The organism is Pseudomonas sp. LS_2 (assembly GCF_042709235.1).
Taxonomy (GTDB): Bacteria; Pseudomonadota; Gammaproteobacteria; order Pseudomonadales; family Pseudomonadaceae; genus Aquipseudomonas.
Genome location: NZ_JAVAYC010000024.1, coordinates 1 through 57,671 on the forward strand (window position 1 = coordinate 1; position 57,671 = coordinate 57,671).

At 64.6% G+C, this 57,671-nt stretch carries 50 protein-coding genes (1 of these 50 running past the window's edge); 43 read left to right on the forward strand and 7 right to left on the reverse strand.

Annotation, left to right across the window (positions count from 1 at the left end):
- The 5 genes from RAC97_RS19140 to flhB all read left to right on the forward strand — a co-directional run.
- Positions 1-256, forward strand: a 256-nt coding sequence (locus RAC97_RS19140; protein ID WP_379671501.1) for a FliO/MopB family protein, incomplete at its 5' end; no start/stop codon positions are given.
- Positions 256-1,011 carry a flagellar type III secretion system pore protein FliP gene (fliP, locus tag RAC97_RS19145; RefSeq protein WP_375101246.1) on the forward strand — a complete coding sequence of 252 codons (756 nt, stop codon included), beginning with the start codon at positions 256-258 and terminating at the stop codon, positions 1,009-1,011. The genes RAC97_RS19140 and fliP, both read left to right, overlap by 1 nt.
- Positions 1,012-1,032: 21 nt before the next feature.
- On the forward strand, positions 1,033-1,302 hold the full coding sequence (fliQ, locus tag RAC97_RS19150) for a flagellar biosynthesis protein FliQ (protein WP_375101245.1): 270 nt from the start codon (positions 1,033-1,035) through the stop codon (positions 1,300-1,302).
- Between the two features lie 7 nt (positions 1,303-1,309).
- Positions 1,310-2,083: a flagellar biosynthetic protein FliR gene (gene fliR, locus RAC97_RS19155; RefSeq protein ID WP_375101244.1), complete on the forward strand. Its 774-nt coding sequence runs from the start codon at positions 1,310-1,312 to the stop codon at positions 2,081-2,083.
- A 5-nt stretch (positions 2,084-2,088) separates the two neighbouring features.
- Positions 2,089-3,231, forward strand: a complete 1,143-nt coding sequence (flhB, locus tag RAC97_RS19160) for a flagellar biosynthesis protein FlhB (protein ID WP_375101243.1) — start codon at positions 2,089-2,091, stop codon at positions 3,229-3,231.
- A 16-nt stretch (positions 3,232-3,247) separates the two neighbouring features.
- On the opposite strand, the gene RAC97_RS19165 is transcribed toward flhB, so the two are convergent.
- The gene (locus RAC97_RS19165; protein ID WP_375101242.1) at positions 3,248-4,360 is read right to left on the reverse strand and encodes an FAD-dependent monooxygenase; all 1,113 of its coding nucleotides are present in this window, start codon (positions 4,358-4,360) and stop codon (positions 3,248-3,250) included.
- 236 nt (positions 4,361-4,596) lie between these two features.
- Between RAC97_RS19165 and flhA the strand changes: the two genes are divergently transcribed.
- The 14 genes from flhA (at position 4,597) to RAC97_RS19235 (ending at position 18,785) form a co-directional block, all read left to right on the forward strand.
- Positions 4,597-6,726 (forward strand): flagellar biosynthesis protein FlhA, encoded by a 2,130-nt coding sequence (flhA, locus tag RAC97_RS19170; protein WP_375101241.1) that lies wholly within the window; start codon positions 4,597-4,599, stop codon positions 6,724-6,726.
- An 11-nt stretch (positions 6,727-6,737) separates the two neighbouring features.
- Entirely contained in the window at positions 6,738-8,051 is a 1,314-nt protein-coding gene (flhF, locus tag RAC97_RS19175; protein WP_375101240.1) for a flagellar biosynthesis protein FlhF, read from the forward strand.
- A 160-nt stretch (positions 8,052-8,211) separates the two neighbouring features.
- Positions 8,212-9,045, forward strand: a complete 834-nt coding sequence (fleN, locus tag RAC97_RS19180; protein WP_016393812.1) for a flagellar synthesis regulator FleN — start codon at positions 8,212-8,214, stop codon at positions 9,043-9,045.
- Positions 9,042-9,782 (forward strand): RNA polymerase sigma factor FliA, encoded by a 741-nt coding sequence (fliA, locus tag RAC97_RS19185; RefSeq protein ID WP_375101239.1) that lies wholly within the window; start codon positions 9,042-9,044, stop codon positions 9,780-9,782. The genes fleN and fliA overlap by 4 nt, the downstream gene beginning before the upstream one ends.
- A gap of 104 nt (positions 9,783-9,886) precedes the next feature.
- The gene (locus tag RAC97_RS19190; protein ID WP_177182950.1) at positions 9,887-10,261 is read left to right on the forward strand and encodes a chemotaxis response regulator CheY; all 375 of its coding nucleotides are present in this window, start codon (positions 9,887-9,889) and stop codon (positions 10,259-10,261) included.
- Between the two features lie 18 nt (positions 10,262-10,279).
- Positions 10,280-11,068: a protein phosphatase CheZ gene (locus tag RAC97_RS19195; protein ID WP_375101238.1), complete on the forward strand. Its 789-nt coding sequence runs from the start codon at positions 10,280-10,282 to the stop codon at positions 11,066-11,068.
- Between the two features lie 12 nt (positions 11,069-11,080).
- A complete protein-coding gene (locus RAC97_RS19200) occupies positions 11,081-13,315 on the forward strand; it encodes a chemotaxis protein CheA (RefSeq protein ID WP_375101237.1) in 2,235 nt (744 codons plus the stop codon).
- A gap of 45 nt (positions 13,316-13,360) precedes the next feature.
- Positions 13,361-14,485 (forward strand): chemotaxis response regulator protein-glutamate methylesterase, encoded by a 1,125-nt coding sequence (locus RAC97_RS19205; protein ID WP_375101236.1) that lies wholly within the window; start codon positions 13,361-13,363, stop codon positions 14,483-14,485.
- Complete coding sequence (locus tag RAC97_RS19210) at positions 14,485-15,225, forward strand: flagellar motor protein (protein ID WP_375101235.1); 741 nt, start codon at positions 14,485-14,487, stop codon at positions 15,223-15,225. The genes RAC97_RS19205 and RAC97_RS19210 overlap by 1 nt, the downstream gene beginning before the upstream one ends.
- A 3-nt stretch (positions 15,226-15,228) precedes the next feature.
- Positions 15,229-16,113 (forward strand): flagellar motor protein MotD, encoded by an 885-nt coding sequence (motD, locus tag RAC97_RS19215; RefSeq protein WP_375101234.1) that lies wholly within the window; start codon positions 15,229-15,231, stop codon positions 16,111-16,113.
- Between the two features lie 49 nt (positions 16,114-16,162).
- Entirely contained in the window at positions 16,163-16,951 is a 789-nt protein-coding gene (locus tag RAC97_RS19220; protein WP_375101233.1) for a ParA family protein, read from the forward strand.
- Positions 16,951-17,841, forward strand: coding sequence for a CheW domain-containing protein (locus tag RAC97_RS19225; protein WP_375101232.1), 891 nt, complete (start codon positions 16,951-16,953; stop codon positions 17,839-17,841). The genes RAC97_RS19220 and RAC97_RS19225 overlap by 1 nt, the downstream gene beginning before the upstream one ends.
- A gap of 67 nt (positions 17,842-17,908) precedes the next feature.
- Positions 17,909-18,388 carry a chemotaxis protein CheW gene (locus RAC97_RS19230; protein ID WP_003254393.1) on the forward strand — a complete coding sequence of 160 codons (480 nt, stop codon included), beginning with the start codon at positions 17,909-17,911 and terminating at the stop codon, positions 18,386-18,388.
- Between the two features lies 1 nt (position 18,389).
- Positions 18,390-18,785: a DUF2802 domain-containing protein gene (locus tag RAC97_RS19235; protein ID WP_375101231.1), complete on the forward strand. Its 396-nt coding sequence runs from the start codon at positions 18,390-18,392 to the stop codon at positions 18,783-18,785.
- 51 nt (positions 18,786-18,836) lie between these two features.
- Here RAC97_RS19235 and RAC97_RS19240 read toward each other — a convergent pair whose 3' ends face one another.
- The 3 genes from RAC97_RS19240 to RAC97_RS19250 form a co-directional block, all read right to left on the reverse strand.
- Complete coding sequence (locus RAC97_RS19240; RefSeq protein ID WP_375101230.1) at positions 18,837-21,566, reverse strand: dermonecrotic toxin domain-containing protein; 2,730 nt, start codon at positions 21,564-21,566, stop codon at positions 18,837-18,839.
- A gap of 68 nt (positions 21,567-21,634) precedes the next feature.
- The gene (locus tag RAC97_RS19245; protein ID WP_375101229.1) at positions 21,635-21,967 is read right to left on the reverse strand and encodes an EscU/YscU/HrcU family type III secretion system export apparatus switch protein; all 333 of its coding nucleotides are present in this window, start codon (positions 21,965-21,967) and stop codon (positions 21,635-21,637) included.
- Positions 21,964-23,541, reverse strand: coding sequence for a flagellar hook-length control protein FliK (locus tag RAC97_RS19250; RefSeq protein ID WP_375101228.1), 1,578 nt, complete (start codon positions 23,539-23,541; stop codon positions 21,964-21,966). Before RAC97_RS19250 ends, RAC97_RS19245 begins: the two co-directional genes overlap by 4 nt.
- Before the next feature lie 243 nt (positions 23,542-23,784).
- Here RAC97_RS19250 and ccmA point away from each other — a divergent pair, with 243 nt between their 5' ends.
- The 16 genes from ccmA (at position 23,785) to RAC97_RS19330 (ending at position 35,468) form a co-directional block, all read left to right on the forward strand.
- Positions 23,785-24,417, forward strand: a complete 633-nt coding sequence (gene ccmA / locus RAC97_RS19255; protein WP_375101227.1) for a cytochrome c biogenesis heme-transporting ATPase CcmA — start codon at positions 23,785-23,787, stop codon at positions 24,415-24,417.
- Complete coding sequence (ccmB, locus tag RAC97_RS19260) at positions 24,414-25,082, forward strand: heme exporter protein CcmB (RefSeq protein WP_375101226.1); 669 nt, start codon at positions 24,414-24,416, stop codon at positions 25,080-25,082. Before ccmA ends, ccmB begins: the two co-directional genes overlap by 4 nt.
- A 46-nt stretch (positions 25,083-25,128) precedes the next feature.
- Entirely contained in the window at positions 25,129-25,896 is a 768-nt protein-coding gene (locus tag RAC97_RS19265; protein ID WP_375101225.1) for a heme ABC transporter permease, read from the forward strand.
- Positions 25,893-26,069 carry a heme exporter protein CcmD gene (gene ccmD, locus RAC97_RS19270; RefSeq protein ID WP_375101224.1) on the forward strand — a complete coding sequence of 59 codons (177 nt, stop codon included), beginning with the start codon at positions 25,893-25,895 and terminating at the stop codon, positions 26,067-26,069. The genes RAC97_RS19265 and ccmD overlap by 4 nt, the downstream gene beginning before the upstream one ends.
- The gene (ccmE, locus tag RAC97_RS19275) at positions 26,066-26,518 is read left to right on the forward strand and encodes a cytochrome c maturation protein CcmE (RefSeq protein WP_375101223.1); all 453 of its coding nucleotides are present in this window, start codon (positions 26,066-26,068) and stop codon (positions 26,516-26,518) included. Before ccmD ends, ccmE begins: the two co-directional genes overlap by 4 nt.
- Positions 26,519-26,529: 11 nt before the next feature.
- The gene (locus RAC97_RS19280; protein WP_375101248.1) at positions 26,530-28,503 is read left to right on the forward strand and encodes a heme lyase CcmF/NrfE family subunit; all 1,974 of its coding nucleotides are present in this window, start codon (positions 26,530-26,532) and stop codon (positions 28,501-28,503) included.
- A complete protein-coding gene (locus RAC97_RS19285; protein ID WP_375101222.1) occupies positions 28,500-29,039 on the forward strand; it encodes a DsbE family thiol:disulfide interchange protein in 540 nt (179 codons plus the stop codon). Before RAC97_RS19280 ends, RAC97_RS19285 begins: the two co-directional genes overlap by 4 nt.
- Entirely contained in the window at positions 29,036-29,512 is a 477-nt protein-coding gene (locus RAC97_RS19290; RefSeq protein WP_375101221.1) for a cytochrome c-type biogenesis protein, read from the forward strand. The genes RAC97_RS19285 and RAC97_RS19290 overlap by 4 nt, the downstream gene beginning before the upstream one ends.
- Positions 29,505-30,689, forward strand: a complete 1,185-nt coding sequence (ccmI, locus tag RAC97_RS19295; RefSeq protein ID WP_375101220.1) for a c-type cytochrome biogenesis protein CcmI — start codon at positions 29,505-29,507, stop codon at positions 30,687-30,689. The genes RAC97_RS19290 and ccmI overlap by 8 nt, the downstream gene beginning before the upstream one ends.
- A 12-nt stretch (positions 30,690-30,701) precedes the next feature.
- Positions 30,702-31,127 carry a hypothetical protein gene (locus tag RAC97_RS19300; RefSeq protein WP_375101219.1) on the forward strand — a complete coding sequence of 142 codons (426 nt, stop codon included), beginning with the start codon at positions 30,702-30,704 and terminating at the stop codon, positions 31,125-31,127.
- Between the two features lie 57 nt (positions 31,128-31,184).
- A complete protein-coding gene (locus tag RAC97_RS19305) occupies positions 31,185-32,123 on the forward strand; it encodes a 2-hydroxyacid dehydrogenase (protein WP_375101218.1) in 939 nt (312 codons plus the stop codon).
- A gap of 42 nt (positions 32,124-32,165) precedes the next feature.
- Complete coding sequence (locus RAC97_RS19310; protein ID WP_375101217.1) at positions 32,166-32,954, forward strand: PhzF family phenazine biosynthesis protein; 789 nt, start codon at positions 32,166-32,168, stop codon at positions 32,952-32,954.
- 481 nt (positions 32,955-33,435) lie between these two features.
- Positions 33,436-33,732, forward strand: a complete 297-nt coding sequence (locus RAC97_RS19315; RefSeq protein WP_375101216.1) for a hypothetical protein — start codon at positions 33,436-33,438, stop codon at positions 33,730-33,732.
- 97 nt (positions 33,733-33,829) lie between these two features.
- Positions 33,830-34,237 carry a GFA family protein gene (locus RAC97_RS19320; RefSeq protein ID WP_375101215.1) on the forward strand — a complete coding sequence of 136 codons (408 nt, stop codon included), beginning with the start codon at positions 33,830-33,832 and terminating at the stop codon, positions 34,235-34,237.
- A gap of 69 nt (positions 34,238-34,306) precedes the next feature.
- On the forward strand, positions 34,307-34,645 hold the full coding sequence (locus RAC97_RS19325) for an FKBP-type peptidyl-prolyl cis-trans isomerase (RefSeq protein WP_375101214.1): 339 nt from the start codon (positions 34,307-34,309) through the stop codon (positions 34,643-34,645).
- Positions 34,646-34,805: 160 nt separating this feature from the next.
- Positions 34,806-35,468, forward strand: a complete 663-nt coding sequence (locus RAC97_RS19330; protein WP_375101213.1) for a histidine phosphatase family protein — start codon at positions 34,806-34,808, stop codon at positions 35,466-35,468.
- A gap of 353 nt (positions 35,469-35,821) precedes the next feature.
- Here the strand turns inward: RAC97_RS19330 and RAC97_RS19335 are convergent, their stop codons facing one another.
- The 3 genes from RAC97_RS19335 to RAC97_RS19345 all read right to left on the reverse strand — a co-directional run bounded on the left by RAC97_RS19335 (position 35,822) and on the right by RAC97_RS19345 (position 39,004).
- Positions 35,822-36,550 (reverse strand): aspartate/glutamate racemase family protein, encoded by a 729-nt coding sequence (locus RAC97_RS19335; protein WP_375101212.1) that lies wholly within the window; start codon positions 36,548-36,550, stop codon positions 35,822-35,824.
- 16 nt (positions 36,551-36,566) lie between these two features.
- Positions 36,567-38,102 carry an NCS1 family nucleobase:cation symporter-1 gene (locus RAC97_RS19340; protein WP_375101211.1) on the reverse strand — a complete coding sequence of 512 codons (1,536 nt, stop codon included), beginning with the start codon at positions 38,100-38,102 and terminating at the stop codon, positions 36,567-36,569.
- A 464-nt stretch (positions 38,103-38,566) separates the two neighbouring features.
- A complete protein-coding gene (locus RAC97_RS19345) occupies positions 38,567-39,004 on the reverse strand; it encodes an Lrp/AsnC family transcriptional regulator (protein WP_375101210.1) in 438 nt (145 codons plus the stop codon).
- A gap of 133 nt (positions 39,005-39,137) precedes the next feature.
- Here RAC97_RS19345 and RAC97_RS19350 point away from each other — a divergent pair, with 133 nt between their 5' ends.
- The 8 genes from RAC97_RS19350 to RAC97_RS19385 form a co-directional block, all read left to right on the forward strand.
- On the forward strand, positions 39,138-40,040 hold the full coding sequence (locus RAC97_RS19350) for a DMT family transporter (protein ID WP_375101209.1): 903 nt from the start codon (positions 39,138-39,140) through the stop codon (positions 40,038-40,040).
- A 31-nt stretch (positions 40,041-40,071) separates the two neighbouring features.
- Complete coding sequence (locus tag RAC97_RS19355; protein ID WP_375101208.1) at positions 40,072-41,010, forward strand: class I SAM-dependent methyltransferase; 939 nt, start codon at positions 40,072-40,074, stop codon at positions 41,008-41,010.
- 216 nt (positions 41,011-41,226) lie between these two features.
- The gene (locus tag RAC97_RS19360; protein WP_375101207.1) at positions 41,227-42,738 is read left to right on the forward strand and encodes an MFS transporter; all 1,512 of its coding nucleotides are present in this window, start codon (positions 41,227-41,229) and stop codon (positions 42,736-42,738) included.
- Between the two features lie 84 nt (positions 42,739-42,822).
- Positions 42,823-44,106 carry a condensation domain-containing protein gene (locus RAC97_RS19365; RefSeq protein WP_375101206.1) on the forward strand — a complete coding sequence of 428 codons (1,284 nt, stop codon included), beginning with the start codon at positions 42,823-42,825 and terminating at the stop codon, positions 44,104-44,106.
- Between the two features lie 58 nt (positions 44,107-44,164).
- Entirely contained in the window at positions 44,165-49,201 is a 5,037-nt protein-coding gene (locus tag RAC97_RS19370; RefSeq protein ID WP_375101205.1) for a beta-ketoacyl synthase N-terminal-like domain-containing protein, read from the forward strand.
- Entirely contained in the window at positions 49,201-54,156 is a 4,956-nt protein-coding gene (locus RAC97_RS19375; RefSeq protein ID WP_375101204.1) for an SDR family NAD(P)-dependent oxidoreductase, read from the forward strand. Before RAC97_RS19370 ends, RAC97_RS19375 begins: the two co-directional genes overlap by 1 nt.
- 37 nt (positions 54,157-54,193) lie before the next feature.
- The gene (locus RAC97_RS19380; RefSeq protein ID WP_375101203.1) at positions 54,194-57,454 is read left to right on the forward strand and encodes an amino acid adenylation domain-containing protein; all 3,261 of its coding nucleotides are present in this window, start codon (positions 54,194-54,196) and stop codon (positions 57,452-57,454) included.
- On the forward strand, positions 57,447-57,671 hold the 5' end (the start) of the coding sequence (locus RAC97_RS19385) for a beta-ketoacyl synthase N-terminal-like domain-containing protein (protein ID WP_375101202.1). It continues 3,384 nt past the right edge of the window; only the first 225 of its 3,609 coding nucleotides appear in the window; the start codon lies at positions 57,447-57,449; its stop codon lies beyond the right edge, outside the window. The genes RAC97_RS19380 and RAC97_RS19385 overlap by 8 nt, the downstream gene beginning before the upstream one ends.

Consider the following 57,671-nt stretch of genomic DNA (forward strand, 5'->3'; position numbering starts at 1 on the left):
CATGCAGGTCGCCTCGCCACGCGGCGGCCAAGTGATCGAGATCGTCAGCAGCCGTGCCATCGGCCCGCGTGACCGACTGCTGCTGGTGCAGGTGGGCAAGGAGCAGATCCTGATCGGCCACAGTCCGGGCAGCATCGAAGCCCTGCACGTGCTGGCGGAGCCGGTGCCAATGCCTGCCAGTGCGCGCCCGGCGGCGCCGGAATTCGCCCAGCGGCTGCTTGAGCTGATGGGCAAGGACCAGAAGGACAAGACGTGATGACCGGCGCGCCGCGCTTACTGTTGACCCTGGCGCTGCTGATGCTGGCGCCGCTGGCCCTGGCCGCCGACCCGCTGTCGATCCCGGCCATTACCCTGTCCAGCGGGGCGGATGGCCAGCAGGAATACTCGGTCAGCCTGCAGATCCTGCTGATCATGACGGCGCTGAGCTTCATTCCGGCGTTCGTCATCCTGATGACCAGCTTCACCCGCATCATCATCGTCTTCTCCATCCTGCGCCAGGCCCTGGGCCTGCAGCAGACCCCGTCGAACCAGCTGCTTACCGGCATGGCGCTGTTCCTCACCATGTTCATCATGGCGCCGGTATTCGACCGGGTGAACCGCGACGCCCTGCAGCCGTACCTGAACGAGCAGATGACCGCCCAACAGGCCATCGACAAGGCCCAGGGCCCGCTGAAGGACTTCATGCTGGCGCAAACCCGGCAAAGCGACCTGGACCTGTTCATGCGCCTGTCCAAGCGTACCGATATCGCCGGGCCCGACCAGGTGCCGCTGACGATTCTCGTGCCGGCGTTCGTCACCTCCGAGCTCAAGACCGCGTTTCAGATCGGCTTCATGATCTTCATCCCGTTCCTGATCATCGACATGGTGGTCGCCAGTGTGCTGATGGCCATGGGTATGATGATGCTGTCGCCGCTGATCATCTCGTTGCCGTTCAAGATCATGCTGTTCGTGCTGGTCGACGGCTGGGCGCTGATCATGGGCACCCTGGCCGGTAGTTTCGGCGGCGTCTGACGCCCTCAAGGAGAGTTGCCCATGACCCCCGAAGTTGCCGTCGACCTGTTCCGCGAAGCCCTGTGGCTGACCGCGCTGATGGTTGCCGTGCTGGTGGTGCCGAGCTTGCTGGTGGGCCTGGTGGTGGCGATTTTCCAGGCCGCCACGCAGATCAACGAACAGACCCTGAGCTTTCTGCCGCGCCTGTTGGTGATGCTGGTGACCCTGATCTTCGCAGGGCCTTGGCTGGTGCAGAAGTTCATGGAGTACTTCATCGGCCTTTACTCCAGCATTCCGCAGTTGGTCGGGTGATGCCGCCATGCTGGAATTGAGCGCCGCGCAGATCGGCACCTGGGTCGCCACCTTCATGCTGCCGCTGTTTCGCGTGGCGGCGGTGTTGATGACCATGCCGATCTTCAGCACGCGCATGCTGCCCGCGCGTATCCGTCTGTACGCTGCGGTGGCCATCACCGTGGTGATCGTGCCGGGCCTGCCGCCGCTGCCGGAGTTCGAGCCCTTGAGCCTGCACGGCCTGCTGCTGTGCGCCGAGCAGATCATCGTCGGCGCCGTGATCGGCTTCTCGCTGCAGATGCTGTTCCAGGCCTTCGTCATCGCCGGGCAGATCGTCGCCATCCAGATGGGCATGGCGATGGCTTCGATGATCGACCCGGCCAACGGTGTCAACGTGGCGGTGGTCGGCCAGTTCCTGACCATGCTGGTGAGCGTGCTGTTCCTGCTGATGAACGGCCACCTGGTGGTGTTCGAGGTGCTCACCGAGAGCTTTACCACGCTGCCGGTCGGCAATGCCCTGGTGGTCAGGCATTTCTGGGAAATCGCCGGGCGACTGGGCTGGGTGCTGGGCGCGGGCCTGATCTTGATCCTGCCGGTGATCGCCGCGCTGCTGGTGATCAACATCGCCTTTGGCGTGATGACCCGTGCAGCGCCGCAATTGAACATTTTCTCCATCGGTTTCCCCCTGACCGTGGTACTGGGCCTGGGCATCTTCTGGATCGGGCTTGCCGATGTTCTTTCGCACTACCAGCTGTTGGCCAGCGAAGCGCTGCAATGGCTGCGTGAACTGGCACGGGCCTAGCGATCATGGCAGAGAGCGAGAGCGGCCAGGACAAGACAGAGGAACCCACTGAAAAGCGCAAGCGCGACGCACGGGAAAAGGGCGAGATCGCCCGCTCCAAGGAACTCAATACCTTTGCCTTGACCCTGGGCGGTGCTGGCGGCTTGTTGGCGTTCGGCGGTTATCTGGCCGAGACGCTGATGGCGCTGATGCGCATGAACTTCACGCTGTCGCGTGAGGTGCTGGTGGACGAGCGAGCCATGGGGGCATTCCTGCTGGCCTCAGGCAAGATGGCCATCTGGGCGACCCAGCCGGTACTGGTTTTGTTGTTCGTGCTGGCGTTCATTGGGCCGATCGCCTTGGGCGGCTTTCTGTTCTCCGGTTCTCTGCTGCAACCAAAGTTCAGCCGCATGAACCCCCTGGCGGGGATCAAGCGGATGTTCTCGCTGCACTCGCTGACCGAGCTGCTCAAGGCGGTCGCCAAGTTCTTTCTGGTCCTGGTCGTGGCGATCGTCGTGCTGGCCCACGACCGTGAAGCATTGCTGGCGATCGCCAACGAGCCACTGGAGCAGGCGATCATCCACAGTGTCCAGGTGGTCGGTTGGAGTGCCTTGTGGATGGCGGCGAGCCTGTTGCTGATCGCCGCCGTGGACGTGCCGTTCCAGATGTGGCAGGCGCACAACAAGCTGAAGATGACCAAGCAGGAGGTGCTCGATGAATACAAGAACACCGAGGGCAAGCCAGAGGTCAAGCAGCGCGTCCGCCAGTTGCAGCGCGAGGCATCGCAACGACGCATGATGGCGGCAGTGCCGGAAGCCGACGTCATCATTACCAACCCGACCCACTACGCCGTGGCTCTCAAGTACGACCCGGAGACGGGCGGGGCGGCGCCGTTGCTGCTGGCCAAGGGGACCGACTTCCTGGCACTGAAGATTCGCGAGATCGGCGTCGCGCACAAGGTGCAGATTCTCGAATCGCCCGCGTTGGCCCGGGCGATCTACTACTCCACCGAGCTCGAGCAAGAGATTCCGGCGGGGCTTTACCTGGCCGTGGCGCAGGTCCTGGCGTACGTGTTCCAGATCCGCCAGTACCGTTCCGGCAAGGGCAAGGCGCCGGAGCCGCTCAAGCCAGACCTGCCGATTCCGCCGGATTTGCAGCGCGATAGTTGAGCTTCGTCTCCAAGGTTCAAACCCAATTTTTCAGGGGCTCGTAAGTCGAGGCGTAGCGTTTTGGCCCGGCGATGGGCAGGACCAGCGAACGAAGCCATTGCGGCAGCTTGGCGGCCCGCGACATGCCGTCGGTCGCGGCCTGCACATGGGCGGCGCGAGGTTTGCGCCGCGCCTCGTATTTCTGGATTGCTTGCATCCAGTCCGATGTGCCGGACAGCTCCTCGGCCATCACCAGCGCGTCCTCCAGGCCGAGCGCTGCGCCTTGTGCCCAGACCGGCGCCATGGCGTGGGCCGAGTCGCCGGCCAGCACGATGCGGCCGCGAGACCACTCTGGCGTACGAACGTCGAGCAGAGGCGAATGGTAGAGGCGCGAGGGCTCTGCCAGCGCTGCGCCGATGGCTTGGCGTACCACGCTGGGGAAGGTGGCGAAGGCGCTTTCCAGGCCTGCCGGGGTATTGCCGCTCGAGGGCTGCTCGGTCATGGCCCAACCGTAGGCCTGGCCTTGGTTCACCGGCATCAGAAGGATCACCGTGCCAGCAGAGGCGAACACGGTCCAGCAATCCACGCCAGGGTTCGGCACCATGAAGCGCCAACTGGCGCTGCCGATCAGCGAGGGTTTGCGTTGGTCGGCCAACAGCAGGGTTTCACGGGTTCGCGAGTGCACGCCGTCAGCCCCGATGACCAGGCCGGCCTTGAGCATGCGCCCGTCGTCCAGCGACGCCGTGACGCTCTGCTCGTCCTGGCTCAGCTCGGCGATGGCGCAGCCGCGCAGTACGGAGGCTTCCGGCAGGTCGCTGGCGAGCAGGCGCAGCAAGTCGCCTCGCAGCATCGCATGGGGCCGCATGGAGGCTCCCCAGAACGCGTCCTCATCGACTTGGAACAAAAGGCGCCCCGAGCCTGTGCGGTACTCGCGTCGACGTACGGGAGTGCCCAGCCTCATCACCTCTTCGGCGAGCCCCAGGCGATCGAGCGCCGCGATCGCATTGCCTGGCAGGTTGATTGCCAGGCCGTCATCGGCAGCCACCGTTCGTTTCTCCACCACGACATGCTCGATGCCTTTCGCGCCGAGTGCGCGGGCCATTGCGCTACCGGTGATGCCCGCTCCTACGATGATGATTCGGTGATCCATAGTGTCCTTTCCAAAACGACCGTGAGGTTGAAGTCATTGATTCGCCGCCAGGGTAATCTCGATCAGAGCAGGCGGCGAGGCGAATGTTCCGGGGCCCGGCATCACTGCGACGCAATCCGCGATCTTGAGCCATTCACCGCTGAGGATTGCGCCTTGTGCAAAAGTTGGAAAGCTTCTTGCAAAGCCACGGCCAAGCGCCGTCCAGGCGTCAAAGTTTTGCTTGAAGAGGAATCGTGGTGGATCGCTCCCAGTTAATCAGCAACGCCCGAAACAACCTGGCCGGCCTCGGTCGGGGCAACCTGGGCGTGCCTGTGTTGCTGCTGGTGATGCTGGCAATGATGATGTTGCCGATCCCGCCGTTCCTGCTGGACGTGTTCTTCACCTTCAACATCGCGCTGTCGATCGTGGTCCTGCTGGTCTGCGTGTATGCCCTGCGCCCACTGGACTTCGCCGCATTCCCCACCATCCTGCTGGTCGCGACGCTGCTGCGCCTGGCGCTGAACGTGGCCTCCACCCGCGTGGTACTGCTCCATGGGCAGGAAGGTCATGGCGCTGCGGGCAAGGTGATCCAGGCCTTTGGCGATGTGGTCATCGGCGGCAACTACGTGGTCGGTGCGGTGGTGTTCGCCATCCTCATGATCATCAACTTCGTGGTGGTCACCAAGGGTGCCGGGCGTATCTCCGAGGTCAGCGCGCGCTTTACCCTCGACGCGATGCCCGGCAAGCAGATGGCCATCGACGCCGACCTCAACGCCGGCCTCATCGACCAGGCCCAGGCAAAGGCGCGTCGCGCCGAGGTGGCCCAGGAGGCCGAGTTCTACGGCTCGATGGACGGTGCCAGCAAGTTCGTGCGCGGCGACGCCATCGCCGGCCTGCTGATCCTGTTCATCAACCTGATTGGCGGCATGCTGATCGGCATGTTGCAGCACGGCATGACCTTTGGCGACGCCGGCAGGGTCTACGCCCTGCTGACCATCGGTGACGGTTTGGTGGCGCAGCTGCCTTCGCTGCTGCTGTCCACTGCCGCGGCCATCATGGTCACCCGCGCCTCGGGTTCCGAGGACATGGGCAAACTCATCAACCGGCAGATGTTCGACTCGCCCAAGGCCCTGGCGGTATCTGCCGGGCTGATGATCGTCATGGGCCTGGTGCCTGGCATGCCCCACGTCGCCTTTCTCAGCCTCGGCCTGATGGCCGCAGGTGGCGCCTACCTGGTGTGGAAGAAGCAGCAGAAGGCCAAGGTCGTAGCCTTGGAGGAAGCCCAGCGCCAGCAGGACCTGCTGCCCTCGCCGCAGCGCGCCCTGGAAACCAAGGAACTGGGCTGGGACGATGTGACGCCGATCGATACCATCGGCCTGGAAGTCGGTTACCGGCTGATTCCCCTGGTGGACCGCAACCAGGGCGGCCAGTTGCTGGCGCGAATCAAGGGTGTGCGCAAGAAGCTGTCCCAGGACCTGGGCTTCCTCATGCCCACCGTGCATATTCGCGACAACCTCGACCTGCAGCCCAGCGCATATCGCCTGACCCTGATGGGGGTGATCCTGGCCGAGGCCGAGATCTACCCGGACCGCGAACTTGCGATCAACCCCGGCCAGGTGTTCGGCAGCCTCAACGGTATCGCCGCACGCGACCCGGCATTCGGCCTGGAAGCGGTGTGGATCGACATCGCCCAGCGCGCCCAGGCGCAGTCGCTGGGCTACACCGTGGTGGACGCCAGTACCGTGGTCGCCACCCACCTCAACCAGATTCTGCAGAAGCATTGCCACGAGCTGATCGGCCACGAAGAAGTGCAGCAACTGCTGCAAGTGCTGTCCAAGGCGTCGCCCAAGCTCGCCGAGGAACTGGTGCCGGGTGTCATTTCCTTGTCAGGCCTGCTCAAGGTCCTTCAGGCTCTGCTTGCCGAGCAGGTGCCGGTGCGCGATATTCGAAGCATTGCCGAGGCCATCGCGAATAACGCGGGCAAGAGTCAAGATACCGCCGCGCTGGTGGCCTCGGTGCGCGTCGGATTGTGTCGCGCCATCGTGCAAAGCATTGTCGGCACTGAGTCGGAGCTGCCTGTCATCACGCTGGAGCCAAGGTTGGAACAGATCTTGCTCAATAGTTTGCAACGGGCCGGGCAGGGCCAGGAAGACGGTGTTCTCCTGGAGCCGAGCATGGCCGAGAAGCTGCAGCGTTCGCTGATCGAAGCGGCGCAGCGCCAGGAGATGCAAGGTCAACCTGCCATTCTTCTGGTGGCTGGCCCGATCCGCGCCATGCTGTCGCGCTTCGGCCGTCTTGCCGTACCGAACCTGCATGTCCTTGCGTATCAGGAGATACCGGACAACAAGCAAGTCACCATCGTTGCCACCGTGGGCCCTAATGGCTGAGGTAGTGGGTTATGCAAGTTAAGCGTTTTTTCGCCGCCGATATGCGTCAGGCCATGAAGCTGGTCCGCGATGAGCTGGGCGCCGATGCCGCTATCATCGGCAACCGGCGCATTGCCGGTGGCGTCGAGCTGACCGCCGCGCTGGACTACAAGCTGTCCGCGCTGGCCCCGCGCGTGCCCAATGCCGAGCTCGAGGACGAGCTGCGCAAGACGCAGTCGCGTATCGCCACCGCCCAGGCGGAGCTCGGCAGCCGCAACGATACCGAGGATGGCAACCGCCAGCTGTTCGCCGGCCTTTCGCTGACCGCCTCGGAGCCGCTGATCGAACCCCATGTGGAGTTGCCGCCGGCCGCCGTCAAGGCGCCGACGCCTGCGCCGGTCGATCCGCGCCTGTTCGACGCCATGCGTTCGGAGCTCTCCGGCCTGCGCGAACTGCTCGAAGTGCAGCTCGGCTCGCTGGCCTGGAGCCAGCTGCAAGGCAGTCAGCCGCAACAGGCCAACCTGTGGCGCCGCCTGCAACGTATTGGCCTGTCCGGGCCCATCGCCCGTGAACTGCTCGACATGACCGCCGGCATCGAGGAGCCGCGCCAGGCTTGGCGCATGCTGCTGGCACACTTGGCGCGCATGCTCGACGTGCCTGAGGTAGAGCCGATCGAGGAGGGCGGGGTGATCGCCATGGTCGGCCCGGCCGGCATGGGCAAGACCACGACCCTGGCCAAGCTGGCGGCGCGCTATGTGCTTAAGTACGGCGCACAGAACATCGCCCTGGTGAGCATGGACAGCTTCCGCATCGGCGCCCAGGAACAGCTCAAGACCCTGGGGCGGATCCTCAACGTTCCGGTGACCTACGTCGACCCCGGCGAGTCCCTCGGCCAAGCCCTGGAGCCGCTGCTGCGCAAGCGCGTGGTGCTGATCGACACCGCCGGCCTGCAAGCCAGCGACCCGGCCCTGCGCATGCAGCTGGAGAGCCTCGCCAGCCGCGGCATCGCCGCCAAGAACTACCTGGTACTGGCCACCACCAGCCAGAAGCAGGTGCTCACCGCTGCCTACCACAGCTACAAGCGCTGCGGGCTGGCCGGTTGCATCCTGACCAAACTCGACGAAACGGGCAGCCTCGGCGAAGTGCTGAGTCTGGCCATCAGTCATCAACTGCCGGTTGCCTACCTGACCGATGGACCACGCATCCCTGACGACCTGCAGCTGCCGCGCAAGCACCAGCTGGTAAGCCGGGCAGTGAGCGTGCAGTTGCAGGAAGACCCCAGCGAAGAAGCCATGGCCGACATGTTCGCTGACCTCTACCACAACCCCGGCAAGCGTGCGGGTTGAACCATGAGTGGCGGAAGGGTGTGTACGAAAAGTCGCCGAGCGGAGGTCCTGCTTTCAACGCAGCAGGATCATCGCGCAGGCGGTTTCACTACCGACCCTAGGTACCGGGCAAGACCCTTCAAGTGGACTGGTTCCACGCGAAACAAGGTAAAGAACAGAAATGGGTAGCATGCATCCCGTACAGGTGATCGCCGTGACCGGTGGCAAAGGTGGCGTCGGCAAGACCAACGTTTCAGTGAACCTGTCCCTGGCATTGGCCGAACTCGGCCGCCGGGTCATGTTGCTGGATGCCGACCTGGGCCTGGCCAACGTCGACGTGCTGCTGGGCCTGACACCCAAGCGCACCCTGGCCGACGTCATCGAAGGCCGTTGCGAGCTGCGCGATGTACTCCTGCAAGGCCCTGGCGGGGTACGTATCGTGCCGGCGGCCTCTGGCACCCAGAGCATGGTGCACCTGGCTCCGGCCCAGCATGCCGGGTTGATCCAAGCCTTCAGCGAGATCGGCGACAACCTCGACGTACTGGTGATCGACACCGCTGCGGGTATTGGTGACTCAGTGGTCAGTTTCGTCCGCGCCGCCCAGGAAGTGCTGCTGGTGGTATGTGACGAGCCCACCTCGATCACCGACGCCTACGCGCTGATCAAGCTGCTCAACCGCGACTACGGCATGAACCGTTTCCGCGTGCTGGCCAACATGGCGCAAAGCCCGCAGGAAGGGCGCAACCTGTTCGCCAAGCTGACCAAGGTCACCGACCGTTTCCTCGACGTGGCCCTGCAGTACGTCGGCGCGGTGCCATACGACGAATGCGTGCGCAAGGCGGTGCAGAAGCAGCGGGCAGTGTACGAAGCCTTCCCGCGTTCCAAGTGCGCCCTGGCCTTCAAGGCCATCGCGCAGAAGGTCGACAGCTGGCCGCTGCCAGCCAATCCGCGCGGTCACCTTGAGTTCTTCGTCGAACGCCTGGTGCAACCCACCAGCGCAGGGCCGGTGCTATGAGTTCGAGCGGTTTCAAGATGTACAGCAAGGCGTCCAAGGATGCCCAGTACGAGCTGATCGAGCGCTATGCGCCGCTGGTCAAGCGTATCGCCTACCACCTGCTGGCGCGCCTGCCGGCCAACGTGCAGGTCGAGGACCTGATCCAGGCCGGCATGATCGGTTTGCTGGAAGTGGCCAACAAATACGACGCCAGCAAGGGCGCCAGCTTCGAGACCTATGCCGGCATCCGCATCCGCGGCGCGATGCTTGACGAGGTGCGCAAGGGCGATTGGGCGCCGCGTTCGGTGCACCGCAACACGCGCATGGTCAGTGACGCGATGCGCAGCGTCGAGGCCAGAACGGGTCGTGACGCTAAAGATCACGAGGTTGCTGCCGAACTCCAATTGAGTCTCGATGATTACTACGGGATTTTGAACGATACCTTGGGCAGCCGCCTGTTCAGTTTCGACGACCTGTTGCAGGACGGTGAACATGAAGGGCTGCACGAGGACGGTGCCAGCGGCCAGCTGGAACCTTCGCGTGATCTGGAAGACGAGCGCTTCCAGTCGGCCCTGGCAGAGGCGATTGCCAACCTGCCGGAGCGCGAGCGCCTGGTACTGTCGCTGTACTACGACGAGGAGCTGAACCTCAAGGAGATCGGTGAGGTGCTGGGGGTCAGCGAGTCACGGGTCAGCCAGTTGCACAGCCAGTGCGCGGCACGCCTGCGCAGCCGCCTTGGGGAATGGCGGGCGCGTTGAGCGAAGGTTTCATTGCAGTCGTTGCAGGTTGTACCGAATTGATTGAGCGCGCGCTCGGCGCCGAGCGCGTTAAAGACTGCTTGGAGGTCTAATTGAACAAAGATATGAAAATCCTCATCGTTGACGACTTCTCGACGATGCGGCGGATCATCAAGAACCTGTTGCGTGACCTGGGCTTCACCAACGTCAAAGAGGCCGATGATGGCAACACGGCACTGCCGATGCTCAACAGCGAGCCCTTCGACTTCCTCGTGACCGACTGGAACATGCCTGGCATGACTGGCATCGACCTGCTGCGCGCGGTACGCGCCGACGAACGCCTCAAGCACCTGCCGGTGCTGATGGTGACCGCTGAGGCCAAGCGCGAGCAGATCATCGAAGCGGCCCAGGCCGGCGTCAACGGCTACGTGGTCAAGCCGTTCACTGCCTTGGCGCTGAAAGAAAAGATCGAGAAGATCTTCGAGCGCGTCAACGGCTGAGCCACGTCAGGGGGCGCTATGGAATCCAAGAACGATTCTCTGGGGGAGTTCGAGTCGACCCTCAAGAAGCATGCCGAAGAACTGGTGCAGAGCCTGGAGCGCGGCCAGTTCGGCGACGCGGTGCAACTGATCCACCAGCTCAACCAGACCCGCGACCGTGGCCTGTACCAGGAAGTCGGCAAGCTCACCCGTGAGCTGCACAGTGCCATCGTCAACTTCCAGATCGACCCGCACATGCCGCAGGCCGAGGAGGTGTCGCAGATCACCGACGCTACCGAACGCCTGTCCTATGTGGTGCGGCTGACCGAGAACGCGGCCAATCGCACCATGGACCTGGTCGAGCAGAGCACCCCGGTGCTCAACGACCTGGCGAGCGAGGCCCAGGCCCTGTCGGCCGACTGGCAGCGCTTCATGCGCCGGGAAGTGGCAGCGCCGGAGTTCCGTGAGCTGGCCAAGCGCGTCGACGTTTTCCTGGCGCGCAGTGCCGAGGGCAACCGCGACGTCGCCAGCCATCTCAACGATATCTTGCTGGCTCAGGACTATCAGGACCTGACCGGCCAGGTCATCAAGCGCGTCACCGCGCTGGTGACCGAAGTCGAAAAAAATCTGCTCAAGCTCGTGCTCATGGCCAGTCAAGTCGACCGCTTTGCCGGTATCGAACATGACCACCAGCAGTTGCGTGCTGAAAAAGATCAAGAAAAACATCCGACTCGGGGTGAAGGTCCGCAGATTCATGCCGATAAGCGTGAAGACGTCGTGTCCAGTCAGGACGATGTCGACGATCTGCTGTCCAGCCTGGGTTTTTAGGGAGCACGTTTAATGAGCTTCGGCGCCGATGAAGAAATCCTCCAGGATTTCCTGGTAGAAGCCGGCGAAATCCTTGAGCAACTGTCCGAGCAACTGGTCGAGCTGGAAAGCCGGCCCGACGATGCCGACCTGCTCAATGCGATCTTCCGCGGTTTTCACACTGTAAAAGGGGGCGCCGGCTTCCTCCAGCTCAACGAGCTGGTGGAGTGCTGCCATATCGCAGAGAACGTGTTCGACATCCTGCGCAAAGGGGAGCGCCGGGTCGATGCGGAACTGATGGATGTGGTGCTCGAGGCACTGGATACGGTGAACAGCATGTTCGGCCAGGTCCGCGAGCGCACCGACATCACCCCGGCCACGCCGGAGCTTCTGGCGGCGCTGTCTCGCCTGGCAGAGCCCGCTGGCAACGATGCGCCAGTCGCAGTCGCCGAACCGGTTGCCGCGGTTGAGGCACCTGCTGCCGAGGCCGATATCACCGACACCGAATTCGAACAACTGCTCGACTCGCTCGATGCGGTCAAGGCCGAGGCCGAGGCTGCCCAGCAGCTGCAAGGCGAAGTCACCAGCGGTGGCGGTGACGAAATCACCGACGCCGAATTCGAGTCGTTGCTCGACCAGTTGCACGGCAAAGGCCAGTTCTCTGCCGAGATCACCGCTACCCAGCCCGAGACCAGCGTGGCTGCACCGGCAGGTGATGAAATCACCGATGCCGAGTTCGAGGCGCTGCTTGACCAGTTGCACGGCAAGGGCACCTTCGCCGTCGACGCGTTGCCTGGGGTCGCCGCCGCCGCCGGTACCGCCGCACCGGCGGGTGCTGCGGGCGAACACATCACCGAAAACGAGTTCGAAGCGCTGCTCGACCAGTTGCACGGCAAGGGCAAGTTTTCCAGCGATGCGGTCGTTGCCGAGGCGCCCGCAGCTGTAGCCGCAGTAGCCGCCTCTGCGGCAAAGCCTGCTCCTGCTCCTGCACCTGCACCTGCACCTGCACCTGCACCTGCACCTGCCGCCGCCAAGCCTGCTGCCCCCGCAGCGGCCCGCGCCCCCGCTGCTGCACCCGAGAAGCATGGTGCCAGCGAGGCGGAAACCACCGTACGCGTCGACACCGCACGCCTGGACGAGATCATGAACATGGTCGGCGAACTGGTGCTGGTGCGTAACCGCCTGGTGCGCCTGGGCCTGAACAGCGGCGACGAGGCCATGTCCAAGGCCGTGTCCAACCTCGACGTGGTCACCGCCGACCTGCAGACCGCGGTGATGAAAACCCGCATGCAGCCGATCAAGAAGGTCTTCGGCCGCTTCCCACGCCTGGTTCGTGACCTGGCGCGCCAGCTCAAGAAAGAGATCAACCTGGAACTGGTCGGCGAAGAAACCGACCTGGACAAGAACCTGGTCGAGGCCCTGGCCGACCCGTTGGTGCACTTGGTGCGCAACGCGGTCGACCATGGTGTCGAGACCCCCGAGGAGCGCGAGGCCTCCGGCAAGTCGCGCACTGGCCGCGTGGTGCTTTCGGCCGAGCAGGAAGGCGACCACATCCTGTTGTCGATTTCCGATGACGGCAAGGGCATGGACCCGAACATCCTGCGCGCCAAGGCCGTGGAAAAGGGCTTGATGGACAAGGATGCCGCCGACCGCCTGAGCGAGTCGGATTGCTACAACCTGATCTTCGCCCCGGGCTTCTCGACCAAGACCGAAATCTCCGATGTGTCCGGCCGCGGCGTGGGCATGGACGTGGTGAAGACCAAGATTTCCCAGCTCAACGGCTCGATCAACATCTTCTCGGCCAAGGGCCAGGGCTCGAAGATCGTCATCAAGGTGCCGCTGACCCTGGCGATCATGCCGACCCTGATGGTGATGCTGGCCAACCAGGCGTTCGCCTTCCCGCTGGTCAACGTCAACGAGATCTTCCACCTGGACCTGTCGCGCACCAACGTGGTCGACGGCCAGGAGGTGGTGATCGTGCGCGACAAGGCGCTGCCGCTGTTCTACCTCAAGCGCTGGCTGGTCCAGGACCAGGCGCACGAGGAGCAGCGCGAAGGGCATGTGGTGATCCTCTCCGTGGGCACCCAGCGCATCGGTTTCGTGGTCGACCAGCTGGTGGGCCAGGAAGAGGTGGTGATCAAGCCGCTGGGCAAGATGCTCCAGGGCACGCCGGGCATGTCGGGCGCCACCATCACCGGTGACGGTCGCATTGCGTTGATCCTCGACGTACCGAGCATGCTCAAGCGTTACGCCGCCCGGCGTATTTGATTTCGGCGGCGCGACCTGGCGGTTGCGCCGCCTAATGGAGTGTTTATGGCAGTCAAGGTCCTGGTGGTGGATGATTCCGGTTTCTTCCGCCGCCGCGTCTCGGAAATCCTCTCGTCGGATCCGACCATCCAGGTGGTCGGCACCGCCACCAACGGCAAGGAAGCGATCGACCAGGCGCTGTCGCTCAAGCCCGATGTCATCACCATGGACTACGAGATGCCAATGATGGACGGCATCACCGCGGTGCGGCATATCATGCAGCGCTGCCCGACGCCGGTGTTGATGTTCTCCTCGCTGACCCACGAAGGCGCTCGCGTCACGCTCGATGCGCTGGATGCCGGTGCGGTCGACTACCTGCCGAAGAACTTCGAAGACATTTCGCGCAACCCGGACAAGGTCAAACAGATGCTGTGCGAGAAGGTGCATACCATTTCGCGCAGCAACCGCCGTTTCAGTGGCTACAGCAGCCAAAGCCATGCCCCGGCGCCTGCTACCGGCACGGCTCCTGCTCCGGCCGGCACCCTGGCCAGCTCCCCCCCGGCACGCCCGGCGGCACCTGCACGCAGCGCCGCAGCACCTGCCAGTCACTCGCCGGCGCCCAAGCGCAAGCCTTACAAGCTGGTGGCGATCGGCACCTCCACCGGTGGCCCGGTGGCTTTGCAGCGCGTGCTGACCCAACTGCCCGCCAACTTCCCGGCACCGATCGTGCTGATCCAGCACATGCCGGCGGCGTTCACCAAGGCCTTCGCCGAGCGCCTCGACAAGCTGTGCAAGATCAGCGTCAAGGAAGCCGAGGACGGTGATGTATTGCGTCCGGGCCTGGCGCTGCTGGCGCCTGGGGGCAAGCAGATGATGGTCGATGGTCGTGGCACGGTGAAGATCCTGCCGGGTGACGAACGCCTGAACTACAAGCCGTGCGTGGATATCACCTTCGGCTCGGCGGCAAAGTCCTATGGCGACAAGGTGCTCTCGGTGGTACTCACCGGCATGGGCGCCGACGGCCGCGAGGGTGCGCGCCTGCTCAAGCAGGGCGGCAGCACCGTATGGGCCCAGGATGAAGCCAGCTGCGTGATCTATGGCATGCCCATGGCGATCGTGAAGGCCAACTTGGCCGACGCGGTGTACAGCCTGGATGAAATCGGCAAACACCTGGTCGAGGCCTGCGTCTGATGGATGTGTTGAGCCTGATAGGCCTGATCCTGGCCTTCGTCGCCATCGTTGGCGGCAACTTCCTCGAGGGCGGGCACGCCGGTGCGCTGGTCAACGGCCCGGCGGCCTTGATCGTGATCGGCGGTACCCTGGCGGCAGCGTTGCTGCAATCGCCGCTGTCGGCGTTCAAACGCGCCCTGCAGATTCTGCGCTGGATCTTCTTCCCGCCAAGGGTCGACCTGCCAGGCGGCATCGACCGCGTGGTCAACTGGAGCCTCACCGCCCGCAAGGAAGGCCTGCTGGGCCTGGAAGGCGTGGCCGATGCAGAGCCCGACCCTTATGCACGCAAGGGCCTGCAACTGCTGGTGGACGGCGCCGAGCCCGAGTCTATCCGCAGCATTCTGGAGGTGGATTTCCTCACCCAGGAAAGCCGCGATATCCAGGCGGCCAAGGTGTACGAGTGCATGGGCGGCTATGCGCCGACCATCGGCATCATCGGTGCGGTGATGGGCCTGATCCACGTCATGGGCAACCTGGGCGACCCTTCGCAGCTGGGCACCGGCATCGCCGTGGCATTTGTCGCCACCATCTATGGCGTGGCCAGCGCCAACCTGGTGCTGCTGCCGGTGGCCAACAAGCTCAAGGCCATTGTCATGCGCCAGTCGCGCTACCGTGAAATGCTTCTCGAAGGCCTGTTGTCGATCGCCGAAGGCGAGAACCCACGCTCGATCGAGCTGAAGCTGCAAGGCTTCATGGAGTAAGCCATGCGCCGTCGTCGTCATGTCGAGGAACACGAAAACCACGAACGCTGGCTGGTGTCGTACGCTGACTTCATCACCTTGCTGTTTGCCTTCTTCGTGGTGATGTACTCGATCTCCTCGATCAACGAGGGCAAGTACAAGGTCATTTCCCAGGCGCTGATCGGGGTGTTCAACGACCCCGAGCGCAGCCTCAAGCCGATTCCTGTCGGCGATGAGCGCCCGGTCACGGTCAAGCCGGCCGAGCCGCTGGTCAAGGACAGCGAGCAGACCGACGCGGCCCTGGCGCAGAGCGCCGATCCGCTCAAGACCATCACCGAAGATGTGCGCGAGGCCTTTGGCGACCTGATCAGCTCCAACCAGATGACCGTGCGCGGCAACGAGCTGTGGGTCGAGATCGAGCTCAACTCGGCGTTGCTGTTCGGCAGCGGCGATGCCATGCCCAGCGACATCGCCTTCGACATCGTCGAAAAGGTCGCGAAGATCCTCAGGCCATTCGCCAACCCGGTGCATGTCGAGGGCTTCACCGACAACCTGCCGATCCGCACCGCCCAATACCCGACCAACTGGGAGCTGTCCTCGGCTCGCGCGGCGAGCATCGTGCGCCTGCTGGCCATGGAAGGCGTTAGCCCGGGGCGCATGGCCTCGGTGGGCTATGGCGAGTACCAGCCGGTGGCCAGCAACGACACCGCCGATGGCCGTTCGCGTAATCGCCGAGTGGTGCTGGTCATTTCCCGCAATCTGGAGGTGCGCCGCAGCCTGACCGGCTCTGGCAGCGCCAATGCCACCCCGGATGCGGCGTTGCGTCGGGCTGGCACACAAAGTGCACCGGCTACGTCAGCCACGACGGTAGGGGGCAGCCCCGTCAATTCTCCGTCACCTAACCTTTAGAACCGTTCCCGGCAGGGCACTCGACCGTACCGGGAGGAAGCAACGCACGATGAGAGTCTGGGCAGTAGCCAATCAAAAAGGTGGCGTCGGCAAGACCACCACCACTATCGCCTTGGCCGGCCTGTTGGCCGAGGCGGGCAAGCGCGTGGTCGTCGTCGACCTCGACCCGCACGGCTCGATGACCAGTTATTTCGGGCACAACCCCGATGCCCTGGAGCACAGCTGCTACGACTTGTTCCTGCACAAGGGCGCCGTGCCCGAGGGCTTGCCGGGGCAGTTGCTGCTGCCCACCAGCCATGAGCGCATTTCGCTGCTGCCCTCGAGCACCGCGCTGGCGGTGCTCGAGCGCCAGTCGCCGGGGCAGGGTGGGTTGGGCCTGGTGATCGCCAAGAGTCTGGCGCAGCTCTGGCAGGATTTCGACTTCGCCCTGATCGATAGCCCGCCCTTGCTTGGCGTGCTGATGGTCAACGCCTTGGCGGCCAGCCAGCAACTGGTGATCCCGGTGCAGACCGAGTTTCTCGCGGTGAAGGGCCTGGAGCGCATGGTCGGCACCCTGGCGATGGTCAACCGCTCGCGTAAGCAGGCGCTGCCCTACCAGATCATCCCGACCCTGTTCGATCGCCGCACCCAGGCCTCGCTCGGCACCCTCAAGGTATTGCGCGACACCTATGGCGAGCAGGTCTGGCAGGGCTATATCCCGGTCGATACGCGCCTGCGCGACGCCAGCCGCAATGGCGTCACGCCTTCGCAGTTCGATGGCAAGAGCCGCGGGGTGATCGCCTACCGGGCGCTGCTCAAGCACCTATTGACCTACCGTAACGCGTTGCAGGTGGCCTGATGAACCAAGCCCGGATCACCAGCAAGCCGCAACTGGCGTTGCAGTCTTACCTCGATGGCCTGCTGCAGGAGGCCACCGAAACCTCCGAGGCACCGGAACCTGCACCTGCGCCGCCTGCTGCGGTGGCCCAGGCGCCGGCCGACGAGTTCGCGGCCGCGGTGCGTGAAGAGCAGGCCCGCGACGCCCGGCGTCATGTCGAGCCGGTGGTGGCGCCACGGCCCTTTGCCGAACCTGCTGCCAAGGTCTTGCCGACGGTACTGGCCCCGGCAGAGCCGGTGGTCAGCGTGGTGGAGGACCAGGTGGTGGCCGCGGCCGCTATTGCGGTCCTGACCCAGGCCATCGAGCCGGTAGCGCCTCTGGTCGAGGTACACCTGCCTGCGCCGAACCTGCCCATGCCACCGGCCACGGGCGACGGTCGCCCGGCATGGGCCGCGGAACCCTTCGAATGCCTGCTGTTCGACGTCGCCGGCCTGACCCTGGCGGTGCCTCTGGTATGCCTGGGCTCGATCTACAGCCTGGCCGGCCAGGAACTGACACCGCTGTTCGGCCAGCCGGACTGGTTCCTCGGCATCCTCACCTGCCAGGCCGGTAACCTGAAGGTGTTGGACACTGCGCGTTGGGTGATGCCCGACCGCTACCGTGACGATTTTCGCCAAGGTTTGCAGTACGTGATTTCCGTGCAGGGTTACGAATGGGGGCTGGCGGTGCATCAGGTCAGCCGTTCGCTACGCCTGGACCCGTCCGAGATCAAGTGGCGTAGCCAACGAGGCCAGCGCCCTTGGCTGGCCGGCACGGTGATCGAGCACATGTGCGCCTTGCTCGATGTCGCCGAGCTTGCCGAGCTGATCGCCAGTGGCGCGGTCAAGCAACTGAACACCAAACACAACTGAAGCAACGCCGCAGCTGCCGCGGCCATACAGAGCACACCGCCAACGGCGGAATGAGAGGGCTAGGGGAATGAAGAAGTCGTCTGCACAAGGTTCCGAAGATCCGATCCTGCAATGGGTAACCTTCCGTCTGGACAACGAGTCCTACGGCATCAACGTGATGCAGGTGCAGGAAGTGCTGCGCTACACCGAGATCGCACCGGTCCCGGGCGCGCCGAGCTACGTGCTGGGCATCATCAACCTGCGCGGCAACGTGGTGACGGTGATCGACACCCGCCAGCGCTTCGGCCTGATGCCCACCGAAGTCACCGACAACACCCGTATCGTGATCATCGAGGCGGACAAGCAGGTGGTCGGTATCCTGGTCGACAGCGTTGCCGAAGTGGTGTATCTGCGCCAGTCGGAGATCGAGACCGCGCCGAACGTGGGCAATGAAGAATCGGCCAAGTTCATCCAGGGCGTGTGCAACAAGAATGGCGAACTGCTGATCCTGGTAGAGCTCGACAAGATGATGACCGAGGAAGAGTGGTCCGAGTTGGAGAACATCTGAGTTGATCTTTGAGGTTGCTGTCATCTTCCTGGCGCTGCTGTGGGCGCTGAGCCTGTGGTTTTTCCTCAACTACAGCAAGCGCCAGCGCGAACTGGCTGCGCAGCAGGCGCAGGGCGATGCGTTGCGCGATCAACGCATCAAGGACCTGGCCAAGCGCCTGGATGATTATCAGAACGGCACCGTGCGCATGGGCGAGGCCATCCATGAGCTGCGTGCGGTGGTCGCGCCTCTGCCTGAAAAGCTCCAGCAACTGGAGCAGCGCGACCCCAACAGCGTCACCTTCATGCAGGCAGCCAAGCTGGTGGGCATGGGCGCCAGCGTCGAGGAACTCACGCAAAGCTGCGGCCTGACCCAGGCCGAGGCCGAGCTGATGAGCAAGCTGCACCGCGCCGAGTAAAAAAGCGGGGGCGATCGTTCCAGACGCCCCCGCTTTTTCCAACCTGCCCGCTTATTCGCGGGCCCACGATTGCAGGCCCCCTACGCCAGCCACCAGGTCCAGCGGCGCGTAGCGATTCAGTGCCTGGCGGAATCTACCCAGGTCGACCACGCTGAAAATCTCTCGGGTGTTGATGCTCAACGCACTGAAGACCTGCCGCAGGGTAGCCAATGGTGCCAGCTTTTCATCCACCACATGCGTCAGTACGCCGGGCCCTGTGAGGTCGCGCAGCTTCAGCGCGTACTCGCCAAAGGCGACCGGGTCCTGCTCGCGCAGGGGGCGCGGCTGGCCATAGAAATCCGGCGCTTCCAGCAGACGGCGATTGATTTCCTCCGAGATCGCCTCCAGCGTAGGGTTGCCCGCATGGCTGGCGATCAGGCTGTTGTTGTACAGGCAATCCATGCGCATGCTCCGGTTGGACATCGGTGGGCTCAGCAACAGGCCGTCGGGGCTGGTGCGCAGGTCCAGCTCATCCAGGGGCCTGGCGCCTTGCGATGGGGTGACTGGCTCGCCAGGCGCCAGCAGGGAATCGTCGACGTCCATGTAGATTCCGCCTTCGTGGTTGAGCAGCTGGTAGCGCAGAATGTCCGCCGCGCTGGCAAAGTTGGCGCCAGGGCCGTGCAGGGCTGCGGTGTACTGAGCGTGGTAGGGGCCCTGGCGGAAGCTTTCGAAGAACGGCTGATCCTCAAGCGGCAATACCTGCAAGCCGGGCGCGTGCTCGCCCAACCGGCGCAGGTTGTCCAGGAACGCCGCGCGCGTTTCGCGCGACAGGAACAGCCGGTAGGTATAGCGCGAGGTTTCCAGGCGGCTGGAATTGCGGCTGATGTTCGCCAGCAGGTCGTCTGGGATGACTTTGTTGCCCACCCAGAGACTGCTGACTTTGGCCGCAATGGGCTCCAGGGTTTCAGGCTCGGGCAGCGTGAAGTCGACTGGTAGGCGCAAATCCACGCCTATGGCCCTCAGGCTGCTCATGCGCATCTGGTCGGTGACTACACGGTTGGGGGGGACTTGGATCAGGCCGCCCTGGCCTGGCGCGGTGCAGTAGAAGGTCGGCTCCACGCTGTTTTCATCGGACTCGCGAATGAACGCATCGGCTTGGATGTCGTAGCGTACCGGTTCGTACTCGCCCACGGCGAACGGCATCATCAGTTCATCCGGCATACCGTTGTAGAACGGCGTGCGCATGAGCAGGCGAGAGATTTCCGGATTGGCGTCCGGTAGCGGGGCAATGACTGCCGGTTCATCGAACAGCGCCAGCACCTCTGGGTCCGGCAGCCGCGGTGGGCTAAGTGGGCCAAGCAGGTAGCCACGCTGGCCGTTGATGTGCCCAGGCACCACGAAGCGGTCCTGCCAGAAGCGGAACAACAGCGGTTTCTCCTGGGCCAGGTCCTGCACTATCGGCAAGGCATTCAACAGGCCGAATACCGCGAACTGCACTCCCTGCGCTTGCTCCTGCAGCGACTTGCCGTTGATCGCGCGGTCCAACCCCAGGCCGAACTGGGCGATACCGCCGGCGGCGAACACCGGCCACAGGGCCGGCAGGGCCAGGGCCAGGGGGGCGAGGTAGGTCATTGCGGCATTGAGGTAGCCCGACCAGCGGGCCTTGGTGACTTCACTGTCACTTTGAATGAGGACGTTGGCGTCTTGATAGCTGCGTTTCTGGTAACGCCTGGCCAGGGCTGCGAAGAGCTCGCCAGCCAACGGTGGGCTGTACTGCTTCATCTTGTAGTTCACGTAGTCGCCAGGCGCCCAGATGCCGTCGGTGGTGAACCCTGGACGGTTGGCGTCCAGGTGATAGGGAAGCGGGTACGCCGCGAGGCCGTTTAGGGCGGAGTTCAGCCCGCTGAAACTCAGGCCATCGGGGGTATCGGCCGAGTTGAAGTGAGCTTCCAGCGCTGCGCGGCGGGCCGGGTCGCGGCACTGTTCGGCGAACCAGTCCTGCATCGCGGCGTGGCTGTCGAACGCGTGCAGGGGCGAGGCATTGCCGGGAATGTAGAGCAGCACCATCGGGCTGCCCTTGCGCTTGAAACAGATCAGGTCGGTGGCCGCATAGCCATAGACATTCAGGGCGCGCGCCTGGATCGGTGCGGGCGGGGTTTGCAGGCCTGCGGCTTGCCAGGCGAGTGTCACCGCGTCGCGGGTCAGGCTGCCCTCGGCGGCTTGCTTGTTGCAGGCGGCGATGAAGTTGAGCTTCAGGCACTGGCGGTAGGTGTCGAAATGGGCGTTCCAATAGGTGTCCAGGGTGGCCTTGTAGGCGCGGGCGAAGTCCAGCTGCCAGGTGAAGGCTTCGAGCGCGCTGACCGGCAGGTTGATGAAGGTTTCGTGGTCGTAGCGCTGTGGGTCGGTGCGGCGGAACAAGCCGCTGAGCACGTAGTAGTTCTTCGCGCCGGGCTCGGACGGCGGCCGCAGGGCGTCGACAAGGCGTATCTCGCGATCACTGCCTTGCGGTTGGTCCGGGGCGAGCAAATGCGGCACCGCTTCGAGGTCGGGCTCGGCTTGCCAGTTGCCCAGCAGTGCCTGGGTGATGCTCTGGCGCTGGGCGAGCACTCCGGTCCAGCCGTAGTCGCTGCCGTCCTGGTAGTGCAGGGTGACGGCGTCGATCTGTTCGGGGGCGAGGTCGATGCCCTGGCTGGTTAGCCAATGCGCCAGGGCATCGCGTGCGGCCTGGTCCGGGCGCGGGAAGTTGCTCAGGTGCAGGCGTGCGAAGCCGACGGCTGCGGGGCTCAGAAAGGGAATTGCCATGGTGTCACCTTTGCGATGGGATGGACCGCGAAGGTGAACCAAGCAGCGCGTGCAGTCGTGGTAGTAGGTTATTTGCCAGGCAAGCGTGGCAGGTCGGGGGTGATGTCGCGCTCGGGGCGCAGGGCGTCGTCGAAGCCTACTGGCACCTTGCCGCGCAGTTGCCAGGCGAAGGCGATGATTTCGGCAATGGTCAGGTACAGCGCCTCGGGAATCTGCTCGCCCAGTTCCAGGCGCGCCAGCAGGCGCACCAGCTCGGCGTTCTCGTAGATGGGCACCTCGTGTTCGCGGGCCAGGGCCAGGATGGCCTCGGCCAGCTCGTCATCGCCCTTGGCACTGAGGGTGGGGGCCTGCTGGCCATCATAAGTCAGCGCGATCGCCTGCCGGGGTAGTTTGTCATTCATGCGGTTTCATCCACCCAGCGTTGTTCCAGACGGGTCCGCGGGCCTTGTGGCGGGGTGCCTGGGTGGCATTCCAGCTCGCCGACATCCAGGCCCCGGGCCAGCAGGCGTTCGCGCAGGCTGGCCAGTTGGCTGTCGATCAATTTTGCGGTGGCCGGGTGCTCGGCCCACAGTTGCCCGGACAAGCGACCCTGGCTCAACTGTGCCTGTACTTGCAGCGGGCCCAGCGGCGGCAGGTCGAAAGCCAGCTCGATACGCCACAGAGACTCCAGCGGGTTGTGCTGTTCACGCTGCTGCTCGGCCTGCTGCTCGGGAGTGTCCTCGCGTTGCAGCTTGACCTGCAACGGGATGAAGTCCTGACCGTGGCGAATGGGTATCTCGGTTTGCCAGGTGGTTTGCAGGTTGCCGCTCTCGGTGGTGCCGGTCTGTTGCAGGCTGGCCAGCTGATGGCTCTGTAGGCGCGAGATGGCGGCGGCGGCCAGGCGCAGCAACTGTTGCAGGTCGCCTTTGTCTTCCAGGTTTTGCAGCAGCCTCGAGGGCAGGGGAAAGACGCCAGGCTGCGGGCGTGGGCTGACGCGGTCGAGCATGCCCAGCGCGCCGCGCACCATGCCGGGCAAGGCCTGGGCCACGGTGGCGGACAGCGCGGCCGGGTTGAAGGCAGGCGCTGTGGTGGCGTTGCTGGGGCTGGACAGGGCCTGGGCCACCAGCCGCACCAGTTGTGCCTTCAGGTCGGGGGCCACGGTGGCGCCCAGCCCGCCGAGCAGTTTCGCTTCGAGAAATGCACCGCTGTTGTTCAAGGCCTGGGCCACGGCCTTGGGGTCGGAGAGCTGGCGGGCATCCGGCAGGCTGGCCAGCAGGCGTTCGGCGAGGCCACGCAGCTCGCGGCCGGCGGGTGATGTGTAGTCGACCTGCTGCAAGGCATTGAGCAGGCCGGGTAGCGAGGCCTGGCGGCTCTGCTGGGCCAGCAGTTGCTGGGCGATGGTCAGTTGGTCCTGGCGCCCGCTCAAGGGTACGAAGCGTAGGGACTGGTCACTTTGCACCAAGGCGCTGAGCAGGCTGCCCACCGCCAGTGGGCGCGGGCTGTCGATGGCCAGCGTGGCGCCGGCCTGGCTGCTGTTGAGCAGGCTTACCAGCGAGCGGAACACTGTCGCCTGCCCAGCGGTGTCGGGCAGCACCTGGCTGGTCAGGACTTTGCCTTGCAGCAGGGTGCCCAGGGGAATCTTGCGGGTGTCGAGCTGGGTAAGGGTCGCGACGTTGCTGGCGCTGGCTTGCTGCAACAGCACCGCCAGGCGGTTGCCTTCTGGCTGGCTGACCGTGACCTGACTGCCCTGGGGCAGTGGCTGCGGGGCGGTGGCCTGGACCTGTGCCTGGTTACCGTTGGCCAGGGTCAGGCGCAGCAGCATCTGGAAGTCCTGGCCGACCTGGCGCAGGCTTATTACTTCGGCCTGGGCGGTGGAACCTGGCGGCAGAAGGTTCGGCTGGGGTTGTAGCAGGCGCAGTTGCTCGCCGGTCATCGCCGCCTTGGCGATTTGCGGTGCAAGGGTGCTTTGTGCGCCGAGACTATTGATTTCGGTCATGATTGTATACAACCTGTCGGTCCAGCCCTCTTGGCAGCGGGGTGGTGCGTGTAATAATGCGGGCCGCCTGCCATTGCCAGTATAACGGCAGGGCATGGAGTGACTTGAGGCAAGGCGCTGGAGCCGCAGTGCCGCTTTCGCGGGCAAGCCCGCTCCTGCAGGGACAGCGCTGTTCTTGTGGGAGCGGGCTTGGCCGCGAAGAGGCCCGTGCTCCGGTACCGTACAACAGCATAAGGCGAAACCGTGACCCTTCACCTCCAAGCCGTGGGCCTGGCCTGCGAGCGCGACTGGCGCCTGCTCTTCGAGCACCTGAACTTCGAGCTGCGCCCCGGCGACATGCTGCAGGTCAGCGGCCCCAACGGCAGTGGCAAGACCAGCCTGTTGCGCCTGCTGGCCGGGTTGATGCAGCCGACCGCCGGGCAGATCCTGCTCGGCGGCCAGCCGCTGGGCGAGCAACGCCACGCCTTGGCCAGTATCCTGCTGTGGATTGGCCACGCCGCCGGCATCAAGGATTTGCTCAGCGCCGAGGAAAACCTGGCGTGGCTCTGCGCGTTGCACCACCCGGCCGAACGCCAGGCGATCTGGCAAGCGCTGGAGGCCGTAGGCCTGCGCGGTTTCGAGGACGTCCCTTGCCACACCCTCTCGGCCGGCCAGCAGCGCCGCGTGGCCCTGGCCCGGCTGCACTTGGCCAGCCCGCCGTTGTGGATTCTCGACGAGCCTTTCACCGCTCTGGACAAGCAGGGCGTGGCCCAGCTCGAAGCGCACCTGGCGGCGCATTGCGAACAGGGCGGTACGGTGGTGCTGACCACCCATCACCCCCTCGAGCGACGCCCCTCGGGCTACCGGGAACTGAACCTAGGGCAGTGGGCCGCATGAGCGTATTTCTTCTGTTGCTACGCCGCGAAGCGCGTCTGCTGTTCCGCCGCCCTGCAGAGCTGGCCAACCCGCTGGTGTTCTTCGCCATTGTAATGGCGATGTTCCCGTTGGCGGTTGGCCCTGAATCGCAATTGTTGCAAACCTTGTCCCCTGGTCTGGTGTGGGTCGCGGCGCTGCTGGCGGTGCTGTTGTCGCTGGACGGCCTGTTCCGCAGCGATTTCGAGGACGGCTCGCTCGAACAATGGGTGCTGTCCCCGCATCCGCTGGCACTGCTGGTACTGGCCAAGGTGCTGGCGCACTGGACTTTTTCCGGGCTTGCGCTGGTATTGTTGGCGCCGCTGCTCGCTCTGATGCTGGGCTTGCCGGCCAGTTGCTTGCCGGTGCTGCTCGGCTCGTTGCTGCTGGGCACCCCGGTGCTGAGCCTGCTGGGGGCGGTGGGGGCGGCGTTGACGGTGGGCCTCAAGCGCGGCGGTTTGCTGCTGGCGTTGCTGATTCTGCCGTTGTATATCCCTGTATTGATCCTGGGCAGTGGCGCGTTGCAGGCCGCGTTGCAGAATATGCCCGCGACCGGCCACTTGCTGTGGCTGGCCAGCCTGACGGCCCTGGCCGTGACCTTGGCACCCTTTGCGATAGCGGCTGGCCTCAAGATCAGCGTCGGTGAATAACGAGTCCTGGGCTTTCAAGCCCGGCCAATACCCTGGATGTACCCTGATGAAAATAAGCTGGACGTGGTTCCACAAACTGGGCTCCCCGAAATGGTTCTATGCCATCAGCGGCCGCATGCTGCCATGGCTGACCATTGCCGCTGCGCTGTTGCTGCTGGTCGGTTCCGCCTGGGGCCTGGCCTTCGCGCCCCAGGACTACCAGCAGGGCAACAGCTTCCGCATCATCTATATCCATGTGCCGGCGGCCATGCTGGCGCAATCGTGCTACGTGCTGCTGGCGGTGGCCGGGGTGGTGGGGCTGGTGTGGAAGATGAAGCTGGCCGATGTCGCCCTGCAGAGCGCCGCGCCGATCGGCGCCTGGATGACCGCCGTGGCGCTGGTCACCGGCGCCATCTGGGGCAAGCCGACCTGGGGTAGCTGGTGGGTGTGGGATGCGCGCCTGACCTCGATGCTGATCCTGCTGTTTCTGTACTTCGGCATCATCGCCCTGGGCCAGGCCATCAGCAACCGCGACAGTGCCGCCAAGGCCTGCGCGGTGCTGGCCATCGTTGGCGTGGTCAATATCCCGATCATCAAGTATTCGGTGGAGTGGTGGAACACCCTGCACCAGGGCGCCACGTTCACCCTCACCGAAAAGCCCGCGATGCCGGCCGAAATGTGGCTGCCCCTGCTGCTGACGGTGCTGGGCTTCTACTGCTTCTTTGGTGCGGTGCTGCTGCTGCGCATGCGCCTCGAGGTGCTCAAGCGCGAGGCGCGTGCCAGTTGGGTGCGCGAAGAAGTGCTCAATAGCCTGGGCCGGGAGACCGTGCGATGAGTTTCGCCTCCTTCAGTGATTTCCTCGCCATGGGCCACCATGGCCTGTACGTGTGGTCGGCCTATGGCATCTGCCTGGCGGTGCTGGCGCTCAATGTCGCCCTGCCGCTGGCCGCTCGCCGTCGCTACCTGCAAGAAGAGGCGCGCCGTTTGCGCCGGGAGAACAACCAGTGAATCCGCAGCGCAAGAAACGCCTGTTGCTCATCCTTGGCCTGCTGGTCGGGGTCGGCGTCGCCGTAGGCTTTGCCCTGAGCGCCCTGCAACAGAACATCAACCTGTTCTATACCCCCACTCAGATCGCCAATGGCGAGGCACCGCTGGACACCCGCATCCGTGCCGGCGGCATGGTCGAGAAAGGCTCGGTGCAGCGCTCGCCCGACTCGCTGGACGTACGCTTCGTGGTCACCGACTTCAGCAAGTCGGTGCCGATCACCTACCGTGGCATCCTCCCCGACCTGTTCCGCGAAGGGCAGGGCATCGTCGCACTGGGCAAGCTCAACGCCGAGGGCGTGGTGGTGGCCGACGAAGTGCTGGCCAAGCACGACGAGAAGTACATGCCGCCTGAGGTGACCAAGGCGCTGCAGGAAAGCGGCCAGGCCGCCAACTACGAGGCCAAGCCATGAACGCGACGCTGGTGATTCCGGAACTCGGCCAACTGGCGATGATCCTGGCGATTTGCTTCGCCATCGTCCAGGCCACCCTGCCGCTGCTCGGCGCCTGGCGCGGCGACCGCCTGTGGATGGGCCTGGCCCGTCCGGCGGCCTGGGGGCAGTTCGCCTTCCTGGCGTTCGCCTTCGCCTGCCTGACCCACGCCTTCATGACCGACAACTTCTCGGTCGCCTACGTCGCCAACAACTCCAATACCGCGCTGCCTTGGTACTACAAGTTCAGTGCCGTATGGGGTGCTCACGAAGGCTCGTTGCTGCTCTGGGCCCTGATTCTGGGGGCCTGGACCTTCGCCGTGTCGGTGTTTTCGCGGCAGTTGCCGCAGGTGATGCTGGCGCGGGTGCTGGCGGTGATGGGCATGATCAGCGTGGGCTTCCTGTCGTTCCTGATCATCACCTCCAACCCCTTCGAGCGCCTGCTGCCGCAGATGCCGGTGAACGGCCGCGACCTCAACCCGCTGTTGCAGGACTTCGGCCTGATCGTCCACCCGCCGATGCTGTACATGGGTTACGTGGGCTTCTCAGTGGCCTTCGCCTTCGCCATCGCCGCCCTGCTCGGCGGGCGCCTGGATGCGGCCTGGGCGCGCTGGTCGCGGCCCTGGACCATCGTCGCCTGGGCCTTCCTCGGCATCGGCATCACCCTGGGCTCGTGGTGGGCCTACTACGAGCTGGGCTGGGGCGGCTGGTGGTTCTGGGACCCGGTGGAAAACGCCTCGTTCATGCCTTGGCTGGTGGGCACGGCGCTGATCCACTCGCTGGCGGTCACCGAGAAGCGCGGGGTGTTCAAAAGCTGGACAGTGCTGCTGGCCATCGCTGCATTTTCCCTGAGCCTCCTGGGTACCTTCCTGGTCCGCTCCGGGGTGTTGACCTCGGTGCATGCCTTCGCCTCCGACCCTTCGCGCGGCGTGTTCATCCTGATCTTCCTGCTGTTCGTGGTCGGCGGCTCGCTGACCCTGTTCGCCTTGCGCGCACCGGTGGTCAAGAGCCAGGTGGGCTTTGCCCTGTGGTCGCGGGAAACCCTGCTGCTGGCCAACAACCTGGTGCTGGTGGTGGCCGCCTCGATGATTCTGCTCGGTACCCTCTACCCGCTGGTGCTCGATGCCTTGACCGGCGCCAAGCTGTCGGTCGGCCCGCCGTATTTCGATGCCTTGTTCCTGCCGCTGATGGCGCTGCTGATGGTAGTCCTGGCCATTGGCGTGCTGGTGCGCTGGAAGGACACGCCCGGCAAGTGGCTGGCCAGCATGCTCACCCCGGTGCTGATCGGCAGCGCGATCATCGCGCCGCTGGCCGGCTGGTTGGTTGACGACTTCGACTGGCCGGCGTTGACCGTGTTCGCCCTGGCCGCCTGGGTGGTGCTTGGCGGTGTGCGCGACATCCTCGACAAGACCCGCCACAAGGGCCTGCTCAAGGGGCTTGGCGGCCTGGGTCGCAGCTATTGGGGCATGCAACTGGCGCACCTGGGCCTGGCGGTATGTGCCCTGGGCGTTGTCATGTCCAGCAACAACAGCGCCGAGCGCGACCTGCGCATGGCGCCGGGCGAGAGCGTTTCGCTGGGTGGCTACCACTTCCTGTTCGAAGGTGCCAAGCACTTCGAGGGTCCGAACTTCATCTCCGACAAAGGCACCATTCGCGTTTCGCGCGAAGGCCGCGAAATAGCGGTACTGCACCCGGAAAAGCGCCTGTACACGGTGCAGCAATCGATGATGACCGAGGCCGGTATCGATGCCGGCTTCACCCGCGACCTCTACGTCGCCCTCGGCGAGCCCCTGGAAAACGGCGCTTGGGCGGTGCGGGTGCATATCAAGCCTTATGTCCGCTGGATCTGGCTGGGGGGGCTGTTGACCGGCCTTGGCGGCTTCCTGGCGGCCCTCGACCGGCGCTACCGCGTCAAGGTCAAGGCCCGGGTGCGTGACGCCCTGGGCATGTCTGGAGCGACTGCATGAAGCGTTGGATCATGGTGTTGCCATTGGCGGCGTTTCTGCTGATGGCGGTATTCCTCTACAAAGGTCTTTACCTCAAGCCTGACGAACTGCCGTCGGCAATGATCGGCAAGCCGTTTCCGGCCTTTTCCCTGCCTGAAGTGCAGGAGGGCGGGCGCACCCTGACCCAGGCCGACTTGCTGGGCCGCCCGGCCTTGGTCAATGTGTGGGGTACCTGGTGCCCAGCGTGCAAGGTCGAGCATCCGTACCTGAACCAGCTGGCCCAGCAGGGCGTGGTGATCCATGGCGTCAACTACAAGGACGACAACGCCGCCGCGCTGAAATGGCTGGCTGACTTCCACAACCCTTACCAGCTGGATATCCGTGACGAGCAGGGCACCCTGGGCCTGGACCTGGGCGTATACGGTGCCCCGGAAACCTTCCTGATCGATGCCCAGGGCATCATTCGCTACAAGCACGTGGGCATCGTCGATGCCGCGGTGTGGCGCGAGCAACTGGCGCCGCTGTACCAGAGCCTGGTCGACGAGGCCCAGCCATGAAGCGCTGGTTGGCAGGCGTGGTGCTGGGTATGAGCCTGGCCGGGGTGGCCATGGCGGCCATCGACACCTACCAGTTTCGCGACGACGCCGAGCGCGAGCGCTATCAGCAACTGACCAAGGAACTGCGCTGCCCGAAGTGCCAGAACCAGGACATTGCCGACTCCAACGCGCCCATCGCCGCCGACCTGCGCCGGGAAATCTTCCGCATGCTCGGCGAGGGCAAGAACAACGAGCAGATCATCGACTTCATGGTCGACCGCTACGGCGACTTCGTGCGCTACAAACCGGCGCTGAGCGGGCGTACCTGGCTGCTGTGGTTCGGCCCGGGCATCCTCCTGGCCGGTGGCTTCGTGGTGCTGGCGCTGATCGTCCGCAAGCGCCGCAGCCAAGGGCCGGCCGCAGCCACGGAGCTGTCCGCCGAAGAACGCGAGCGTCTCGCCAAATTGCTGGATAAAGAACCTACCCATGATTGAATTCTGGCTGAGTGCGGGCCTGCTGTTGCTCGCTTCCCTGGCGTTTTTGCTGTTGCCCATCCTGCGTGGCCGTCGCCAGCAGGCCGAAGAAGACCGTACCGCGTTGAACGTCGCCTTGTATCAGGAGCGCATCGCCGAGCTTGCTGCCCAGCAGGCCGCAGGCACGCTCGATGCCGCGCAATTGGTCAAGGGCCGTGACGAAGCCGCCCGCGAGCTGCTGGCCGATACAGAGGGCGCCGAGCCATTGCGCCAGGGTCACCTGGGCAAAGCGCTGCCGTTGGCGGTGGCGGTGCTGGTGCCACTGCTGGGGCTGGGGCTGTACCTGCATTTCGGCGCGGCCGACAAGGTCGAGCTGACCCAGGAGTTCGCCCAGGCGCCGCAGTCGCCGCAGGAGATGATCACCCGCCTCGAGCGCGCCGTGCAGGCCCAGCCGGATTCGGTCGAGGGCCTGTACTTCCTGGGCCGCGCCTACATGGCCGAGCAGCGCCCGGCGGACGCCGCCAAGATGTTCGAGCGCGCCGTGGCCCTGGCCGGACGTCTGCCCGAGCTGCTCGGCCAGTGGGCCCAGGCGCAGTATTTCGCCAGCGACAAGCAGTGGACCCCGCAATTGCAGGCGCTGACCGACGAAGCACTCAAGGCCGACCCGAACGAAGTCACCAGCCTTGGCCTGCGCGGCATCGCCGCCTTCGAGCAGGAGCGCTACCAGGAAGCTATCGACTACTGGCAGCGCCTGAGCCGGCAACTGCCGGAGGGTGATGCGTCGCGTGCGGCATTGCAGGGCGGTATCGACCGCGCCACCGAGCGCCTCAAGGCCGCCGGGGGCAAGCCGGTCGAAGTGGCCAGGCTGAGAGTGCGGGTGGAGTTGGCGGCAGCGCTCAAGGACAAGGTCAAGCCCGACGACAGCGTGTTCATCTTCGCCCGTGCCAGTAATGGCCCGCCCATGCCGCTGGCGGCCAAGCGGGTGAGCGTGGCGCAGCTGCCGATCGAGGTGGAGCTCTCCGATGCCGACGCGATGCTGGCGCAGATGAAACTGTCGGACTTCGCCGAAGTCCAACTGGTTGCACGCGTGTCGCGCGCCGGCCAGCCGACCCAAGGCGAGTGGATCGGCCAAGGCGCGCCGATCCCCAGCCGGGGTCAGGGCCTTCAGCACCTGACCATCGACAGCCCCGACCAGTAAGAGAGCCACGCCATGAACAGTCCCGTACGCCTGACCCTGATCGCCTTGGCTATGGGGCTTTCCGCGTGTACGGTGCACCCGCCGGCCGAGCAGCAAGAGCCGTTGCCGCCGATCGAAACCATCCCGCCGCGCCAAGGGCCGGTCGTCACGCCGCTGCCAGGCAGCAAGCCGACGCCCCAGCCTGGCAAACCGGCCGCGATTCCCAAGCCCATGCCGCGTACCTCTGCAAGCTTCGCCCCGCCGCCGGGTGGCGCCAGCCATTGGGACCCGAAGCTTGGCGTGTATGTGCTGGAGAAACAGCCCAACACCTTCTACCGCCAGCGCACCTATTACCGCTGGAACAACGGCTGGAGCTGGTCGCTGAGCCCCAACGGGCCGTGGCAGGAGACCGACAGCAGCGGCGTGCCGGGCGGTCTGGGCAGGGCCTTCGGACAGTAGCTCGCAGTCGCCTGACGAACTGGCATAATGCCCCTTCTCATTGATTTGGAGGGTGGCATGAGCAAGACAGTCCTGGTGCTGGTGGAAACCGTCAACGATTACCTTCCTCTGCTCGAACAGGCCGGCTACCGCCTGATCCGCGCCCCCAGTGCGCAGCTGCGCGCCGACGCCATCGCCCGCCATGCCAACGAGATCGACGCGGTGCTCACCCGTGGCCCGCTGGGGCTGACTGCCGCCGAGATCGACGCATTGCCCAAGTTGCAGATCATCTGCGTGATCGGCGCTGGCTACGAGCAGGTCGACCTGCGCGCTGCCGCGGCGCGCGGCATTACCGTCACCAATGGTGCCGGGGCCAACGCCTCGGCGGTGGCCGACCACACCATGGCCTTGCTTCTGGCGCTGCTGCGCGATATTCCCCGCGCCGATGCCAGCACCCGGCGTGGCGAGTGGAACCGGGTCATCAGCCCGTCGATCAGCGGCAAGCGCCTGGGCATCGTCGGCCTGGGCGCCGTCGGCCAGGCCATCGCCAAGCGCGCCTCGCAGGGCTTCGACATGAATGTCAGCTACCACAGCCGCAAGCCTCGCGAGGCATCGCCCTACACCTGGTACGACAGCCCGCTGCACCTGGCCGAGAACGTCGACATCCTGGTAGTCGCAACCCCCGGTGGCGTGGGCACTCAGCACCTGGTCGATGGGCCGGTGCTCGAGGCCCTGGGCGCGGAGGGTTACCTGGTGAATATCGCCCGCGCCAGCGTGGTCGATACCCAGGCCCTGGTCCAGGCCCTGGCCCAGGGCACCATCGCCGGTGCCGCGCTGGATGTGTTCGATGACGAACCCGCCGTGCCCGATGCCTTGAAAGCGTTGACCAATACCGTGCTGACTCCCCACGTGGCTGGCCAGTCGCCGGAGGCGGCGCGTGATACCGTGACCTTGGTGCTGCGCAACTTGCAGGCGTTTTTCGCGGGCGAGCCGGTGCTGACCCCGGTGCGTCAGTAAGGCTTTTCTCGAAACCACTTTTTCGAAAGCAGGAGTTTTTGCATGGAGCTTCAGATTTTCCAGGTCGACGCCTTTTCAGCCGAGCCTTTCGGTGGCAACCCCGCTGCGGTGATCCCGCTGCACAGCTGGCTGCCGGATGCACAGTTGCAACGCATTGCCGAGGAAAACAACCTTTCCGAGACCGCCTATTTCGTGCGCAACGGCGAAACCTTCGACCTGCGCTGGTTTACCCCGGCGGTTGAGGTGGACCTGTGCGGCCACGCCACCTTGGCGGCCGCCTGGGTGTTGTTCGAGCAACTGGGCGAGCAGGCCGAGGTGCTGCGCTTCAACACCCGCAGTGGCGAGCTGCGGGTCAGCCGCGGTGCCGATGGACTGCTGGCCATGGACTTCCCGGCCAAGGATCCGCAACCGGTGGACATTCCCCAAGCCTTGCTCGATGCCTTGCGCCTGACTGAGGCGCGCGCGCTGTATCGTTCCGATGACTATGTGCTGGTGATCGACGATGCGGAAAAGATCGCCACCTTGCTGCCGGACTTCGCGGCGTTGTCGGCTTTCGATGTGCGGGGTATCGCGGTGACGGCGCCGGGGCGGGGGTTCGATTTCGTCACCCGCTGGTTCGGGCCGCGCGTGGGTATCAACGAAGACCCGGTGACGGGCTCGGCCCACACGTCGCTGGCGCCGTACTGGGCCGAGCGCCTGGGCAAGACCACACTGAGCTGCGAGCAGGGTGGGGCGCGCAAGGGGCAGTTGCAGTGCGAGGTGCCGGGTAACGGGCGTGTGGTTATCAGTGGGCGTGCGGCGTTGTATATGCGGGGCACGGTGTACCTCTGAAATTGTTTTTGAATGTACCGGCCTCTTCGCGGGTAAACCCGCTCCTACAGATACCGCGCTGTTCTCAAGAGCAACGCTGTACCTGTGGGAGCGGGTTTACCCGCGAAGAGGCCGGTACAAACGATGCAAAATCTTCAGACTTTCCGTATTTCGTGTAGTCCATTTCCCAAGCATGCTTTCGCGGCTTTTGCGCACTCCATTACTCCACTAGTCTCCCCGGGCCGTTGCCAAATCAACGGCCAGGCGTGCAAGCCTGAATGGGAGTGCTGCGTATAGCGTCACGCAATAATGGTGGCTGTGCGCAGGAGGTCTTTTGGCCAGCCGGGTTCCTGTACTCCCCCGGTCTTGCACACCTGCGTACAGCTGCCGCCTATTCGGGTGCAAGCGGATATCGGCAGCATTCCACTAGGTAAAAGGAGTGCTGAACCATGCTGAAAATCGTCCCCGACCCACCGCAAACCCATCTTCTGGAGGTGTCGCCATGACGCGTGATATCTCCCTCCCAAGCAAACCCCGCCACGTCACCGCCACCGCCCACTTCGGCACTTGCCACAACGCCCACGGCCCCATGTTCACCGTTCATGCCGGTATCGAGGCGGAGGACGCGCTGGTCTGCGCCCTGGCAGCCTTGAAAGCCGCCTACGAAACCAACGCGCTAGCCCTGGAGCAGGCCGACGAGCCGCTGCGCAGCTTGCTGACCGCCACCGAGAATTCGCTGGAGAAAAGCAAGGCGCTCACCGAGGCGGTGCTGGATGGGGTAGAAGGGAAGGGGTGCTAGCCGAACGTGCCAACCTCTTCGCGGGGCCCGCCGCGAAGAGATCTGTAGCGCCCCCGCTATACTTGGCAATCCTTCCCCCCTGCACGGAGCCTCTCGCATGCCCCTGGAAAAACAAGGCACCTGTCTCTGCGGCGCGATCACACTGCGCATTGCCGTCGACGACAACCAGGTCAGCGCCTGCCATTGCGGCATGTGCCGCAAATGGACCGGCGGCCCGCTGCTGTGCGTGCACAGTGACCACGCGCCCACCTTCGAAGGCCGCGCGCCCAGCGTCTACGATTCCTCCGAATGGGCCCAGCGCGGCTTCTGCGGCCAGTGCGGCACCCACCTCTACTACCGGCTCACGGACAAGACCTCCTACGCCATACCGGCGGGCCTGTTCGACGGCGACAATGCCTGGGACTTCACCCTGCAGATCTTCATCGAGCAGAAGCCTGCTTGGTACTGCTTCGCCAACCAAACCACCGACCTCACGGGCGAGCAGGCCTTCGAGCAGCTCGGTTGAGCCTTGCCAAGGCGCGTTATTCCTGCGAAAACGGCCGCCTCGATACTTCCACACCCGCAAGAGGCCAGCATGAGCAGTGAACTCCAGATAACCGACCTGCACGACGGCGACGGCAAGGCCGTGGTCAAGGGCGCGTTGATCACCACCCAGTACACCGGCTGGCTGGCCGACGGCAGTGAGTTCGACTCGTCCTGGTCACGTGGCAAGCCGTTCCAGTGCGTGATCGGTACCGGTCGAGTCATCAAGGGCTGGGACCAGGGCCTGATGGGCATGCGCGTGGGCGGCAAGCGCAAATTGCAGGTGCCGGCACACCTGGGCTACGGCGAACGCTCGGTTGGCTCGATACCGCCCAACTCGGACCTCACGTTCGAGATCGAACTGCTCGAGGTGTTGACGCGCGACGACTGACATTTTTCTGCTTTGGGCGTGAAGTAATTTGGCAATACCGCTGGTCCAAACTGGCTGCGCCAGGAAGGGCCAGCACGGAAGAGCCCATTGAGCAGCCGGTTTACCGAACCGGCTGCCGGCACGGATGCCCCAACGTCCAAAGCCGAATGAGCCCCTTGTTATGAAATGGATGTACCCGCGACGCCGTCACCTGTTTCTCATGCTCGGCCTTGCCGCCGCTGCGGTGTTGATCCCGCTGAGCATCGACCGCGTGCAAAGCCGCGACCGCCACGGCGACGGCACCCAGACCCTGGTGTTCCTGCGCCATGCCGAGAAGCCTGGTGAGGGCCTGGGGCAGTTGAACTGCCAAGGCCTGAACCGCGCCATCGACCTGGCCACCTTGCTGCCGGAGCGCTTCGGCAATGCCGACTACGTATTCGCAGCCGACCCAGGGCGGCATGTCGAAGAGGGCAGCGATGACCAGCGCTACAGCTACATCCGCCCGCTCATGACCATCAGCCCCAGCGCCATTCGCCTGGGGTTGCCGGTGAATATCGATTTCGGCGCCAACGACTACGACGACCTGGCCGAGGAACTGCTCAAGTCCAAGTACCGCAATGCAACCGTCTATACCGCGTGGTCCCACGGCTATCTTCCCGACCTGCTCAATGCCGTGGCCGGCAAGGCGCTGGGTGATAAGCGAGTGATCACCGAGGACTGGGGCGGTGACGATTTCGACACCTTGTACGTGATTACGCTGACCTGGCAGGACGGCAAGGCCAGCATGCTCAGCCGCAATGTGCGCCAGGGCTTGGATGGCGGGGCGAAGACTTGCCCGACTTGATAGAGCGTTGATGCTGGCGCGGAATGCCTGAGCACTTGGTTCTCTTTGTGGGTAAAAAAACCTACTCGCATCAGAGATTTGGGCTACAGCTTGAGCCAGCGCCTCACAATTGAGGCGCGTGCTTCAAGACTCTACGGTTACTGGGTCGGTAATCAGGCGTCTAAGAATGCCTATCAAATCCTACTTCTCTTCCAAAGTGGTCAAGGCTGCCAATGCACAGCTCTGCGAAAACGGGGTCGCATTGGAGCCTGATCTTCCAAACGAATTGCTTGGCGCAATACCGGACGCATTGCAAGCCCAGCCCTAGCCATCGCGAACAAGCCGCTTCGCGATGGCTCGCCAATTGATAAAACCTACCGCCCCAGCCTCATCGGCCAGCCCACCACCTTCTTGGCCCTGGGCGTGGCATAGGTGCGTACCTTGGACGTGCTCAACCCCAGCCGCACCAACGACTCGGCAATGGTCACCGCCGCGCTCACGCCGTCCACCACCGGCACGCCAGTACGCTGGCGAATCTGCTCATCCAGCCCCGCCATGCCGCCGCAGCCCAGGCAGATCACCTCGGCCTTGTCGTCTCGCACGGCGCGTTCGGCCTGCTCGACGATAGCCTCCACGGCACGCTGGGGGTCTTGCTCCAGCTCGAGCACGGCCAGGCCGCTGGCCCGCACCGAGGCACAGCGGTCATACAGGCCCGAGAGCTTCAGGCGGTCCTCGATCAATGGCACCGTGCGGTCCAGGGTGGTCACCACCGAATAGGCATGGCCCAGGTACATCGCGGTGCTGGCGGTGGCGTCGGTGATGTCCACCACTGGCACGTTCAGCAGCTCCTGCAAACCCTCACGGCCATGCTCGCCGTAGCCGGCCTGGATCACCGCATCGTACGGCTGGTCGTAGGCCAGTACCCGGTCCATCACGGCGATCGCCGCCAGGTAGCTTTCGAAATTGCCTTCCACCGATTCGGCGCCGAACCAGGGCGTCAGGCCGACGATCTCGGTCCCCGGCGCGGCCACGCTGCGCGCCTGCTCGGCGATGGCCTCGGTAATGGCTTCGGTGGTGTTGACGTTGACGATCAGAATACGCATCTACAGATTTCCTTGATCAGTGGCTGCTGTGGTCGACGGCGATGGCTTCGCCGCTCACATCCAGGTATTGGCGGTTGCGTGGGGCGAGCAGCAGGTAAAGTGCGGCAGCACTGCCGGCGCCTATAAGCCAGGAGAACGGTGCGACACTGTGGAACTGCGGCACCAGCGCCAGCACGATGGCCAGCACCGCCGAAGGAATGAACGCGGCCACCGCGCGCAGATTGACGCCACGGCTGTAGTGGTAGGCCGCTTCAGGGTGCTCGCTGTACAGCTCCGGCACATTGATGCGGCCTTTGCGCAGCAGCCAGTAGTCGGACATGATCACCCCGTACAGCGGGCCGAGCAGGGCACCCAGGCCCGAGAGGAAGTACACGATCACCAGTGGGCTGTTGTAGAGGTTCCACGGCAGGATCAGCACCGCCACGGTGGCGCTGATCAGCCCGGCACGGCGGAAGTTCAGGTGGCGCGGCGCCAGGTTGCTGAGGACGAAGGCCGGGGCGACGAAGTTGGCCATGATGTTTACCGCCACGGTGACGATCAGGAAGGCCAGGCAACCGAGTACCAGGAAGGCGGTGTTGGGAATGGTGGCGACGATCTGCGTCGGGCTGTCGATGATTTGCCCGTTGATCTGGAACTGCGCACCGCACAGCACCACGGTAATCACTGCGAATACCAGGATATTCACTGGCAGGCCCCAGAAATTGCCCACGCGAATGGTCCTGCGGCATGGCGAGGAGCGGGCGAAATCGCAGAAGTTGAGCACCAGGGTGCCGTAGATGGCCAGCCACAGCGAGCCACCGGCAAAGATGTTGCGCCACATATCAAAGCCTTGCAGCGGTTCGGCCACCGACCAGGCGATGCGCGCGTCGGTCTTGAAGTACATCCAGGCCGCCAGGCTGGCGACGGTCAGCAGGATCACAGGGCCTGCGAAGCCTTCATAGCGACGCACCATCTCCATGCCGTAGGCAAGGATCACCAATTGCACCAGCCAGATCGCCACGAAGCACACCCAGCCCAGGCTCGACAGGCCGAGGATGCTGTCCTGGTCATAGGCGGCCACCTGTGGCCACACGGCGGTGAGCAGCACGCGCAAGACCACAGACGCCAGGTAGGTCTGGATGCCGAACCAGGCGATGGCGATGACCGCGCGGATCAGCGCTGGGATTTGCGCCCCATGGATGCCGAAGGCGATGCGGCTGATGACCGGGAACGGCACGCCGGTCTTCTGCCCCATGTACCCGGACAGGTTCATGAAGAAGTACACCAGCACCGCGCCGATCGCCAGCGACAGCAGGATCTGCCAGCCGCCCAGGCCAAGGGCGAACAAGCCCATGGCGAACGAGTAGTTGGCGATGTTGTGCACATCGTTGGTCCATAGCGCGAAGATGCTGTAGCCGCCCCAGCGTCGACCTTCCTGGCGGGTCGGGGCGAGGTCGCGATTGTGCAGGCGTGGGCTCAGTTCAATGGCGCTGGATGGGCCGGGCAGGGGCACGGCGGTTGGGCTGGTGCTGGCAACGGATAGTTCAGGGGCAAGGTCGAGGCTGCTACTCATTCCGGCGGCTCCTGATGCGCGAGGACTGCGATGAGGCGGGCATGCGCACGGGCTCGCCATCTCGTCGGTGCAGGCGTTGGCATCACTGGGTTCTGGGCGCTACGGCCTGTTTAAGGTAGGCGTCGCGGGTTCTTGTGTATTTAGGTTTTGTTTAAGTTGTATACAAAACGCGAACACACAAAAGCCAGTTCCATGCCAGAGGGGATCCGACTAAGGCCGTGCCATTACTAATTATTTATGTCCGTAAAAGATAAGTGATTGAAAATAATGATTTATAAGTTGACTTTAAAATCAAGTATATTTTTTGAGCGTCTAATTAATTGATCGTATGGTCAGTTTTCATTACACGGTTTGTGTAACTTGCTGGGGCATATCTGTAAGGGAGTGCACACAAAAATGGCACCTATGGTTACATTCTTGTGTACAAAAATTAACCTGCTGGGATACCCCTTACGCCGCTCGCCTCATTCCATCGGCGGCAACCGGCGTTTTACCGGGGTCTTCTTGATGATCGCGGTGTTGGTCTCGGCCAGCGTGTTCAGGCGGTCCAGCAGGGTGTCCAGTTGCTCCATGGAGCGTACGTGCAGGCGCGCAATGAAGCAGTCCTCGCCGGTGACCTTGTCGCACTCGGTGAACTCCGGTATCGCCACGATCTGCCGCTCCACTTCCTGCAACTGCCCCGGTAGCGGACGGATGCGTACGATGGCCTGCAACTGGTAGCCGAAGCAGCGCGGGTCTACTTCCACGGTGTAGCCGCGCAGCACGCCGCGCTCTTCCAGGCGCCGCAAGCGTTCACTGACACTCGGTGCCGACAGCCCGCTGAGCTGGGCAAGGGCCTTGAGCGAGCGACGGGAGTCCTCCATCAGGGCGTTTATCAAGCATTGGTCGATGGCATCGGTCATGGTTGCCTCATAAGGCGTTTTGTGAAATTGGCCTTGATAGTAAAGCCAATTTTGCCGCTTTGCCTTTTTTATCCGCTGGAGAGCGTGAGGGGGCGCCGCGCATACTTTTGCCAGGTTCTGCAGGAGGTGCACGATGGACAGTTCATTGCGTCGCGGTTCGCTGGAAATGGTGGGGGCCATGTTGATTTCCGGCACCATCGGCTGGTTCGTGTTGGTGTCCGGTCAGCCAGTGCTGGAGGTGGTGTTCTGGCGCTGCGTGTTTGGCGCCGTCACCTTGTTGCTGGTGTGTGCGGCCATGGGGCTTCTCAAACCGGGCGTGCTCACCCGCACCACGCTTTTGCTGGCAGTGTTCAGTGGCGTGGCCATCGTCGGCAACTGGGTGCTGCTGTTCGCCTCCTACTCACGGGCGTCGATCGCCATCGGCACGGCGGTATACAACGTCCAGCCGTTCATGCTGGTAGGGCTGGCGGCGTTGTTTCTTGGCGAGAAGCTCACGCTGGCCAAGCTGGCCTGGCTGGGGCTGGCGTTTCTCGGCATGTTGGCCATCGTCAGTACCCATGGGCAAGGGCAGAGCGGTGGTGAGGACTACCTGGCGGGTATCGCCCTGGCATTGGGGGCGGCGTTCCTGTATGCGGTGGCCGCGCTGGTCATCAAGCGCTTGAGTGGTACACCGCCACATCTGATCGCGTTGGTCCAGGTGAGTACCGGAGTGCTGCTGTTGGCGCCCTGGGTCAACGTGGCCGGGCTGCCGGGCGAAATGCCGGCGTTGGCCAGCTTGCTTACCCTGGGCATGGTGCATACCGGGCTGATGTATGTACTGCTGTACAGCGCCATCCAGCGCTTGCCCACGGCCTTGACCGGGGCGCTGTCGTTCATATACCCCATTGCCGCGATCCTGGTGGACTGGCTTGCCTTCGGTCACCGCCTGGCGCCGTTGCAATGGCTGGGGGTGGCAGCGATTTTGCTGGCGGCTGCGGGCATGCAGCAGGGTTGGAGGTTCCGTTCGAACAAAGCGCTGGCCGAACATACCGGGTAGAATGCCGGCTCTTTTCGCACACAGCATTGCCATGAATTCGCCTATCGCCACCTTGCAACAACACCTGCTTGCCGCCCTCGACCCTGCCCCAAGCGAAACTCGTCGCCTGTTCCACGGCCGTGGCCGTTGCTGGCCGGGGCTTGAGCAGGTGACGGTCGATTGGCTCGATGGGGTGTTGCTGGTGGCGTTGTTCCGCGAGCCGCCTGAAGGCCAGTTGGCTGAGCTTCAGGCCATGCTCGAAGCCCTGGCCGAGCGCCCGCAGTGGGCAGGCCAGGCAATTCTCATCCAACACCGTTACTTGCCCGACAGCCCCGGCCAGTGGTTGCTGGGCGAGCCTTGTCATCAGCGTGAGGTGACCGAGGATGGCCTGAAGTATCTGCTCGACCTTGGCGTGCGCCAGAACAACGGGCTGTTTCTCGACATGCGCTACGGCAGGCGTTGGGTGCGTGAGCAGGCACAAGGCAAGCGGGTGTTGAACCTGTTCGCCTATACCTGCGGCTTCTCGGTGGCGGCCATCGCGGGCGGTGCCGAGCAGGTGGTCAACCTGGACATGGCCAAGTCGGCCCTCTCCCGAGGCCGGGACAACCACCGGCTCAATGGCCATGACGCGTCGCGAGTGGCGTACCTGGGCCACGAGCTGTTCAAGTCATGGGGCAAGGTGCGCAAGTACGGGCCTTATGACCTGATCATCATCGACCCACCGACCTTCCAGCGCGGCAGCTTTGTGCTGACGCAGGACTACGCGAAAATCCTACGCCGTTTGCCTGAGTTGCTCTGTGAAGGCGGCACCGTGTTGGCCTGCGTCAACGACCCCGGTATCGGACCGGCCTTCCTGGTCGAAGGTATGGCGGCACATGCCCCGGAGTTGGCCTTTGTCGAGCGCCTGGACAATCCGCCCGAGTTTCCCGACAGCGATATTGAGGGTGGTTTGAAGGCAATGGTTTTTAGTCATTGCAAGCGTTCTATGTAGGTATGTGGTGTAAGCTATTTCTCACATCTTTATCGTTCATATCTTCGACCCCTTAGGTTTATCGACTAAATTTTTGTTGATCCGAATTTTTCACGAGTTACATTTTTTAATATTTTGATTTTTTGCAATGTAACAGTTTCTCAACTAGGATCGGTGCACTTGTTTCACAGTGGGCTGGCAATGATTGCCGGCTAACTACGGCAGGGAGAATGCCAAATGTTTTACGCTTATCGGCGATGGCTGGTATTGGCCGTTGTGTCTTTTGCATTGTTGTTGGTGGCAATCGATATGACGGTGCTCTATATCGCGTTGCCTGTGCTTACCCATGCGCTCGGTGCATCGACCTCCGAGAAACTGTGGATCATCAACATGTATCCACTGGTGGTCGCCGGCTTGCTGCTGGGGGCGGGTACCCTGGGTGATCGCATTGGTCATCAGCGCCTGTTCGTCATCGGCCTGGCGCTGTTCGGCCTGGCCTCGTTGCTGGCAGCGTTCGCCCCGTCCTCCACCGCCTTGATCGTGGCCAGGGGCTTCCTTGGCGTCGGTGCGGCGGCGATGATGCCGGCCACGCTGGCCATCATCAGCCTGACCTTCGAGGATGAGCGCGAGCGCGGTGTCGCCATTGGCGTCTGGACCTCCGTGGCGTCCGGCGGTGCCGCGATAGGGCCGCTGCTGGGCGGCGCGCTGCTGGAGCACTTCTGGTGGGGGTCGGTGTTCCTGATCAATGTGCCCATCGTCCTGGTGGCCTTGGTGCTGTCGTTGCGCTGGATCGACAATGCCCCGCAGGCCAACGCCAGCCCCTGGGACTTGGTGGGCTCGTTGCAGGCGATGGTCGGGCTGATCAGCCTGGCGTACCTGATCAAGGAGTTCGCCAAGCCCGAGCCCTCGCTGGTCGAGGCCCTGGTGGCCTTGCTCCTGTGCCTGGGGTTCGCCTGGCTGTTCGTGCGAGGGCAGCGCAAGCGTGGCTACCCGTTGATCGACGTGCAAATATTCCGCAGCCCGGCGTTTTCCTCGGCGGTCATTGCCAGCTTGGCTGCCGCGGGCTGTCTGATGGGGATCAACCTGGTCCTGAGCCAGCGCTTGCAGTTGGTCGTCGGCCTTTCCCCCCTCGAGACGGGCCTTTATTTCCTGCCGCTTTCGCTGGGTGCGATCGTCGCCGGCCCACTCAGTGGCTGGCTGTTGCCCAAGGTACGTTGCGACCGGTTCCTGGTGCTGGCGCTGTTGATCTATGCCGCTGCCATCGGGTTGTTCATGTACAGCTTCAACCATTCGGTGGCGCTGCAACTGGCATTGCTGTTCGTGATGGGGGCGTGTGTGGGGGCGAGTATGACCGGCGCTTCCACCACCATCATGGCCAGTGCGCCCCCTGAGCGTGCGGGTATGGCGGCGTCCGCCGAAGAAATTTCCTATGAATTGGGCGGCGGGTTGGGTATCGCCTTCATGGGCAGCCTGATGGCGCTCGTGTATAGCCGCTCACTGGTGGTACCAGCCCAGGCCGCCGACCCTGTGAGCCTGCGTGACGGTATCGACAGTGCACTGGCCGCTGCCGCGCAAGTACCCGGCCCAGTGGGCGAGGAAATCAGCGCCAACGCCCGCGTGGCATTCGACAGCGCGGTGTTCTCGGTGATGACCGCCACCATGGTGGTATTGGTGGTGGTCGCACTTGTGGTGTTCTTGAACTTTCGAAGGTATTCGGCACTGCCGGCCGAACAGAAAGTTTCCTCTTAGTTAATCCAGAACTCTGCGTTCGACGTCATCCAAATGGATGGCGTCGACTGTGGCTGCGTGCAACTTTTAAAAGGGAGGTGAGTCATGCGGCTGCTATTGGGCCAGTTGTATGATCAGCGAACGGCAGCGCAATTGGAAAGTTTCTACGTCGGTGAAGTATTGATTCCGCTAGAGCGGCTCAATCCGCTGTATCTGCGAGAAGCCGTCTGTTTCATCCTGTATAAGTACCCGGTGCTGCGCGCTAGTTTCACTCGAAACGAAGGCGAGTGGAACATGCACTTCCTGGCGCCGGATCAACTGCCAGGCGAGGTGGCCTTCAGCGTACTTGACGAGGCCGCAGGCCTGTCGATCGACGCGCGGCTCCAGGCGGGTATCGATGCTCTGCTCGCGTCGCCGTCCATGACGCCACCCTTGATCCGCTATGTGTTGCTCGATGCCGAGCAGGCCGAGCGACAACGCCTGCTGGTGATCTTCCATCACCTGGTCTGTGACGGTATTTCCAGCCGTATCCTGTGGCGCGACATTTCCAGGGCCTACCGTGCGGCGGCCCAGGGCGAACCGTTGCCGACGGAAACCTGCGACAGCTACCTGGCGTTCGCCCAGGAGCTCGCTGAGCGCTATCGCGCCTTGCCTGCGCCGATGCAGCCATCGCCTGAGCCTCTGGCCGCGTTGGGCACCCTTGACCGGGTTGCGCGTGAACTGTCCGGCAAGACCCTGGCCAGCACGCAGACCTGCCATTGCCTGCATTTGCAGGCGGCTGAGTTGCAAGCCTTGAGGGCCTGCGCGGTAGCCTGGCAGCTCAGCCTGAGCGACTGTCTGCTCGGGTGCTGGCTGCACGCGTTGAGCAGCGTCCAGGCGCAGGGTTCGGTAGACCTGATGATGTGGGTCAGCCCGCATTTCATTGGCGACTGGCACACACCTGTCGCCGAGTTGGTGGGCTCGGTGTCGTTCCCGTTAACGGTGCGCGTGAATTTGCAGGCTGGAGAAGGCCCCCGCGAGGCGGCGCACGCGGCCGTGGCCCAGGTCCAGCAGGCAATGGCATCCGCGCAGGATTTCGCGATTCGGCATTTCAGCGGCGTGCCCGGTGCGCCGGTGCCGCCGCTTGCGGCTATCGGTTTCAACTTCATTTCGTCACCGCGCCCCAATGCCAACCTGATCGGCTACCAGCTCGCGCCCGAGCCACTGCGCCTGGCGTCTGCGGAGCAACAGATGGTCCACCTGCCGTTGAGCTTCGAGGCCGAGATACATGCGCACACCTTGCGTATCACAGTGCTGGTATCGCCGCAGATGACGCATCGACTAGCGCTGGACGCCGCGATCGATCGGTTGTTCGACCATGTGCAGTCAATGGCCACGACCTGCAACTGAGACGTACCGCCCCAACACCCTGAAAGGAGTTCAGGGTGAACCTGATAGGGAAATGTGCATGAGTGCTGGATACGAGCAAGTACTGGCCATCGTGCTGACGCAACTGGCGTCGGCCTGTGGTGTGGAGCGGATAGACGAGGAGCAGCGCCTGGGCAGCCTGGGCCTGGACTCGATCGAGGTGACCGGGTTGCTCGCCGCGCTCGGCGCTCAATTGGAGCGCGACCTCGACCCAACGCTGTTCTGGCGCTTCGCCACCCCCGCGCAATTGTGTCGCTACCTGTGCAGCCTGGAGGGCGGCGCTACCCAGGCCCCGCGCCGCGCACCGGTCAATTGCACCCAGCCGGTGGCGGTGACTGGCTTGGCGTGTCGCTTCCCCGGCGCACGGGACAGCCTGGCGTTCTGGACGTTGCTCGAGAGCGGCGGCCAGGGGGTCGGCCCGCTGCCTGAAGGTCATTTTTCCGAGCGCCGGGAAAGCGGCTGGCATGTCGCCTTGGATGAGGTCGCAGGCTTTCTCGACAGTACCTGCGACTTCGACTACTCACGCTTCGGCCTGGGGGCGCACGAGGCCTCGCAGATGGACCCGCAGCAACGGCTGCTGTTGACCCTGGCCTGGGACGCCCTGGAGCAAGCCGGCATGCCACCTGCCACGTTGCGTGGGCAACGCGGCGGCGTTTATGTCGGGGCCATGTGGTCGGACTTCGCCCATCATGTCGCGCCGCAGCAGATGACCGCGCAGAGCGCCACGGGGCTGGACACCAGCATTCTCTCGGCGAGAATTTCCTTCACCTTGGGGCTCGATGGTCCGAGCATGACGGTCAACACCGCGTGTTCGTCGTCACTGGTGGCCGTGCACCTGGCCTGCCAGGCTCTTAGGCAAGGCGAGTGCGATTTCGCCATCGTCGGTGGAGTCAATTTGTTGCTGGCGGCGCAGAGCTTCGAGGCCATGCGGCGCTTCGGCGGGCTGTCGCAAACCGCCACCTGTCATACCTTCGACGCTGCTGCCGACGGCTATGTCAGGGCCGAGGGCGCCGGGGTGCTAGTGCTGCGTCGGCTACCCGAAGCGTTGGCGGCAGGCGCGCCGGTCTGGGGCGTGATCCGCGCCTCGGTGGTCAACAACAACGGTTTTCACAACAGCCTCACTGCGCCGTCGATGCACGCCCAGCAAGCGCTGCTGAACGAAGCCATTCGCCAGGCTGGTATCGCGCCCGCCGACGTCGAGTACTTGGAGGCCCATGGTACGGGCACCGCCATGGGCGACCCGATAGAAGCCAGCGCCATCGCCGCTGCCTATTGCCCGCGCGGTGCACGCCAGCAGGCGCTGCTGATCGGCTCGGTGAAGACCAACATCGGTCACAGTGAAGCCGCAGCAGGGATGGCCGGGTTGATCAAAGTGCTGCTGGCGCTGCAGCACGGGGTGATTCCCGCACACCTGAACTACCGCACGCCCAACCCGGCAATCGATTGGTCGCAATTGGCCTTGCAGCCAGTGCTGGAGCGCACTCGCTGGTCCTCGGCGCAGCCCCTGGCTGGCGTCAGTTCGTTTGGTTTCGGCGGCACCAATGCCCATGTCATCGTGGGTCGGCAATGGCCGGTCGACTCGCCCGAGGGCTTTGAACGTTCCGACAATGCGCAGCCCACGTTGGTGGTGCAGGTACCCGCCAGCAAGGCCAAGGGTGGTGTGCTGGTGTTTTCTGGGCAGGGCGCGCAGTGGCAGGGAATGGGCTTGCACCTGGCCCGCCTCGACCCGCTGTTCAGCGCCTGCATCGCCCGCTGCGACCGCGAGTTCATGAGCCTGGCAGGTTGGTCGTTGGCCGAGCGCCTGTATGACGCCGAGCACGTGTTCGATGACGTGGAAGTGGCCTGGCCCTGCCATTTCGCCGTACAGGTGGCGCTGGCCGAGGTGTGGATCGCCAAGGGCCTGCGGCCGCTCGCGGTGATAGGTCACAGCATCGGCGAGGTGGCCGCCGCCCATGTGGCGGGGGTGCTGAACCTGCGCGATGCCTTGCGGGTCATGCTCGCCCAGGCACGCTGGGCCGCAGGGCAACCGGGTGCCATGGCGCTGCTGGAGATGGGCTGGGAGCCTGCCCAGGCGTTGTTGCAGAGGCTGCAAGTACCTGTGCAAGTGGCCATCCAGCATACCGAGGACGCGACCGTGATCACCGGCCCTGCCGCCGCGATCGCTGCGGTTGAGCAGTATTGCGAGCAGAGCAAGCTGCGTTTGCGCCGGGTTCGCTGCGACGTTGCCGTGCATGCCGGAAGCGATGAGCAGGGCTACCAGGCCCTGTGCGAGGCGCTCGAGGACATCGTGCCGTGTAGCCCGCAGTTGCCGTTTCATGGTGCATGCGCCGGAGGGACCGGCGGCGGGCCTGCGAGCACCGCGTACTGGGCTGACGTGGTGGTACGGCCCGTGCGGTGGTTCGATGCCTTGCGCACGGCCTTGCAGCAGACCGAGGGTGTGCTGGTCGAGGTGTCCAGCCACCCGGTGCTACTGCGTAGTTTGCGCGATGCCGCGCCGTCGCGAGGCGTGCTGGTCAGTGCCCGCCGCGGTTGGTGCGACGCCAGTGCCATGCAGCAAGGGCTGGACGAATGTTGTGAGGTTCAGGCCGCGCCGAGCGGCGCTATGCAGGTGCTGCTGCTGTCAGGGCACAACCAGCAGGCCTTGCAGGCGCGCTGCGCGAGCATCGCAAGCTGGCTCGAGCAAGACACGCCGCCAAGCCTTGCAGACTGCGCCCAGGCGCTGCGTGAGGTTTGCAGCCATGAACGCCATCGCCTGTCCTTGGTGGTCGAGTCCCGCGAGCAGGCGCTGGCCGAGCTACGAGCTGCCGCGCAGGCGCTAGCGTGGGACAGCAAGGTCTGCGCTGCACCCTTGTTGCAAGTTCGCCGCCAGGCACCGCTTTCTGCCCGGCAACGGGATGCTCTGCTGGCCGTGCCAGCGTTCGCCAGCGGTTACGCACGGGTGTTGCAGGTGGCCCGCGAACTGGGCGTGGAGCCTGCCCGAGTGAAGGGCGTGGCGATGTACATCGGTTGCGCTGACTACCTGCGCAGCGAGGGCATGATGGTCTCGCGCTACGCGGTCGCAGGCATGGTCGGCAGCATCGAAGACCTCACCACAGGGCGGCTTGGGCTTGGCCTGCTGGTTCAGGGCATCCGCGACCTGGAGTGGGGCGAGGGGGAAAGCGAAGGCGACGATGATGTCTTGCGCATTGAGGGCCTGGCTGGCGAGATGGCCGGGCAGCTGTGCTCGGCGCTGCTGGCCCGTGCCTATCAGGCTGGTGTGAGCGTGACAGCACGGCCCTCTACGCGTCAGCCACCTTTGTCGCTGCCAGCCGCGTATACGGCAACGCAGGCCTCGCCAGGCGGGCCTAGCCTTTATGGCATTGGCTGGCAAGAGGTCCAGTCTGAGCCGGGAGCTGCCCTCGACTCCAAGGGCCTGCTGGTGGTCGGGCCTGAGCCGGCGTTGGCGGGTCTGCGCCACCATCCGAGCCTTGCCAATGCGCAATGGCACGTTCTGGATCTGGCCGCTGAGGGTGACGCTGATTATCGAACCTTCCTCGAGCTGCTCGACTGCACGCCCGTCGAGCATCTGGCGTTGCTTGCCCAGCCAAACGCGGCGGGTGAGCACCTTGCTGGCGTCGTGCTGGGCTTGTTGCGGGCCCTGGCCAAGGCCCCACGGTCGGCGATCACGGTGCATGTGCTGACCCACGCTGCCCAGCACCTGCCGAAGGACAGCGAAGTATGCGCTGACGCCGCCCTGCTGTGGGGGCTGCTCAGGACTGCCCAATTGGAACTGGACAGCCAACGCTTGTGCGTGAGCGACCTGGGGCCACCGTTCGACAACGCGGACGGGGCAGTTGCCCAGGCGTTGCTGGCCAGCCTGGTGACGCCCATGACCCAATGCGCTTGGCGCAAGGGCGTGCGTTATGTCCCGGTGCTGCAAGCCGCTACCGGACTGAGCGCCGCGACGTGCGCGGCACCTGCCGACGACACCGGTTTCCACCTGATCAGCGGCGGCCTGGGCGCACTAGGCCAGGCGATGTTGGGCTGGCGTGTCGCTCAAGGCGAGCGGCGTTTCCTGCTGATAGGCCGAAGGCAGCCGAGCCCGCCTGTTGCAGAGGCGCTGGAGGCGTGGCGCCGACAAGGCGTGCAGATACGCGTCGAGACCTTCGACATCGCCGAGGCCAGGGCGCTGGACGATGCCGTGGCGCGCACCGCGCAACAGCTCGGGCCGTTGTCCGCGATCACACATGCCGCCGGGGTGCTGCACCCTGAGGCGCTGGCCACGATGACCCCGGCGAGCCTGAGCGTCGGGCTGCGCGCCAAACGCGAGGGCGCCTGGAACCTGCATCGGCTGAGCGAGCACTGGCCGGTACGGCGGTTCCTGCTGGTGTCGTCCGTCTCGAGCCTGTTCGGTTTCCCCGGCCACGCGGCCTATGCCGCTGGCAACGCCTACCTCGATGGCCTGGCCGAATACCGCATCAGCCAAGGCTTGCCTGCCACCAGCGTCGGCTTCGGGCCGTTCGCCGACGAAGGCTTGCTGGCGCACGAAGGCGCCGCGCAGGTGTTCGAGCACCTGCCCGCGATCGGCATGCAAGAAGCCTTGGCCTGCCTGGCGTACTGGCAGACGCGCGATGGGTGCGTGGTGATCATGCGCTACCGCGGGCCGAGCGCATTGGCGCATGGCTTGCCCGCCTTGGCGGTGGGCGTCGAGGCGCTGGCCCAGGCCGGTGACCGTCATGGGCAACTCTGCGCCATCGTCGGCCGCTTCGTGGCGGCCCTGTTGCAGGTGCCCGTGGAGGCGATCGCCCAGGACGCCCCCCTGAGCGAGCTGGGCGTCAGCTCACTGTTGGGCGTTGAAATTCGCAACCGTCTACAGGCCGAGTTGCAGGTGCACATGCCCGCCACCGTGCTGTGGAACTACCCCACCATCACGGCGCTGGCGACCTACCTGGAGTCGCTGTTGTGGCCTCTGGAAGAGGGCCTGCAAGGTCGCTCGGAACGGATCGATGCGCCCGATGAGGACGATGACGCGTTGATGGCGGAGCTGCTCAGGGAGCTGGCCACGATCAAGGATAAATTCAGTGGAGACCTGCATTGATGGAACGATCGAACAAGCCCGATAGCGCATCGGCATTGCAGCAAGCGCTCGTCAGTGTTCGCCAGCTCAAAGCGGCCCTGCAACGCCATGAAGAGCCCATTGCCATCGTTGGTGCAGCCTGTCGTCTGCCGGGCGCCGATTCGCTGGCGGCGTATTGGTCGCTGATGACGCAACAGCGCGATGCCATCGAGGAAGTGCCCAGCGCACGCTGGAGCAACACGCAGTTCTACGACCCCGACCCCATGGCCGCCGGCAAGCTCAGCACGCGCTGGGCGGGCGTGATCGACGAGCGCGCGTTCGATGCCGGGTTCTTCGGCATCAGCGATGCCGAGGCCGAGCATATGGATGCCCAGCAGCGCATCTTTCTGGAGGTCGCCTGGGAAGCCCTGGTGCATGCCGGGCAAACCCGTGAACGGCTGCGCGGCAGCCAGACCGGCGTGTATGTCGGGGTGGTGAACTACAACGACGGTTACGCACGGCGGCTGTTCGAGGATATCGAGCGGGTCAATGCCTTCAGCGGCCCGGGCGTGTCCAACAGCGTGCTGGCCGGACGGCTGGCGTACCTGTTCGACCTGAAGGGCCCGTGCCTTGCGATCGATACCGCTTGCTCTTCATCGTTGGTTGCCGTGCATCAGGCCTGCCAGAGCCTGCGCAACAGCGAATGCGAGCAAGCCATCGCTGGCGGTGTGAACCTGGTACTGAGCCCCGATTTCACCGTGGCCACCTCGCGCATGGGCCTGATGGCCGCCGACGGGCGCTGCAAACCGTTCGACGAGCGCGCCGATGGCATCGTGCGAAGTGACGGCTGTGGGGTGATCGTGCTCAAGCGCCTGAGCGACGCCCGGCGTGATGGCGACCAGGTGCTGGCGTTGATCCAGGCCTCGGCGGTCAACCAGGACGGCCGCACCAATGGCATGACCGCACCCAATGGTCTGGCCCAGGAAGCCCTACTGCGTGGGTTGCTGACCCGGGCAGGGCTGAGCGCCGACAGCCTGGGCTATGTCGAGACGCATGGCACCGGGACGAAACTGGGCGACCCCATCGAGGTGACAGCCTTGGCCAATGTGCTGGGGCGCCGGGCGCAAGCGGCTCGCTGCCTGGTCGGCTCGGTCAAGGGCAACATCGGCCACTGCGAGGCAGCCGCCGGTATCGCGTCGTTGATCAAGACTGTGTTGTGTCTGCAACACCGGAGCGTGCCGGGCTTTGCCGACCTCAGGTCGCTGAACCGTCACATCGATGCACAAGTGCCCCTGGCGTTCCCGCAAACCCATCAGCCCTGGCCAACTGCCGATGGCACGCCGCTGTATGCGTTGGTCAGTTCGTTCGGCTGGTCCGGTACCAATGCCCAGGTGATTCTCGGCAGCGCCCCCCAGGTCGCGGCAACGGTGATGGCAGCACCGCCGACTGGCTCGGCGCAGAAGCTGGCGCTGGTGTTTTCGGGGCAGGGCAGCCAGTGGCCGGGCATGGTCGACCAGCTGTTGGCACAGGACGAGGTGTTCCGCGACAGCCTGCAACGCAGCGAGGCGATCATCCAGCGTCTGGATGGCTGGTCACTGCTGCGGGCGATTGCCGCCCAGAGCGAGACGGACCTTGCGCAGACGCGTTGGGCACAACCCTGTGTGGTGGCGATCCAACTGGCGTTGTTCGACATGCTGCTGAGTTGGGGCGTGGAACCTGCCGCCGTCGCCGGGCACAGCATCGGCGAGCTCTCCGCTGCCTGTTGCGCAGGGATCTTGAGCCGCGAGCAAACCTTGCTGGCGGCGTTGGCGCGTGGGCGCTGCATGGCGAAGCTGCATGGGCAAGGCAGCATGCAGGCGTTGCTGGCCCCCATGGAAACGGTCGAGCAGGTACTGGCCGACTGCCCAGGCGCCTCGGTTTCTGCCTACAACAGCCCCGGAGCCAGCATCGTTTCGGTTGCGGCGGGCGCAGCGGCGCAGTTCCGGTCGTGTTGCGTCGCCGCCGGGGTCGAGGCCATCACTGTCAATGAGCACTACCCGTTCCACTGCCCGTTGCTCAACCCGCTGGAGCATGAATTGCTGGCTGCCTTCGCGCCGCTGAGTCACGGGCAGGCGCTGCTGCCCTTCGTTTCGTCCAGCCATGGCCAGGATGAGGCGCAATTGCCTGAAGACGCTGGCTACTGGGTACGCAGTGCCTTGCGCCCAGTGCGCTTCGACCTGGCTGTAACGCGGCTGGCCGAGCTGGGTTGCGACACCTTCATCGAGCTGGGGCCGCATGCGTCGCTGGTCCAGCACATCCAGCGCTGCTTGGGCGTTTCCCACCCTGGCCTGCGGGCCATGGCGGTGCTCAATCGGCACAAGCCCTTGCAGCAATCGCTTAATGCCCTGCGGGCGGGGTTGCATAAGGCGGGGCATGCGCTGGCTGCGAACCTGGATGACGCCACCCGACATCACACCTGGCAGCACTCGTACTTCGCGCTGCCCAGCCTGGCCGTGGCCAAGGCGCCGCCAGCGCAAGGGCTTACCGGGCGTCTGCGGGTCAACGATGGCGCACGCCGCCGGCTGTTCGAGGCGAGCTGGCAGGGCGCAGGGCTGTTGGCCGACCATTGCCTGTTCGACCGCGTGGTGGTGCCGGGCGCCTTGCACCTGGGTGTGATTGCCACGCAGGCCATGCGCAGCTTGCAGATGCCTGCGGTGTGCATCCGCGATGTGCGTTTTCTGAGGCCCCTGCTGATGGCGCAGGGCGCGCAGTGCGATATCCGTATCGAATGGTCCGCTGCGGGAGGTGAGGGCGAGTACCAGGTGGCTGTGTCGGCAAACGCCGAGGGGACCACGCAGGTGCTCTCCAGTGGTACGGCGCTGCCGGTGGCCGCGTCGTCGGGCGAAGCGCTTCCTGCCATGGGGGCCGCCGCCCAACCCTTGGACGCTGTGGCGTTCTATGCACGTGCCCGTGCCAATGGCTTGCAGTTGGGGCCAATGTTCCGTCGGATCGCTACGATGCACCTCGACGAACATGCGCAGCTCATGCAAGTGCAACTGTTGGCCTGCAGCGAGGCCGCGCATGGCGAGGGTCTGGTGCTCGACCCCGGCATGCTCGATGCCTGCTTCCAGGCGTTGTTCGCAGGCTATTGGCAGCAGTGCCCGCAGCCGGCGTTGTATATTCCCCTGGCGGTCGAGGAGATGACGCTCTACACCGCGGTCGAAGGGGCGTTGACCGCGATCATCCGCCTGACCACCAAGGTTTTTGACCCGGACACTCAGATCCTCCAGGGTGACATCCTGTTGCAGGATGACCAGGGGCGTCAGGTGGCGTCCCTGCGCAACGTCCAGCTCAAACGCGCCCAGCGTGGCGCATTGCTCAGTGCCGAACACGGCGTTGCTACTCAGGTTTGCCGCTTGGCCTGGCGTGAGCGAGCGACGCCTGCGCCTGGGGCCGACAGCGCCTTGCCTGTGGTGTTGGACGACGAGCCTTTGGCAGGCCTGCTCGCGTCCCGGCTCGTGCAGGCCGGGCGGCTCCTGGCAAACCATGTCAAGCCGTCGGCGCAGCCCGCCCAGTGGGTTGATACCGGCGGGCAAGGCCTGGGCCCGGTCCAGGATTGGTCGCAGGCACTCGGTGAGCGTTTGCAGCGACTGCGACACCTGTGCCTGCACCTGGATGCCAGCGCCACCGAGCCGGTGCACTTGAGCGTGGTGACCCGAGGCGCTCACGATCCCGAGGCCGGTGACAACCACCTGTTGGGGGCGGCCACCCTGGCGGTGCTGCGGGTGATCGCCAGTGAATTCCCGAACATTCGTTGCCAGGCCATCGACCTGCCTGCGCAGTGGCCCCCAGCCCCGGACGACCTCGATACCTTGGTGGCATTGCTGGGGCAACCCCCTGCGGCGAATACGCTGCGCGTGGCCAGCGGGCAGGTGTACGAGCAGGTCGTGGAACCGTTGACGGACGAACCCGCCCAGGCGCTGCCGGTCCAGCCTAATGGCCGCTACCTGGTAACTGGTGGCTTCGGTGACACCGGGCAGGCGCTGCTCCAGGCCCTGGTCGCGCGTGGCGCACGCCAGGTCACGCTGATGGGGCGTAGTCGCCCACCGCAGCCGTTGCTCGAAACGGCCAGACGCTTGAACCAGGAAGGCGTGGAGGTGCACCTGTTCCAGGGCGACCTGGCCAGCGCCGCCGATGTTGAGGCGTTGATGCGTCACGTGCAGCGCAAAGGTAAGCCCGTGGCGGGCGTACTGCATCTGGCTGGCGTCGTCGAAGATGGCTTGCTGTCTCGCTTGGACCCACAGGCGGTGCAGCGGGTGCTGGCGCCCAAGGTCAATGGCACGCTCAATTTGCACGCCGCCCTGCAGGGTCAGCCGCTGCAATGGTTCGTCGCCTTCTCGTCGCTGTCGGCTTGCATTGGCTTGGCCGGGCAGGCCGCCTACGCGGCGGCCAATGCCTTCGTCCAGGCCTTCATGGCCCAGCGCCAGGCTGCCGGCCAGGTGGGCCACGCCATCGCCTGGGGGCCATGGGCAGCGGGCATGACCGCGCGCCTCTCGCTGGAACACCAGCAACACCTTCAGGCGCTGGGGCTTGGGCAGATGCAAACCGACGAGGTGGTGCGTTGGGCCTTGGCTGGCGGTCAGGTTACGCCGCAGGAGACGACGATCATTGCCAAAGCGCTGCCTGGCACCTTGGACAAAAGGTTGAGCTTGCAAGGGCGGGCGGCGCCCACCGCGCATGCGGATGAAAGCCTGGGCGACCCGGTGGCACTGCAAGGCAGCCCCGATCAACTACGCGCCGCGATGACCCGCCTGGTGATCGGAGAGCTGAGCGGTGCCGTGCGTAACGCAGCGCTGGCTGGCGACACCCCCCTGGCGGGGTTGGGTCTGGATTCGCTGGGTGCAGTCGCCATTGTCCAGCGTATTCGCCAACGCACCGGCAAGACCCTGCCGATCACCGCGTTCTTCGACAGCCCCACACTGGATGACGTGGTGGCCAAGCTGCTGGTCCATGCCTGAAGCGAACATGGCCCATTACAAGGAGTTTGTACCGTTCATGGATACTTCGAAAACACTGGCGACATGCTTGACCCCGCAGGAGCGTGCGCAATGGTTGATGGCGCGGATGCAGCCGCAAGACACGCGCTACAACATCGGCCTGGCCATTTGCATCGATGGTAACCTGCAACGCCAGGCACTGCACTTTGCCTGGCAGCGCCTGGTGGCAGGCCATGAGATTCTGCGCACCACTTATTCCGGCGACGCTGGCGTGCCCGTGGCGGTCTGCCTCCCGGGGCTGCAAGCGCCGCTGTCGTTCTTCGATGACTCCGCCCTCGACGACATGGCCCTCAAGGCGAGCACCGACGCCTGGTTCGACTCGCCCTTCGACCTGGCCCATGGCCCTTGCCTACGCCTGGCGTGCTTCGTCCGAGGTGCGGGCAGCCAGGTGTTGGTGCTGTGCGCGCACCACATCATTGCGGACTTCACCTCGTTGGGCCTGTTGCTCGATGAGCTGGAGGCGCTCTACCTGGATGAGATCGGCAGCGAAGCCGAGCACTGGCGCGACACGCCCATGCCGTTCAGCGACTACCGTCGCCAGGTGTGTGCGACAGCTGACCGGCAGCCCAGTGCAAGCCAGGCGCATTGGCTGCACTACCTGGAAAACGCCCCTGCGCCACTCGAATGGCCGGACCACTGGCGCCAGGGCGCCAGCGGTGCGGCCAGCCACTACCTGACCCTGGACGGCGAGCGCCTGCGTGGGGTCCGGCGCTGGGTGGAGAACACCGGGGCGTCGCTGTACGCGGTGGTCCTCGCAACCTGGGCGGTGGCGGTCAGCAGGGCGTGCGCGCAGCCGCAGATCATGGTCGGCATGCCCATGTCGATGCGTGACTCAGCGTCTGCTCGCACCCTGGGCAGCCTGTTCAACGTGCTGCCCTTGCGGGTCTGTGCGCAAGGGTCGCTGCGGGCGTTGATACGGGCCATCCGCAATGACCTGCACAGGGCGCTGGACCACCGTGACTTCGACCTCGGCGCCGCACTGGAAACCCTGGTGCTGCCCCGGCCCGAGGGGCGCAACCCACTGTTCCAGACCACCGTCAACCTGCTTGGCCAGGCCGAACACTCGCGCTGGCTGGCCTTGCAGATGGCGGGTGCGGATGCCCAGGCCGGTTGGGCAGGGCTGCGTGCTGCGCCCTGGCCGCTGGCGCAACAACAAGGGCAGGTGGATATCGCCCTGGAACTGGTCGATGCACACGAGCGCTTGCGCTGCGTGATCAAGGCCGATCAGCGCACGTTTTCCGCCTCGGGCCTTGAGCGCTTCGCCGCGCACTGGCTGGCCACCGTCGATGCATTGCTGGGGGCGCAAGGTGATGTCGATTGCGCCGCATCTATGGCCTGCGAGGCCGACTACAACAGCGTCCCCGGGCCGCTGAACAGCCTGCCCAGCGCGAGCGCACCTGCGCCCACGCTGGTGGCCTGGTTCGATAGGCAGGCAAGCCGATATTCCGACGCGCCCGCGTTGCGCGACGAGGCGGGCGCCCTGGATTACCGCGGCACCCAGGACCGCAGCGTGAAACTTGCCCGGCACCTGGAAACGCTCGGCGTAGTGCCGGGCGACCGGGTCGGCGTGCTGCTTGCCCCCGGCATCGATGCGTTGCTGGCCATGCTTGCGGTGATGCGTGCGGGGGCTGCCTATGTTCCCCTGGACCCCAGCCTGCCGAGCGAGCGCCTGGCACTGATCGTACGCAGCTCGGCAATCGCCGTGGTGGTCGCCGACGGCCAGTTGCCGTTGCTCGATGAGCTGGGTGTGCGTGGCTGTCAAGTAGGCGCCTGCACCCACGACGACCTGACGGCCGCGTTGCCGTTGTTAGACCGCAGCACGCCCGATACCTGTGCCTACAGCGTGTTCACCTCCGGCTCTACCGGCCAACCCAAGGGCATCGATGTGGCCCAGGCCAACGTGGTGGCGTTGCTCGCGTCGATGTACCACGCGCTGCAGATGCCGGAGCAGTTGGTCTGGAGCTGGTCGCATTCCGCCAGCTTCGACCTGTCCGTCTGGGAAATCTGGGGTGCGCTGTGTTCAGGCGGATGCCTGCTGGTCATCCCGCCCAGCGCGCGCTCGCGTCCTGACGTGCTGCTCGAATGGCTGATCCGGCATCAGGTCGGGGTGATCACCCAGACGCCTTCCGGGCTGCGGCAGTTGTCGGCGGACTTCCTCCAGCATTCGTCGCGGCTCGTTGCGCAGCACTGGGTGGTGTGTGGCGAAGCCTTGCCCGGCGCGGTGGCCCGGCAGTACCTGAGCGACCGTTGGGCCTTGTGGAACCTCTACGGCCCGGCGGAAACCACGGTGTTCGCAACTCTGGAGCGGGTGACACCAGCGCTTGCCGATGAGGCGATCGTTCCCATCGGCCGACCACTGTCATTGGCCACGGCGTACCTGCGCGAGGGTGAAACCTGCCCTGCCAAGGGGACGCTTGGCGAAATCGTGATCGGCGGGGCAGGGGTATCGCTGGGGTATGTCGGGTTGGCGCAGCAGAACCGTGAACGCTTCATCGTCGACCCTTATCGCCAGGACGCGATCGCCTACCGCACCGGCGACTTGGGGTATTGGGACGGCGAGCGCCTGCGCTTCGCTGGCCGGATCGACGAGCAGGTCAAGTTCAATGGCTACCGCATCGAGCTGGGCGAAATCGAGCGGTGCCTGGAGACGCGTGCAGAAGTACGGCAGGCGGCGGTGCTGCTGGAAGAGGTGGCTGGGCACATGCGCCTGGTGGCGCTGGTGAGCTGCCATGACGCGGTCGCAGGCTTCGACGAAAAAGCGCTGCGCGAGTACCTGCGAGACAAGTTACCAGGCTACATGCAGCCCACCCGCGTACTGCCGGTGGCGCAGCTGCCGCTGAACCGGCATGCCAAGCTCGATCGCAAGGCCGCACGCCACCTGCTCGAGACCCTTGCGCCCAGTACCGCCCCCGCAGTGGCCGATGTCGATGGCTGGCGCGAGCGGGTCGTGGCTATCTGGGCATCCGTGCTGGGGCGTCCCGAGGTGGGGCTGGACGATGCATTCTTTGACCTGGGCGGTAATTCGATGGCCCTGCTCGAAGTGCATGCCCAACTGCAACGCTGGCCCGAGGCGCAGCACCTGCGCCCCTCCGACCTGTTCCGCTGGGTGACGCCGAGGATGCTGGCCAACGCCCTTCAAGGCGATGCCGTCGTCACGGCCGAGGCCGCGTCCATGGGGCTGGCTCGGCGCAGCGCTGCATTGCAGCGGCGCAGGCAACTGACCGAGGCGAACCTCGCCGAAGGGGGCTGCCATGAATGACCAGGCCATCGCCATCATCGGCATGAGCTGCCGCCTGCCCGCAGCGCTTGACGCACAGGCGCTGTGGCGTAACTTGCTGGCCGGCAAGGTCTGCTCCACCCGTTACGACGCGGCGCAATTGCGGCGCATGGGGGTAAGCGATGCCTTGATCGACGACCCAGCTTTCGTGCCCGTCGATGCGCGGCTGGCCGATGCCGACCAGTTCGACCCCGAGTTC

Bases quoted from the DNA above. Each gene is read 5' to 3' on its own strand.
- fliP (WP_375101246.1), top strand. From the start codon at position 256: ATGACCGGCGCGCCGCGCTTACTGTTGACCCTGGCGCTGCTGATGCTG.
- fliQ (WP_375101245.1), top strand. From the start codon at position 1,033: ATGACCCCCGAAGTTGCCGTCGACCTGTTCCGCGAAGCCCTGTGGCTG.
- fliR (WP_375101244.1), top strand. From the start codon at position 1,310: ATGCTGGAATTGAGCGCCGCGCAGATCGGCACCTGGGTCGCCACCTTC.
- flhB (WP_375101243.1), top strand. From the start codon at position 2,089: ATGGCAGAGAGCGAGAGCGGCCAGGACAAGACAGAGGAACCCACTGAA.
- RAC97_RS19165 (WP_375101242.1), bottom strand. From the start codon at position 4,360: ATGGATCACCGAATCATCATCGTAGGAGCGGGCATCACCGGTAGCGCA.
- flhF (WP_375101240.1), top strand. From the start codon at position 6,738: ATGCAAGTTAAGCGTTTTTTCGCCGCCGATATGCGTCAGGCCATGAAG.
- fleN (WP_016393812.1), top strand. From the start codon at position 8,212: ATGGGTAGCATGCATCCCGTACAGGTGATCGCCGTGACCGGTGGCAAA.
- fliA (WP_375101239.1), top strand. From the start codon at position 9,042: ATGAGTTCGAGCGGTTTCAAGATGTACAGCAAGGCGTCCAAGGATGCC.
- RAC97_RS19190 (WP_177182950.1), top strand. From the start codon at position 9,887: ATGAAAATCCTCATCGTTGACGACTTCTCGACGATGCGGCGGATCATC.
- RAC97_RS19195 (WP_375101238.1), top strand. From the start codon at position 10,280: ATGGAATCCAAGAACGATTCTCTGGGGGAGTTCGAGTCGACCCTCAAG.
- RAC97_RS19200 (WP_375101237.1), top strand. From the start codon at position 11,081: ATGAGCTTCGGCGCCGATGAAGAAATCCTCCAGGATTTCCTGGTAGAA.
- RAC97_RS19205 (WP_375101236.1), top strand. From the start codon at position 13,361: ATGGCAGTCAAGGTCCTGGTGGTGGATGATTCCGGTTTCTTCCGCCGC.
- RAC97_RS19210 (WP_375101235.1), top strand. From the start codon at position 14,485: ATGGATGTGTTGAGCCTGATAGGCCTGATCCTGGCCTTCGTCGCCATC.
- motD (WP_375101234.1), top strand. From the start codon at position 15,229: ATGCGCCGTCGTCGTCATGTCGAGGAACACGAAAACCACGAACGCTGG.
- RAC97_RS19220 (WP_375101233.1), top strand. From the start codon at position 16,163: ATGAGAGTCTGGGCAGTAGCCAATCAAAAAGGTGGCGTCGGCAAGACC.
- RAC97_RS19225 (WP_375101232.1), top strand. From the start codon at position 16,951: ATGAACCAAGCCCGGATCACCAGCAAGCCGCAACTGGCGTTGCAGTCT.
- RAC97_RS19230 (WP_003254393.1), top strand. From the start codon at position 17,909: ATGAAGAAGTCGTCTGCACAAGGTTCCGAAGATCCGATCCTGCAATGG.
- RAC97_RS19240 (WP_375101230.1), bottom strand. From the start codon at position 21,566: ATGGCAATTCCCTTTCTGAGCCCCGCAGCCGTCGGCTTCGCACGCCTG.
- RAC97_RS19245 (WP_375101229.1), bottom strand. From the start codon at position 21,967: ATGAATGACAAACTACCCCGGCAGGCGATCGCGCTGACTTATGATGGC.
- RAC97_RS19250 (WP_375101228.1), bottom strand. From the start codon at position 23,541: ATGACCGAAATCAATAGTCTCGGCGCACAAAGCACCCTTGCACCGCAA.
- ccmB (WP_375101226.1), top strand. From the start codon at position 24,414: ATGAGCGTATTTCTTCTGTTGCTACGCCGCGAAGCGCGTCTGCTGTTC.
- RAC97_RS19265 (WP_375101225.1), top strand. From the start codon at position 25,129: ATGAAAATAAGCTGGACGTGGTTCCACAAACTGGGCTCCCCGAAATGG.
- ccmD (WP_375101224.1), top strand. From the start codon at position 25,893: ATGAGTTTCGCCTCCTTCAGTGATTTCCTCGCCATGGGCCACCATGGC.
- RAC97_RS19285 (WP_375101222.1), top strand. From the start codon at position 28,500: ATGAAGCGTTGGATCATGGTGTTGCCATTGGCGGCGTTTCTGCTGATG.
- RAC97_RS19290 (WP_375101221.1), top strand. From the start codon at position 29,036: ATGAAGCGCTGGTTGGCAGGCGTGGTGCTGGGTATGAGCCTGGCCGGG.
- ccmI (WP_375101220.1), top strand. From the start codon at position 29,505: ATGATTGAATTCTGGCTGAGTGCGGGCCTGCTGTTGCTCGCTTCCCTG.
- RAC97_RS19300 (WP_375101219.1), top strand. From the start codon at position 30,702: ATGAACAGTCCCGTACGCCTGACCCTGATCGCCTTGGCTATGGGGCTT.
- RAC97_RS19305 (WP_375101218.1), top strand. From the start codon at position 31,185: ATGAGCAAGACAGTCCTGGTGCTGGTGGAAACCGTCAACGATTACCTT.
- RAC97_RS19310 (WP_375101217.1), top strand. From the start codon at position 32,166: ATGGAGCTTCAGATTTTCCAGGTCGACGCCTTTTCAGCCGAGCCTTTC.
- RAC97_RS19315 (WP_375101216.1), top strand. From the start codon at position 33,436: ATGACGCGTGATATCTCCCTCCCAAGCAAACCCCGCCACGTCACCGCC.
- RAC97_RS19320 (WP_375101215.1), top strand. From the start codon at position 33,830: ATGCCCCTGGAAAAACAAGGCACCTGTCTCTGCGGCGCGATCACACTG.
- RAC97_RS19325 (WP_375101214.1), top strand. From the start codon at position 34,307: ATGAGCAGTGAACTCCAGATAACCGACCTGCACGACGGCGACGGCAAG.
- RAC97_RS19330 (WP_375101213.1), top strand. From the start codon at position 34,806: ATGAAATGGATGTACCCGCGACGCCGTCACCTGTTTCTCATGCTCGGC.
- RAC97_RS19335 (WP_375101212.1), bottom strand. From the start codon at position 36,550: ATGCGTATTCTGATCGTCAACGTCAACACCACCGAAGCCATTACCGAG.
- RAC97_RS19340 (WP_375101211.1), bottom strand. From the start codon at position 38,102: ATGAGTAGCAGCCTCGACCTTGCCCCTGAACTATCCGTTGCCAGCACC.
- RAC97_RS19345 (WP_375101210.1), bottom strand. From the start codon at position 39,004: ATGACCGATGCCATCGACCAATGCTTGATAAACGCCCTGATGGAGGAC.
- RAC97_RS19350 (WP_375101209.1), top strand. From the start codon at position 39,138: ATGGACAGTTCATTGCGTCGCGGTTCGCTGGAAATGGTGGGGGCCATG.
- RAC97_RS19355 (WP_375101208.1), top strand. From the start codon at position 40,072: ATGAATTCGCCTATCGCCACCTTGCAACAACACCTGCTTGCCGCCCTC.
- RAC97_RS19360 (WP_375101207.1), top strand. From the start codon at position 41,227: ATGTTTTACGCTTATCGGCGATGGCTGGTATTGGCCGTTGTGTCTTTT.
- RAC97_RS19365 (WP_375101206.1), top strand. From the start codon at position 42,823: ATGCGGCTGCTATTGGGCCAGTTGTATGATCAGCGAACGGCAGCGCAA.
- RAC97_RS19370 (WP_375101205.1), top strand. From the start codon at position 44,165: ATGAGTGCTGGATACGAGCAAGTACTGGCCATCGTGCTGACGCAACTG.
- RAC97_RS19375 (WP_375101204.1), top strand. From the start codon at position 49,201: ATGGAACGATCGAACAAGCCCGATAGCGCATCGGCATTGCAGCAAGCG.
- RAC97_RS19380 (WP_375101203.1), top strand. From the start codon at position 54,194: ATGGATACTTCGAAAACACTGGCGACATGCTTGACCCCGCAGGAGCGT.